Annotated in this window: 35 protein-coding genes and 1 pseudogene; 17 read left to right on the top strand and 19 right to left on the bottom strand. The window is 70.5% G+C overall.

The genetic code is table 11. The annotated features are described in order from the left end of the window. From AOK00_RS39920 to AOK00_RS02250, 4 genes are all read right to left on the bottom strand, one after another. On the bottom strand, positions 1–478 hold a 478-nt coding region (locus AOK00_RS39920), incomplete at its 3' end, for an endo-1,4-beta-xylanase (protein ID WP_437441378.1). Positions 479–832: 354 nt separating this feature from the next. Continuing rightward, positions 833–2311 (bottom strand): glycoside hydrolase family 43 protein, encoded by a 1479-nt coding sequence (locus tag AOK00_RS02260; RefSeq protein ID WP_055598637.1) that lies wholly within the window; start codon positions 2309–2311, stop codon positions 833–835. After that, positions 2308–4527 (bottom strand): beta-glucosidase, encoded by a 2220-nt coding sequence (locus AOK00_RS02255; RefSeq protein WP_055598636.1) that lies wholly within the window; start codon positions 4525–4527, stop codon positions 2308–2310. Before AOK00_RS02255 ends, AOK00_RS02260 begins: the two co-directional genes overlap by 4 nt. A gap of 9 nt (positions 4528–4536) precedes the next feature. After that, positions 4537–5550 (bottom strand): LacI family DNA-binding transcriptional regulator, encoded by a 1014-nt coding sequence (locus tag AOK00_RS02250; protein ID WP_055598635.1) that lies wholly within the window; start codon positions 5548–5550, stop codon positions 4537–4539. Between the two features lie 264 nt (positions 5551–5814). Between AOK00_RS02250 and AOK00_RS02245 the strand changes: the two genes are divergently transcribed. The 12 genes from AOK00_RS02245 to AOK00_RS02190 all read left to right on the top strand — a co-directional run bounded on the left by AOK00_RS02245 (position 5815) and on the right by AOK00_RS02190 (position 22569). Then, on the top strand, positions 5815–7107 hold the full coding sequence (locus AOK00_RS02245; protein ID WP_055598634.1) for an extracellular solute-binding protein: 1293 nt from the start codon (positions 5815–5817) through the stop codon (positions 7105–7107). 4 nt (positions 7108–7111) lie between these two features. Further along, entirely contained in the window at positions 7112–8089 is a 978-nt protein-coding gene (locus AOK00_RS02240) for a carbohydrate ABC transporter permease (protein WP_437441377.1), read from the top strand. Next, on the top strand, positions 8086–8916 hold the full coding sequence (locus AOK00_RS02235; RefSeq protein ID WP_055598632.1) for a carbohydrate ABC transporter permease: 831 nt from the start codon (positions 8086–8088) through the stop codon (positions 8914–8916). The genes AOK00_RS02240 and AOK00_RS02235 overlap by 4 nt, the downstream gene beginning before the upstream one ends. A gap of 52 nt (positions 8917–8968) precedes the next feature. Then, the gene (locus AOK00_RS02230) at positions 8969–10330 is read left to right on the top strand and encodes a glycoside hydrolase family 30 protein (protein WP_254047207.1); all 1362 of its coding nucleotides are present in this window, start codon (positions 8969–8971) and stop codon (positions 10328–10330) included. A gap of 28 nt (positions 10331–10358) precedes the next feature. After that, positions 10359–11399 (top strand): endo-1,4-beta-xylanase, encoded by a 1041-nt coding sequence (locus AOK00_RS02225; RefSeq protein ID WP_055598630.1) that lies wholly within the window; start codon positions 10359–10361, stop codon positions 11397–11399. Next, positions 11396–12442 (top strand): Gfo/Idh/MocA family protein, encoded by a 1047-nt coding sequence (locus AOK00_RS02220; protein ID WP_055598629.1) that lies wholly within the window; start codon positions 11396–11398, stop codon positions 12440–12442. Before AOK00_RS02225 ends, AOK00_RS02220 begins: the two co-directional genes overlap by 4 nt. Further along, on the top strand, positions 12439–13299 hold the full coding sequence (locus AOK00_RS02215) for a PmoA family protein (RefSeq protein ID WP_055598628.1): 861 nt from the start codon (positions 12439–12441) through the stop codon (positions 13297–13299). The genes AOK00_RS02220 and AOK00_RS02215 overlap by 4 nt, the downstream gene beginning before the upstream one ends. After that, a complete protein-coding gene (locus AOK00_RS02210) occupies positions 13296–14042 on the top strand; it encodes a cupin domain-containing protein (protein WP_055598640.1) in 747 nt (248 codons plus the stop codon). Before AOK00_RS02215 ends, AOK00_RS02210 begins: the two co-directional genes overlap by 4 nt. Beyond that, positions 14042–15517, top strand: a complete 1476-nt coding sequence (locus tag AOK00_RS02205) for a non-reducing end alpha-L-arabinofuranosidase family hydrolase (protein ID WP_055598627.1) — start codon at positions 14042–14044, stop codon at positions 15515–15517. The genes AOK00_RS02210 and AOK00_RS02205 overlap by 1 nt, the downstream gene beginning before the upstream one ends. 193 nt (positions 15518–15710) lie before the next feature. Then, positions 15711–17261, top strand: a complete 1551-nt coding sequence (locus AOK00_RS02200; RefSeq protein ID WP_055598626.1) for a sigma-70 family RNA polymerase sigma factor — start codon at positions 15711–15713, stop codon at positions 17259–17261. A gap of 279 nt (positions 17262–17540) precedes the next feature. After that, the gene (locus AOK00_RS02195) at positions 17541–19904 is read left to right on the top strand and encodes a non-reducing end alpha-L-arabinofuranosidase family hydrolase (protein ID WP_055598625.1); all 2364 of its coding nucleotides are present in this window, start codon (positions 17541–17543) and stop codon (positions 19902–19904) included. Positions 19905–19944: 40 nt separating this feature from the next. Further along, positions 19945–22569, top strand: coding sequence for an RICIN domain-containing protein (locus AOK00_RS02190; protein ID WP_055598624.1), 2625 nt, complete (start codon positions 19945–19947; stop codon positions 22567–22569). 117 nt (positions 22570–22686) lie between these two features. On the opposite strand, the gene AOK00_RS02185 is transcribed toward AOK00_RS02190, so the two are convergent. Both AOK00_RS02185 and AOK00_RS02180 read right to left on the bottom strand, forming a co-directional pair. Continuing rightward, entirely contained in the window at positions 22687–23808 is a 1122-nt protein-coding gene (locus tag AOK00_RS02185) for a sensor histidine kinase (RefSeq protein ID WP_055598623.1), read from the bottom strand. After that, entirely contained in the window at positions 23805–24431 is a 627-nt protein-coding gene (locus tag AOK00_RS02180; protein ID WP_055598639.1) for a response regulator transcription factor, read from the bottom strand. The genes AOK00_RS02185 and AOK00_RS02180 overlap by 4 nt, the downstream gene beginning before the upstream one ends. Before the next feature lie 471 nt (positions 24432–24902). Here AOK00_RS02180 and AOK00_RS02175 point away from each other — a divergent pair, with 471 nt between their 5' ends. Together AOK00_RS02175 and AOK00_RS02170 are read left to right on the top strand one after the other, a co-directional pair. Then, positions 24903–25340: a hypothetical protein gene (locus AOK00_RS02175; RefSeq protein ID WP_367870021.1), complete on the top strand. Its 438-nt coding sequence runs from the start codon at positions 24903–24905 to the stop codon at positions 25338–25340. A gap of 139 nt (positions 25341–25479) precedes the next feature. Further along, positions 25480–26718 carry a DUF418 domain-containing protein gene (locus AOK00_RS02170; protein ID WP_079041795.1) on the top strand — a complete coding sequence of 413 codons (1239 nt, stop codon included), beginning with the start codon at positions 25480–25482 and terminating at the stop codon, positions 26716–26718. 260 nt (positions 26719–26978) lie between these two features. Here the strand turns inward: AOK00_RS02170 and AOK00_RS02165 are convergent, their stop codons facing one another. After that, on the bottom strand, positions 26979–28781 hold the full coding sequence (locus AOK00_RS02165) for an ABC transporter ATP-binding protein (RefSeq protein ID WP_055598621.1): 1803 nt from the start codon (positions 28779–28781) through the stop codon (positions 26979–26981). A 218-nt stretch (positions 28782–28999) separates the two neighbouring features. On the opposite strand from AOK00_RS02165, the gene AOK00_RS36630 reads away from it, so the two are divergent. Further along, complete coding sequence (locus AOK00_RS36630) at positions 29000–29149, top strand: pirin (protein ID WP_437441376.1); 150 nt, start codon at positions 29000–29002, stop codon at positions 29147–29149. Between the two features lie 204 nt (positions 29150–29353). Here AOK00_RS36630 and AOK00_RS02160 read toward each other — a convergent pair whose 3' ends face one another. The 4 genes and pseudogenes from AOK00_RS02160 to AOK00_RS36625 all read right to left on the bottom strand — a co-directional run bounded on the left by AOK00_RS02160 (position 29354) and on the right by AOK00_RS36625 (position 31958). Then, positions 29354–30070, bottom strand: coding sequence for a flavodoxin family protein (locus tag AOK00_RS02160; protein WP_055598620.1), 717 nt, complete (start codon positions 30068–30070; stop codon positions 29354–29356). 210 nt (positions 30071–30280) lie between these two features. Then, positions 30281–30513, bottom strand: a pseudogene (locus AOK00_RS02155) (flavodoxin family protein); the annotation flags it as partial. Positions 30514–30652: 139 nt separating this feature from the next. After that, complete coding sequence (locus AOK00_RS02150; RefSeq protein ID WP_055598618.1) at positions 30653–31456, bottom strand: N-formylglutamate amidohydrolase; 804 nt, start codon at positions 31454–31456, stop codon at positions 30653–30655. Positions 31457–31532: 76 nt separating this feature from the next. Next, a complete protein-coding gene (locus tag AOK00_RS36625) occupies positions 31533–31958 on the bottom strand; it encodes an ATP-binding protein (RefSeq protein ID WP_216822229.1) in 426 nt (141 codons plus the stop codon). Positions 31959–32147: 189 nt separating this feature from the next. Here AOK00_RS36625 and AOK00_RS02140 point away from each other — a divergent pair, with 189 nt between their 5' ends. After that, positions 32148–33020, top strand: coding sequence for an RNA polymerase sigma factor SigF (locus AOK00_RS02140; protein WP_055598617.1), 873 nt, complete (start codon positions 32148–32150; stop codon positions 33018–33020). Between the two features lie 255 nt (positions 33021–33275). Here the strand turns inward: AOK00_RS02140 and AOK00_RS39605 are convergent, their stop codons facing one another. The 8 genes from AOK00_RS39605 to AOK00_RS02105 all read right to left on the bottom strand — a co-directional run bounded on the left by AOK00_RS39605 (position 33276) and on the right by AOK00_RS02105 (position 39358). Further along, entirely contained in the window at positions 33276–33635 is a 360-nt protein-coding gene (locus AOK00_RS39605) for an ABC transporter permease subunit (protein ID WP_055598616.1), read from the bottom strand. Between the two features lie 17 nt (positions 33636–33652). After that, positions 33653–33811: a hypothetical protein gene (locus AOK00_RS38900; protein ID WP_159041670.1), complete on the bottom strand. Its 159-nt coding sequence runs from the start codon at positions 33809–33811 to the stop codon at positions 33653–33655. A 371-nt stretch (positions 33812–34182) separates the two neighbouring features. Further along, positions 34183–35079 (bottom strand): ectoine hydroxylase, encoded by an 897-nt coding sequence (gene thpD, locus AOK00_RS02130; RefSeq protein ID WP_055598615.1) that lies wholly within the window; start codon positions 35077–35079, stop codon positions 34183–34185. Between the two features lie 48 nt (positions 35080–35127). Continuing rightward, entirely contained in the window at positions 35128–35544 is a 417-nt protein-coding gene (locus AOK00_RS02125; protein ID WP_055598614.1) for an ectoine synthase, read from the bottom strand. A gap of 80 nt (positions 35545–35624) precedes the next feature. Further along, positions 35625–36896, bottom strand: coding sequence for a diaminobutyrate--2-oxoglutarate transaminase (ectB, locus tag AOK00_RS02120; RefSeq protein ID WP_055598613.1), 1272 nt, complete (start codon positions 36894–36896; stop codon positions 35625–35627). 52 nt (positions 36897–36948) lie between these two features. Beyond that, entirely contained in the window at positions 36949–37479 is a 531-nt protein-coding gene (gene ectA / locus AOK00_RS02115) for a diaminobutyrate acetyltransferase (RefSeq protein ID WP_055598612.1), read from the bottom strand. 361 nt (positions 37480–37840) lie between these two features. Beyond that, on the bottom strand, positions 37841–38644 hold the full coding sequence (locus AOK00_RS02110) for an endonuclease I family protein (protein WP_055598611.1): 804 nt from the start codon (positions 38642–38644) through the stop codon (positions 37841–37843). A 249-nt stretch (positions 38645–38893) separates the two neighbouring features. Further along, a complete protein-coding gene (locus AOK00_RS02105; protein ID WP_055598610.1) occupies positions 38894–39358 on the bottom strand; it encodes an Lrp/AsnC family transcriptional regulator in 465 nt (154 codons plus the stop codon). 118 nt (positions 39359–39476) lie between these two features. Between AOK00_RS02105 and AOK00_RS02100 the strand changes: the two genes are divergently transcribed. Beyond that, positions 39477–40592, top strand: a complete 1116-nt coding sequence (locus AOK00_RS02100; protein ID WP_055598609.1) for an asparaginase — start codon at positions 39477–39479, stop codon at positions 40590–40592. The last annotated feature ends 30 nt before the right edge of the window (positions 40593–40622 follow it).

The following is a 40622-nucleotide window of genomic DNA, read 5'->3' as shown; positions in this document are numbered from 1 at the left end:
TCTTGCCCTTGTAGTGGGCCATCACGCCGTTGATGTGGTTGTTCATGGCCTGGCGCAGCGCGCTGCCGCTGAGGCTCTGCATCCAGGCGGGCTGCTGGGAGTGCCAGGCCAGGGTGTGGCCCCGCACTTGCTTGCCGTTCTGCACCGCCCAGTTGTGGACGCGGTCGCCGGCGGTGAAGTCGAACCGGCCCTGCTGGGGTTCGGTGGCGTCGATCTTCATCTCGTTCTCGGCCGTCACCGAGTTGAACTCGCGGTTCGCGATCGTCGTGTACGTCGAGTCGTTGAGCCTGCCCGACGCGATGGCGGTGCCGAAGTACCGGCCGGTCTGCGCCGCCGCGCTGCCGAGCGTGCTCTCGGCGGCGTGTGAGGTCGGCGGCGCCACCAGCACGGTGGCGGAGGCGAGGACGCCGACGATGAGCGCCGCGCAGAGGCCACCTGTTTTCCGGCGGACGGTGGACGGGGTGGCGTGTAAACGCATGACTGGACCTCCAGTACGGAAATCACGGATGGATTCGAGCGCGGCGGAAGAATTCCGCGACGGCGATGTCCGCGTCTGTGGAAAAGGGCGCGGACCATCAGGGCGCAATGATTCGAGACCGGCACCGCGGCAAGCGGGGCAAAGGGCCGGCGGCGCCTCGGGAATCAGTCTGGAAACACCACAGGAACATGTCAAGTGTTTCGGAGGGTTTTCGGTAATGCGGCCCGATGATGGGGCCGGCGTGGTCCTTTGGGGGGCCTGTCAGGGAATTACGGAAGCGTCATGACGAAGCAGTCCCTGCCGAAAGTTATTCGACAGGGACTGCTTCCTTCATAAGTGAGGGATTGCCTCGGTTCACATTTCCAGGTCGTCGATGCCCGTCGCCCCGGAGGGGCGGTTCGGATACGTGATGTCGAACCAAGTGAAGTGGGCCTGGTTCGTGGACGGGCGGCCGTGGGAGGTGGCGTAGAGGCCGAGCTGGACGCTGGTGAAGAGCGGCCTGAGGAAGGTGGCTTCGACGGTGGCCAGGTCCTGCCAGGCCCCGTCTGGCGCCGCATGGGCGAAGGTGTGGCTGAAGCCCCGGACGCGGACCCCCAGGCGAACGGGCCCCGGGGGGACGGGAACGCCGGCCAGGACCTCGGGCCCGTGGCGGAGGACGAGCCCTTCCTCGGTGCGAAGGAAGAGGAGGTGGGTGTCGTCGTCGAGGACGACGGCGAGGCCGGCCTGTTCGCCCGGTGCTGCGGGAGCGAAGTGCAGTTCGGTGGACACGTCGCAGTCGGGTTGTTCCTGGGGGCGGGCCAGGAGGGACGGGACGGTCCGTTCGCCGAGGTGTTCGGGGCGGAGCCGGAGGCGGAGTCCGTCCCCGGTCGTCCAGAACGGCGTGCGTGGGGTGCGCAGGGTGCTCCAGTCGGTGGAGAGCGCGGCGAAGTCGTCCTGGAGACAGCGCCGGGGGCTCGTGTGGTCGACAGGGGCGAAGACCGGCCAGCCGTCGTTCCAGGTGACCCTGCTGAGGAAGGTCTCGCGGCCGATGGCGGAGCCCGGGCGGACGCCCAGGAGGACGGCCCGCCAGTCGCCGTCCGGGGTCTGCACGAGGTCGGCGTGCCCGGTGCAGGTGACGGGGCCCTTCCGGGCGGGAGGTAGGACCGGGTTGCCGGGGGCGCCCTCGTACGGGCCGGTGACGTGGGCGGCGCGGGCGGCCACCACGCTGTGGTCCACGTCGGTACCGCCCTCCGCGGTGAGCAGGAGATAGGTACCGTCGATCCTGTAGATGTGCGGGGCCTCCGACCAGCGGGCGCCCGTCCGGCTTCCCGACCACAGGACGTACTCGGGTCCAGTGAGCCTCCGTTCACCGGGAAGGTACTCACGCATCCAGATCTCGGTGCGGCCGGCGGCCTCGTCCAGCACGCGGGCGGCGGTGAACCAGGCCCGGCCGTCTCCGTCCGGCCCGTCGTCGAAGAACAGCGACGGGTCGAAGCCCTCTCCCTCCAGCCAGTACGGTTCCGACCACGGCCCGGCCGGGTCGGCCGCCGTGACGACGAAATGTCCGGGGCCGTCCATCAGCGTGCAGACGAGGTGGAAGAGCCCGTCATGGTGCCGGATCGTCGGTGCGAACAGGCCGCGGGAAGGCTCGCACCCGTCGAGGTCGAGCTGGGACGGCCGGTCCAGCGCGGAGCCGAGACGTCGCCAGTTCACGAGATCGCGGCTGTGGAACACGGGGAGCCCCGGGAACCACTCGAAGCTGGACGTCACCAGGTAGTAGTCCGCCCCCACCCGGCAGACGGACGGGTCGGGCCGGAACCCGGGCAGCACGGGATCGTCGAAGGCCTTACTCATGGGACCGGGACGATCTCGACCGGCACGGACAGCACGCGGTCGGCCGCCGGGTGACGTACGGGGCCGTGCAGGGTGAAGGAGCCGTGGAGCGGGAGGTCTCCGCTGGACCGTCCGACGGCCACGTCGATCACTCCGGCTTCCACTCTCCTTCGCAGATCGACCCCGGTGAAGGAGGTCCGGTCGGCGTGGACGGAGAAGGTGATCCGGGCGGCCTCGCCCGGCCGCAGCTCGACTCTGCCGAATCCGGCCAGCCACCGCCGGGGCCGGACGACGGACGCCTCGGGGTCCGACAGGTACAGCTGGACCACCTCGGTCCCGGCCACCTCGCCGACGTTGCGTACGGTGACCGCGACGGAGACGGCTCCGTCCGTGGGGGCGACGGGATCCACCGAGAGATCCGAGCAGGTGAAGCTGGTCCAGCTCAGCCCGTGCCCGAACGGGAACAGCGGAGTCGGGTCCACCGAGCTCCAGTCGGTGTGCCCGCCCAACGCGGAGTGCAGGTAGGTACCGGGCTGTCCGCCGACCTGGCGGGGGATGGAGACGGGGAGCCGCCCGGATGGCTCCGCGGCCCCGCTGATGATCCGGGCCAGGGCCGTCCCGCCCTCTTCGCCGGGGAAGAAGGCCTGGACGACGGCCGCCGCGCGGTCGGCGAGCGAGCCGAGCGCGTAGGGGCGTCCGGAGACGAGGACCAGGACGGTCGGCACCCCGGAGTCCAGCACGGCGGAGGCGAGTGCGGCCTGGTCGCCGGGCAGTTCGAGGGTCTCGGCGTCACAGCCCTCTCCCGAGGTCCCCCGGCCGAACATGCCGGCCCGGTCGCCGAGTACGAGCACGTTCACCTCCGGATCCTCCGCTGTGACCGTGAACCCGGCAGAGGTGAGCGCCTCGCCGAGCGTCGGGATCTCCAGCCCGGGGTCGCCGGGCAGCGCCACGTGGTTGGGGAAGGAGTAGCAGCCGAGGAACGAGTGGGGGTCGTCGGCGTACGGCCCGCTGACCGCGACCCGGCACGGGCGCAGTGGCAGGATGCCGTCGTTGGCGAGCAGCACGGTGGACCGCTCGGCCAGGAGCCTGGCCAGTGCCCGGTTCTCCGGCGGGTCGAGCTCGACGGGCTCGGGCTTGACGGGTTCCCAGTCGGGGTCGAGCAGACCGAGTTCGGCCTTCTGCAGCAGGACCCGCTCCGCGGCCCGGTCGACGAGCTCCCCGGGAACGTCTCCCGACCGTACGAGTGCGGTCAGCGGCTCGCCGTAGCAACGGGCGGTGGGCAGCTCGACGTCGATTCCGGCGGTCAACGCCAGCGCGCCGGCCGCGCCGCGAGACCCGGCGACGCCGTGCCGGGTCTCCAGGAAGGAGACGGAGTAGTAGTCGGCGACGACGACACCGCCGAAACCGAGCTCGTCCCTGAGCAGTCCGGTCAGCAGGTGTTCGTCGGCGGCGACCGGGACACCGTCCACGTCGGTGTAGCTGTTCATCACCGACCGTGCGCCTCCCTCGCGCAGCGCCCGTACGAAAGGCTCGACCAGCACGTCGGCGAACTCGCGCGGCCCCGAGGCGACGGGGGCCATGTTCCGGCCGCCGCGAGAGGCCGAGTATCCGGCGAAATGCTTGAGCGTCGCCACGACGCCGGCGCCTTCCAGGCCCTGTACGTAGGCGGTGCCGATCGCTCCGACGAGATAGGGGTCCTCGCCGATGCACTCCTCGGTCCTTCCCCACCGGTAGTCGCGGACCACGTCGAGCACCGGGGCCAGTCCCTGATGGACGCCGACCCGCCGCATCCCCTCGCCGATGGCTCCGGCCATCCGCCGCACGAGGCCGGGATCGAAGGACGCGCCCCAGGCGAGCGGCCCGGGGAAGACCGTGGCCCCGAACGTCATGAACCCGGTCAGGCACTCCTCGTGAGCGATCGCCGGAATACCGAACCGGCCGGACCCGGTCACCTGGCGCTGGAGTGAGGCGAGGCGCTCCATACCGGCTTCCGCGGTGATCGGCGCGGTTCCGTACACCCGGGTGAGCTGGCCGAGACCGTACCCGACGATGTCGTCGAGGCCCGGCGCCGGCTCGCTGGAATCGTCCTCCATCGGCGCGACGGGTACTCCGGGATTCGAGGGCAGCGCCCAGAAGCCGGTGAGTTGCCCCGCCTTCTCTTCCAGCGTCATCCGACTCAGCAGATCGGCGACTCGCACGGAAGCGGGCAGGAGAGGATCACGCCAGGGCTCGGTCAAGGGGTTCTCCTAGGGGCGGGGCGAGGCGGTGGAGAGCCGGACCTTGAGCTCGGTCGAGAGCTCCATCCGGGGGCTGACCAGGGGCTGGTCCTCCAGAAGCTGGAACAATGTGCGGGCGGCGAGCCGGCCCATCTCCTCCAGCGGCTGACGCACCGTCGTCAGCGGAGGTGACAGCCAGTCGCACATCGGCAGGTCGTCGAAACCGACCACACTGAGGTCCCTCGGGATGCTCAGTCCGCCCTGCCGGGCGGCCTCGTAGACGCCCATCGCCTGCTGGTCGCTCCCGGCGAAGACGGCCGTCGGCGGCTCGGGCAGGGCGAGCAGCTCCTGGGCACACCGGAACCCGCCCTCGTGCTGGAAGTCGCCGAACCGGATCAGGTCGCGGTCGACCTCGATCCCGGCCCGCTCCAGAGCGGCCCGGTAGCCGTCGATGCGGGCCTGGCTGCAGAGCATCTCCTTGCGCCCGCCGATCGCGGCGATCCGGCGGTGCCCCATGTCCAGCAGGTGCTCGGTGGCGGCGAGGCCGCCCGCCCAGTTGGTCGCGCCGATGCTCGGCACGCCGTTGCCCGGCAGGTCGATCGGGTCGATGACGACCAGTGCCACCCCGCCCCGTTCGACCTGGGCGCGCTGGGCCTGGGTGACCGAGGCGGTGACGAGGATGACGCCGTCGCTGTGGTGCTGGACCGGCAGGGTGGCCCAGCTCGACGGAGTGGCCTCGCCCGGTGGCACGAGCGACACGACGGTGCCGACGCCCCGCTGGGCGCACTCGGCCTCGACGCCGCGCAGTATCTCCACCGCCCACGCGCTGTCCAGGCCGCCGATGATCAGGTCGACGAGGCCCGATCTGCGAGCCCTGTTCTGCCGGCCGGGCTGGAGGTAGTTGTGGGATCGCAGCAGTGCTTCGATCCGTTCGCGTGTCGAGGGCGCGACGTCGGACCGGCCGTTGATCACCTTGGAGACAGTGGCCTGGGAGACCCCTGCCTCCGCGGCGATGACCGCCAGAGTCGCACGCTGCTCGCTCAACTTCTCTCCTCCTCGACGCCGTCGGTCGCCGACGGGGTATCGCAAACTTTCGAAGAGTTTCTGGTCGGCGCGACTGCTTGTCAAGCCCGTGCTCAAGCGGTGATCCAAGATAAATCGGTGAGAAGTCTTGACCGTGCAGCCCGGTGTTCCTAGTTTATGGCACCACGCAATTCGAGAGTATTTCGAAAAGTTTTCGAGCGTGACATCGGCACTGAACCCGGCAGTGGCCCGGCATCGAACCCGGCATCCCCTCACGGAGGTCCCATGGCCAGCAACCCCCCGAGCCGACGAAACTTCCTCGCGCTCGCGGGCTTCACCGCACTGTCCGTCTCCATGACCGCGGCCTGCGGAGCGGGCGCATCGGACGGCGGGCCGTCGGCCGACGGCAAGGTGACGTTCGAGTGGTGGAACATCGCCACGACGGAGCCGGGCAAGTCCCTCTTCCCGCGGATCTCCTCGGCCTACACGACCGCTCACCCGAACGTCGCGATCAACACGACCTCGCTGGAGAACGAGGCCTTCAAGTCCAAACTGACCGCGACCACCTCTTCGGGGAAGCTGCCCGACGTCTTCCAGACCTGGGGCGGCGGTGTGCTGCAGCAGCAGGTCGACGCGGGGCTGGTCGAGGACCTCACCGATGTCCTGGACTGGTCGACCGCCCTCACCCCGGTCTCGCTGCAGGCCTACCAGTTCGGCGGCCGCACCTACGGGGTGCCCTACGACATCGGCATGGTCGGCTTCTGGTACAACAAGAAGCTCTTCGCCGAAGCCGGGATCACCGCCCCGCCGGCCACCTGGGCCGAGTTCCTCGACGACGTCAGGAAGCTCAAGGCGGCGGGCATCACCCCGATCGCCCTCGCGGGCAAGGAGAAGTGGCCGGGCCACTACTACTGGGCCTATCTCGCGATGCGCGTCGCCGGCCTCCCCGCGTTGCAGGAGGCCGCGACCACCAAGGACTTCACCGGCGCCGGCTTCGTCCGGGCGGGCGCCCACCTCAAGGAGCTCGTCGACCTCCAGCCGTTCCAGACGGCCTTTCTCGGCGCCGGCTACGCCACCCCCGGCGGGCAGGCCGCGACCATGGGCAACGGCAAGGCCGCCATGGAGCTGATGGGGCAGTGGGGGCCGTCGGTGCAGAAGGACGCGGGCGCCGACCTCGGAGCGGACCTGGGCTTCTTCCCCTTCCCCACGGTCGACGGAGGTGTGGGGCAGGCCACCGAGGTGTTCGGTGGCGGCGGTGGCTTCGCGTTGCGCAAGGGTGCCCCGAAGGAGGCGCTGGACTTCCTGAGGTTCTTCGTCCTGGAGAACGAGTCCAAGCTGCTGGCCTCCAACGGCTATCTGCCGGTGGTCAAGGGTGCGGAGAGCCGGCTCACCGACGTCAACAAGAAGGTGGTGGCCGCGAGCCTGGTCAAGGCGACGGGCTTCCAGCTCTTCCTCGACCAGGCCTACCCTCCGGCGGTCGGTCAGGAGGTCAACGACAGCGTCGCCGACCTCATAGCCGGCAAGAAGACCCCCGAGCAGGTCACCACGTCGATCACCGAGGCTGCGAAGAGTGCCTAGCGCCGTGTCCACTCTGGCTGAGGAGCGGACGGAGGAAGCCGCGCCGGCGCACCGGCCCGTCCCGGCCCGGTCGCGCCTGCGCGGGTGGGGCGACTGGGCGTCGGTCGCCTGGTTCCTCGTCCCGGCCCTCGTCCTCTTCCTCGTCTTCGTGCTCGCCCCGATCATCGTCGCCGTGTACACCGGCTTCTTCAAATGGGGCGGGATCGGCCCCATGGACGATTTCGTCGGCTTCGCGAACTACACCAGGCTCTTCGACGACGAGGTCTTCCTCGGCGACCTGGGGCGCGGGCTGTACCTGATCGTCCTGTCGATCACGATCCAGCTGCCGTTCGCCCTGTTCACCGCGGTCCTGCTCAACCAGAGGCTCCGTGGCCGGGCCGTCTACCGGATGCTGTTCTTCGCCCCGTACATCCTGTCCGAGGTGGTCACGGCGGTCCTCTTCACGATGATCTTCCTGCCCGGCGCCGGCATGGCCGACCATCTCGCCGGCCTCCTGGGTCTGGAGGGATGGCAGGGCAAGTGGCTCGCCGATCCCTCGACGGTCATGCCGACCCTCTTCGTGGTCATGATCTGGAAGTACTTCGGCTTCCACATGATGCTCTTCCTCGCCGGACTGCAGGGCATCCCGTCCGAGATCCTCGAGGCCGCCGCCATCGACGGCGCAGGAGCCTGGCAGCGCTTCCGGCACGTGACGCTGCCGCTGCTCGGTCCGACCATCCGGATCAGCGTCTTCCTGTCGATCATCGGGTCCATCCAGCTCTTCGACCTCGTCTGGGTCATGACCGCGGGCGGACCCAACCACTCCTCCGAGACGATGGCGATCGCGATGTTCCAGTTCGGGTTCAAGCGGTACCAGGTCGGCTACGCCAGCGCGATCAGTGTGGTGCTGTTCATGATCAGCCTGGTCTTCTCCCTCTTCTACCAGCGCTACGTGCTCCGACGTGATCTGAGCGGGGCCGTCACCTCGGGAGGCCGCCGATGAACGCCCGCCGGACGGCACGCGGTCTCTCACTGCACGCCGTGGTCTGGCTGATCGCCGCGTTCGTCGCCGTGCCGCTGCTCTACGCGGTGATCTCCGGGTTCAAGAGCACCGGCGAACTCACGACGAATCCGTTCGGGCTGCCGGAGCAGTGGAAGACCGGAAACTACACCGGAATTCTCAGCGACGGAATGTTCTGGCGGCAGATCGCCAACAGCGCGGGAATCGCGATCGGTACGACGGTCTGCACGGTCGCGGCCTCCGCGATGGCGGCGTTCGTGCTGGCCCGTTATGCCTTCCGGGGACGGGAGTTGTTCTACACGCTCTTCACGATCGGGTTGATGTTCCCGTTCGCGGTGGCCGTCCTGCCGCTCTTCCTCATGCTGCGCACCTTCGGCCTGTTGGACAATCCGCTCGGAGTGATCCTCCCACAGGCGGCTTTCGGGCTTCCCATGACGATCGTGATCCTGCGCGGCTTCTTCCGGACCATCCCGGCTGAGATCGAGGAGGCCGCCACCGTGGACGGCTGCGGCAAGCTCCGCTTCTTCTGGAAGATCCTGCTGCCGATGGCACGTCCGGCGCTCGGTACGGTCTCGGTGCTGGCGGTCGTCGCGAGCTGGAACAACTTCTTCCTGCCGCTGCTGGTGTTCAGCGATCCGAAATGGCAGACGATCCCGGTCGGCGTCCAGCAGTTCCAGGGCCAGTACTCGACCGACTTCGCGCTCGTCCTCGCCTACATCGTGCTCGCCATGGTCCCCGCCCTCGCCTTCTACGCCGTCGCCGAGCGCCAGCTGATCGGCGGCCTCACCGCCGGCGCCACCAAGGGCTGACCTCCACCCCCGAGGAGACTCCGTGAAACGCCTGACCGCTCTGACGGCAGTCATGCTGTTAGCGCTAACAACTCACGTTGCCGCCGCTGACCCCGCGCCACCCGACACGGGCCCCGCCATCGACTTCCGGGCCGCACTCCAGCCCATCGACGGATTCGGCTTCTCCATGGCCTTCCAGCGGGCCGACCTGCTGCACGGCGCGCGCGGCCTCAGCCCTACAAAGCGGCGCGAGGTGCTCGACCTGCTGCTCAGCAAGAGGAAGGGCGCCGGCCTGTCGATCCTGCGCCTGGGCATCGGGTCGTCGACCGACCGGGTGTACGACCACATGCCGACGATCCTGCCGACCGATCCCGGCGGGCCGGGCGCTCCGCCGAAGTACGTCTGGGACGGCTGGGACGGCGGTCAGGTCTGGCTCGCCAAGGAGGCCAAGGCGTACGGCGTCGAACGGTTCTTCGCCGACGCCTGGAGCGCGCCGGCCTTCATGAAGACCAACGGCAGCGAGAACGACGGCGGAGAGCTCCTGCCCGAATGGCGTCAGGCCTACGCGAACTACCTCGTCCAGTACGCCAAGTTCTACCAGCGGGAAGGCATCGGGATCACCGACCTGGGATTCACCAACGAACCCGACTGGACGGCGACGTACGCCTCGATGCGGTTCACCCCGCAGCAGGCCGTCGACTTCCTCAAGGTGCTCGGGCCGACCGTCCGCGCATCCGGACTGAAGACCGGGGTGGTCTGCTGCGACGCCGCGGGCTGGGACCGCCAGGTGGCCTACACAGAGGCCATCGAGGCGGACCCGGCGGCTGACAAGGCCGTGCGGACCGTCACCGGCCACCGCTACAGCGGCCCGACCGAGGTTCCGCAACCCACCGACAAGCGTGTGTGGATGTCGGAATGGTCGCCGGACGGCACCACCTGGAACGAGAGCTGGGACGACGGCAGCGGCTACGACGGTTTCACCGTCGCGGCCGACATCCAGCACACCCTGACCGTCGGCAACGCCAACGCCTACGTCTACTGGACCGGCGCGTCCCTCGGTGCGACCCGGGGCCTCATCCAGCTCGCCGACCCCGGAGACGACTACCGGGTGTCCAAGCGGTACTGGGCGCTGGCCGCCTTCAGCCGCTTCATCCGCCCCGATGCCGTCCGTGTGCCGGTCACGAATGTCGACCCGTCGCTGCGGATCACCGCCTTCCGCAACACCGACGGCAGTCGCGTGATCGAGATCCTCAACACCGCGACCACCGGAAGGTCCGCGGCCTTCACCCTTCGAGGCGGGCACGACCGCCACCCCGATGTCTACGTCACCGACGAGACCCGCTCGCTCACCCCGGTCGACGTCGTCTCCGCGCACGGCACGACCCTCACGGCCACGTTCGCCCCGCGCGCGCTGACCACGATCGTCCTCGACTGAAACGACGGACCCCTCCGAGGAGTCATCCATGTCCCTGTCCCGGCACCTCATCGCCCTGTCCGCCGCCGTCTGCCTCGCGGCCGGCCTCGCCGCCGCGCCCGCGACCGCCGAGCCGCGTCCCATGACGCTCGGCGAACTGGCCAGGAAGCAACACAAGTACTTCGGCTCGGCCACCGACAACCCCGAGTTCACCGACGCCGCCTATCTGAAGCTCCTCGGCAGCGAGTTCGGGCAGACCACCCCCGGCAACGCCATGAAGTGGTACGCCACCGAACCCGAGCCCGGCGTCTTCGACTTCACCGCCGGCGACGAGGTCGTGGCCTTCGCCAAGGCCCACCACCAGAAGGTCCGCGGCCACACCCTCGTCTGGCACAGCCAGCTCCCCGCCTGGCTCACCGAGCGCAGCTGGACCGCCGAGGAGCTGCGCCCCGTCCTCAAGAACCACATCCAGAAGGTGGCCCGGCACTACAAGGGCAAGGTCATCCACTGGGACGTCGTCAACGAGGCCTTCAACGAGGACGGCACCTACCGCGAGTCGGTCTTCTACAAGACGCTCGGCCCCGGCTACATCGCCGACGCCCTGCGCTGGGCCCACGAGGTCGACCCGCACGCCAAGCTGTACCTCAACGACTACAACGTCGACGGGATCGGCCCCAAGAGCGACGCCTACTACCACCTGATCAAGCAGCTGAAGGCCGACGGCGTCCCGGTGGAGGGCTTCGGCATCCAGGGGCACCTGGCGCTCCAGTACGGCTTCCCCGCCGACATCAAGCAGAACATGCAGCGCTTCGCCGACCTCGGCGTCGAGGTCGCTGTCACCGAGCTCGACATCCGGATGAACCTCCCCGCGACCCCGGAAAAGCTCGCCACCCAGGCCACCTGGTACGCCGACTACGTCAAGGCCTGCCTGGCGGTCAGGAAGTGCGTCGGCGTCACCATCTGGGACTACACCGACAAGTACTCGTGGATCCCCTCCGTGTTCCCCGGCGAGGGCGCCGCGCTGCCCTACGACGAGAACCTGACGCCCAAGCCCGCCTACCACGCGATCAGGGAGGTGCTGGGCGGATGATCAGAACGGCGATCGTGGGTACGGGCGGGATCGCCGGCATCTGCCACGTTCCCGCTCTCCGCGCACAGGCGCACCGGGCCGAGATCGTGGCGGCCGTCGACGTGGACGCCACGCGCGCCGAGGCGTTCGCGACCGAGCACGGCATCCCCGCGGTCTACACAGACCTGCACACGATGCTCGACGAACAGCGCCCGGACGTCGTGCATCTGTGCACGCCGCCGTCTTGGCACGCCGAACAGGCCGTGGCGTGCCTGGAGTCGGGGGCGTGGGTGTGGTGCGAGAAGCCGGTGGCACTGTCGCTGGCCGAGCTCGACCGGATCCAAGCCGCCGAAGGCCCCGCCGTCGCGGGCGCGGTGTTCCAGCACAGGTACGGCTCGGGCGCCCGATACCTGCGCGACCGGATCGCGGCCGGGACCCTGGGACGTCCCTTGGTCGCGCAGTGCGTCACGGCGTGGTACCGCGACGACGCCTACTACGAGGTGCCCTGGCGCGGCACCTGGCGCAGCGAGGGCGGTGGCCCGACCCTGAGCCACGGCATCCATCAGATGGATCTGATGCTGGACGTGCTCGGCGCATGGGCAGAGGTGCGTGCGATGGCCGGCCGGCTGGAGCGCGACGTCCAGACCGAGGACGTGTCCACGGCCCTGGTCCGGTTCGAGACCGGAGCCATCGCGACGGTCGTCAACAGCGTCCTCTCCCCACGCGAGGAGAGCTATCTGCGGTTCGACCTCACCGACGCCACGGTCGAACTCCGGCACCTGTACGGCTACTCCAACGCGGACTGGACGTTCACCGCCAGGTCGCCCCACGCGAAGTGGGAGCCGCCGGACGACCTGCCCAGCTCGCACACCGCCCAGCTCGCGGACTTCCTGGACGGCTACGAGGCCGGGCTCCGGCCCGACCTGGGCAGGCCCACCATGGAACTGGTCACCGCCCTCTACAAGGCAGCGATCACCGGCCTGCCGGTCCGGCGCGGAGAGATCGACGCGACCGATCCGTTCTACGGCTCACTCGACGGGGGACGACCGGAGGCTCTCCGATGACGTTCGAACTCCTCGAGAAGGAGGACTCGCTGATCGTCCGGGCTCGCGGGGTCGACCTCTTCCGCTATGTGCACCGGCCGGTCATGGACCCCTTCGAGGCACCGAAGCCCTACCTGCATCCGGTGCGTACGCTCGCCGGCGACGTGGTGACCGGATACCGGCCGCACGACCACCGCTGGCACAAGGGCGTCCAGTTCACGGCGTCATGGGTGTCGGGACAGAACTTCTGGGGCGGCGGCACGTACCTGCGGGGCCGGGGCTATGTCGACCTGCCGAACCTCGGCACGATGCGCAGCCTCACCGTGTCCGGCGAGACGAGTCACGGCCGTGCCGTCGTCACCGAGCACCTGGCCTGGCACACGATGGCGGGGGAGCACTGGATCGACGAGCGTCGCACGCTCACCGCGCGGGACGTCGAGGCCGGCTCCTGGACCCTGGAGATCACCACCGCGCTGACCAACGTCCTGGACACCGACCTGATGTTCGGCAGCCCCGGCACCCAGGGCAGAGAACTCGCCGGATACTCGGGTCTGTTCTGGCGCGGCCCGCGTGACTTCACCGGCGGTGACGTGATCGGCCCCGGCATGGGCGAGCAGGGCGAGTGGCTGGCCTTCATCGGCAGGCACGACGAGGTCGACCGCTCCTCCACTCTGCTCTTCCTGGACGATCCGGACGTCCCCGGCCACTGGTTCGTCCGCAGTGAGCCCCTTCCCGCCGTCAACCCGTCCCTGGCGTTCGGCAAGGAACTGCCGCTGGCCCCGGGCGACACCCTGTCGCGCCGTTACCGGATCGTCGTGGCCGACGACGCGTGGACCCTCGCGCGCCTGTCCCGCCACGTCGAGGAACACCCGTGGTGACTCCGCTCCCCGGCGGGGTGGGGATCTCCGGGCTGACCGTGTACGACTGGGAGGCCGCCGACGGGCTGTGCGGCGGCACCCCCCACATGCACCTCGTCTGCTCCGAGGCCTACGTCGTGATCGGCGGATCCGGCAGCGTCCAGACCCTCACCACCTCCGGTTTCACCGACACGCCGCTGCGCCCCGGTGACGTCGTCTGGTTCACCCCCGGAACGATCCACCGTCTCGTCAACGCCGGCGCCCTGCGTCTCGTGGTCCTCATGCAGAACAGCGGACTTCCCGAGGCGGGCGACGCCGTCTTCACCTTCCCCCCTCCCGTACTGGCCGATCCCGACGCCTACCGGGCGGCGGCCGTCCTGACCGGCGACCACGCCGCGGCGGCGCGCCGCCGCCGCGACCTGGCACTCGAAGGCTTCCTGGCCCTGCGTGAAGGTGGGCTGCGGGAGTTCCACGCCGCGGCCCACCGCCTGAAGCGCGACCTCCTTGACGCCTGGTGGTTCCGCTGGCGTGACGGCCCGCTGGCGGCGACCCTCGCCACCGGCTGCCAACTGGCAGGGCTGAAGACCGGAGACCTCTCCCACCTCGATCACGGCGACGTGTCGCGGCTGGAGCGCCCGGAGGAACCGCTCTTCGGCATGTGCGGCCTTCTCCACGCCTATCCCGTCCCCGTCCCCCTGACGACGCGGCCGCCGCGCGGCTCGTCGGAGTCACCTCACCTCCCACCCCCGAAGGAGCCCTCCTGATGAGGTTTCGCCATCCACCCCTGATCCTGAGTCTCGTCCTCGCGGTCCTGTCGTCCTTGCTGCTCGGGGCCACTCTCCTCAATGCCCCGCCCGCCGCCGCGGCCACCATCGACACCAACGCCTGGTACGTGCTGGTCAACCGCAACAGCGGAAAGGCCCTGGACGTCTACAACCTCGCGACCGGCGACGGCGCCCGCATCACCCAGTGGACCAGGAACGACCAGAACCAGCAGCAGTGGCAGTTCGTCGCCTCCGGCGACGGCTACTACCGCGTCAAGTCCCGCCACTCGGGCAAGGTCCTGCACGTCCAGAACAGTTCCACCGCCAACGGCGGCGCGATCGTCCAGTGGACGGACGTGAACGGCACCAACCAGCAGTGGCGGCCGGCCGACAGCGCGGACGGTCACATCAGGCTCGTCGCCCGCCACAGCGGCAAGGCCCTCGAAGTCCAGGGCGGCTCCACCGCCGACAACGCGAACGTCGTCCAGTACGACGACTGGGGCGGCGCCAACCAGCAGTGGCAGCTCGTCAAGGTCGCCGGCGGAACCCCCGGCACCTGTGCCCTTCCCTCGACGTACCGCTGGTCGTCGACGGGCGCGCTGGCGCAGCCCAAGGCCGGATGGGCCTCGCTCAAGGACTTCACCGTCGCCCCCCACAACGGCAAGCACCTCGTCTACGCGACGACCCACGGCACCACGGGGACGGGAGTGGGCTGGGGCTCGATGAACTTCACCCCGTTCACCGACTGGTCCCAGATGGCCACGACGGGCCAGAACAAGATGTCGAATTCCGTCGTCGCACCCACGCTCTTCTACTTCGCGCCGAAGAACATCTGGGTGCTCGCCTACCAGTGGGGCAGGACCGCCTTCTCCTACCGGACGTCGAGCGACCCCACCAACCCGAACGGCTGGTCGGCGGAGCAGGAGCTCTTCTCCGGAACCATCGCCGGGTCGGGAACGGGCCCCATCGACCAGACGCTCATCGGCGACGGGACGAACATGTACCTGTTCTTCGCCGGTGACAACGGCAAGATCTACCGGGCCAGCATGCCGATCGGGAACTTCCCGAGCAGCTTCGGCTCGTCCTACACGACGATCATGAGCGACACGGAGAAGAACCTCTTCGAGGCGCCCCAGGTCTACAAGGTCAAGGACCAGAACCAGTACCTCATGATCGTCGAGGCCCGGGGCGCGAGCGAACACCGCTACTTCCGCTCGTTCACGGCCACCAGCCTCAACGGCTCGTGGACGCCGCAGGCCGCGACCGAGAGCAACCCCTTCGCCGGCAAGGCCAACAGCGGCGCCACCTGGACCAACGACATCAGCCACGGCGAGCTGATCCGCGCCGGCGCCGACCAGACCTTCACGATCGACCCCTGCAACCTGCAGTTCCTCTACCAGGGTCGTGACCCCAACTCCGGCGGTGACTACGGCCAGTGGGCCTACCGCCCGGGTCTGCTGACGCTCCAGCGCTGACGACGTGGCGGGCTCGGTGGTCACCCGAGCCCGCCACGGTCACGGGCCGGGGCCGCGTCCGGGACCGGCGTCGCCTGTGACGGCCGCCCACCGGGCGACGCCGGCGGACCGACCCCGTCTCACGTCGTATTCTTTGCCGACGCAGAGGCCGGTCGCCGTCCGCCGGTGGACCGCTTCCCTGGAGAGGGTGGGAATGGGGCTCATCGACGTGGACCACGCGGGGCTGGTCGTCGCGGCGCAGGCCGGTGACGACCGGGCGCGCGAGGAGCTGATCGCCGCGTACCTGCCGCTGGTCTACAACATCGTCGGGCGAGCGCTGAGCGGCCACGCCGACGTCGACGACGTCGTCCAGGAAACCTTGTTGCGGGTGGTGCGTGACCTGCCTGCCCTGCGCGCCCCCGAGAGCTTCCGGTCCTGGCTCGTGTCGATCACGCTCCGCCAGATCAACACCCACCTGCACCGCAGACACGCCTTCGCCGAACGGACCACGGCCATCGACGAGGCGCACCAGATACCGGATGCCGGCGCCGAGCCCGTGGACACGGCGATCCTCCGGCTGCATGTCTCGGACGAGCGCCGTCGCGTCGTCGAAGCCAGCCGGTGGCTTGATCCGGATCATCGGGTGCTGCTGTCGCTCTGGTGGCAGGAATGCGCCGGTTCGCTGAGCCGTGACGACATCGCCGCCGCGACGGGGCTCACGGTCGCCCACGTCGGAGTACGCCTGCAACGCATGCGCGAGCAGCTGGAACTGTGCAGGACGATCGTCGCCGCGCTGGAGGCCGACCCGCGCTGTCCCCGACTGGACGAGGCCGTCGTCGGCTGGGACGGCCTGCGCGCATCGGTGTGGCGCAAGCGCATGGCGCGGCACACCCGTGGCTGCCCGGTCTGCACGGGGCCGACGACGGAACGGGTTCCGGCCGAACTGCTCCCCCTCGGCCTCGCGACGCTGGCCGTCCCGGCCGGACTGATCTCCGCGCTCGCCGCCAAGGGTCTGCTGTCGGGTACCGCCGCGATCGCCGCCGGGCCGGCCGCGGCACACGTCGCTGTCGGCAGCGCGACGGGGGGAGGTGGCCTGCACGTCGCGCTGACCGGCAAACTCGCGGCGATCACCGCTCACCCGTTGGTGAGCCTCGCCACCGGCGCGGTGCTCGTCGCCGGAACGGCCACCTATGTGAGCTGGCCCGAACCGGCGCCTCGGGTGCCCGCCGTCGTCGCCGCCCCCACGGCCGGCACCGCCTCGCCGGCCCCGTCGCGCACCACGACGTCGGACGAACCGTCCCCCGCGAGTCCGCCCGCCGCCGCAGCCACCGTTCCGCTCGGCGCGCGCTCGCTGGAGTCCGTGGACGAGCCCGGCCTGTTCGTCACCCATACCGGCGACCACGCGACGCTCGGCCGGGTCTCCGCGTCCAGCGGCGCGCAGACCCGCAACCGGGGCACCTTCACGGTCATCGCGGGTCTGGCCGACACACGGTGTGTCACCTTCCGCGCCGCGGACGGCCGGTACCTTCGCCACTCCTACCTGCGGCTGCGGCTGAGCACCGACGACGGCAGCGATCTGTTCCGTGAAGACGCGACCTTCTGTCCGCGCCCTGGGTCGGTCGCGGGGTCGGTGACCCTGCACGCGCACAACTATCCCGGCTCCGTCCTCCGCCACCGTGACGGAGGCATCTGGCTCGACGGCTCCGACGGAACACGGACCTTCGCCGGGCAGGCATCCTTCATCGTGCGCCGGACCTGGTCCTGAGAGTCGCTCCCGCGCCAGGCCGTTTCCCACCAGGCAGTGAGTCGGGTGTCTCGCACCGCCTCCGCGGGGACGACCGAACCGCGGGGCTCGGCATAACGCTTTCTGCCTGCGACATGCGTCACTGAGCGAACTTCCGGACGGCGCGAGTTTTCTGTTACGCGACCGCGAGTTCGGCGGCCTCCACTTCAGGGGTGACCTTCCCCCACTGGCGTATCCCCCTGAAGAGAGGCCTCCCATGACGCAACGCACCCATGTGAACCGCGACCCGCGAGGAACAGCATGAAGGGCGTGCACCGGCTTCGCCGGCGTCGCCGTACCTGGGCGACAGGACTGTCGGCCGCAGCGGTGGTCGCCGGTGCCCTGACGCTCCTCCCCAACTCCGCCGGAGCCGCGGCCCTGGGTACCGAGGCGGCCCCTTCGGGCCGGTACTTCGGCACGGCTGTGGCCGCAGGCCGGCTCGGCGACTCGGCGTACACCGCGATCGCCGACCGGGAGTTCAACATGATCACCCCGGAGAACGAGATGAAGTGGGACGCCATCGAACCGTCCCGCGGCAGATTCAACTTCGGCCCGGCGGACCGGATCGTCGATCGTTCCCTGGCACGCGGCCAGCGCCTCCGCGGCCACACCGCGGTCTGGCACTCGCAGCTCCCCTCCTGGGTGAGCTCCATCCGCGACGCGAAGACGCTGCGCGGCGTGATGAACCACCACATCACCACCCAACTGGCCCACTACAAGGGCAAGATCTACGCCTGGGACGTGGTCAACGAGGCGTTCGCCGACGGCGGCGGCGGCCGGCTCCGCGACTCGGTCTTCCAGAAGGTGCTGGGCGACGGCTTCATCGAGGAAGCGTTCCGCACCGCCCGCGCGGCCGACCCCTCGGCCAAGCTCTGCTACAACGACTACAACATCGAGAACTGGTCGGACGCCAAGACCCAGGGCGTCTACCGCATGGTGAAGGACTTCACGTCCCGCGGCGTGCCCATCGACTGCGTCGGGTTCCAGAGCCACTTCGGGGCGGGCGGCCCGCCGGCGAGCTTCAAGACCACCTTGGCCGGCTTCGCCGCCCTGGGCGTCGACGTCCAGATCACCGAGCTGGACATCGCCCAGGCATCACCCACCCACTACGCGAACACGGTCAGCACCTGCCTGTCCGTGGCCCGGTGCACCGGCATCACCGTGTGGGGCGTCCGTGACAGCGACTCCTGGCGGAGCGGCGAAAGCCCCCTGCTGTTCGACCGGAACGGCAAGCCCAAGCCCGCCTACACCGCCGTCATGAACGCTCTCACGTCCGGCTCCGGCACCACGCCGACCAAGCCGACCGACCGTGCCGGGGAGATCAAGGGTGTGGCCTCCGGCCGCTGTATCGACATCCCCGGCTCCGCCACGGCGAACGGCACCCGGGCGCACCTTTGGGACTGCGGCGGACAGGCCGGCCAGCGCTGGACCCACACCGCCGCCAAGCAGCTGAAGGTCCACGGCGAGAAGTGCCTGGACGCCAAGGGCAACGGAACCGCCAACGGCACCCCGGTGATCATCTGGGACTGCAACGGCGGCGCCAACCAGCAGTGGGACATCAACGCCGACGGCACGATCACCGGCGTCCAGTCCGGGCTGTGCCTCGACGCCGTCGGCGCGGCCACCGCGAACGGCACCACGATCCAGCTTTACACCTGCGCGTCGGTCGGCAACCAGAAGTGGACCGCCCCCTCCGCGACGGGCAGCGGCGCGTGTGCTCTTCCCTCGACGTACAAGTGGAGCTCGACGGGCGCCCTCGCCCAGCCGGCGAACGGATGGGCCGCGGTGAAGGACTTCACCCACGTCATGCACAACGGCAAGCACCTGGTCTACGCGTCGAGCGCGTCGGGAACCTCGTACGGCTCGATGGCGTTCAGCCCCTTCACGCACTGGTCCGACATGGCGTCGGCCGGCCAGACGAAGATGGGCCAGAACACGGTGGCGCCCACGTTGTTCTACTTCGCGCCCAAGAAGATCTGGGTCCTTGCGTACCAGTGGGGTGCGTCGCCCTTCAGCTACCGCACGTCCAGCGACCCCACCGACCCCCATGGCTGGTCCGCGCCGAAGCCACTGTTCACCGGCAGCATCCCCCGCACCGAATCCGGCACCGGCCCGATCGACCAGACCCTGATCGCCGACGACCGGAACATGTACCTGTTCTTCGCCGGTGACAACGGCAAGATCTACCGGGCGAGCATGCCGATCGGGAACTTCCCCGGCAGCTTCGGCCCGTCGTACACGACGGTCATGAGCGACACGGAGAAGAACCTCTTCGAGGCGCCCCAGGTCTACAAGGTCAAGGGCCAGAACCAGTACCTCATGATCGTCGAGGCCCGGGGCGCGAGCGAGCACCGCTACTTCCGCTCGTTCACGGCCACCAGCCTCAACGGCTCGTGGACGCCGCAGGCCGCGACCGAGAGCAACCCCTTCGCGGGCAGGGCGAACAGCGGCGCCACCTGGACCGACGACATCAGCCACGGTGACGTGGTCCGCAGCAACCCCGATCAGACCATGACGATCGACCCCTGCAACCTGCAGTTCCTCTACCAGGGCAAGTCCCGCACCGCGGGTGGCCCCTACGACCGACTGCCGTACCGGCCGGGCGTCCTCACGCTGCAGCGCTGACCCGCCCGATCCACGGTTACACAAGGAGAACACCCCCCTCATGAACAACCCCACGAACGGCGCGCGCCGCGGGCGTCACCGTCGTCGCTGGAGCGCCACCGCCCTGCTGCTCGGCGTGCCCGCCGCCGTCGTCCCGTACCTCCTGTTCACCCAGGAGGACTCGCAGGCCGCGACCGTCGACGCCAACGCCTACTACCGCCTGATCTCCGTGCGCAGCGGCAAGGCCCTGGACGTCAACGCCTTCTCCACCGCCGACGGAACCCGCATCCAGCAGTGGACCGACCAGAACACCGCCAACCAGCAGTGGCGGCTGCGGTCCACCGGCGACGGCTACTACGAGCTGGTGAACCGCAACAGCGGCAAAGTGCTCGGCATAGCGGGCGATTCGACCGCACAGGCGGCTGCCGTCGAGCAGCAGACCGACAGCTCCTCCGCCTCCCAGGAGTGGCGGATCGACGAGGTGAGCGGTTCCGGCGCCGTCACCTTCACCTCCCGCGGGAGCGGCCAGGTCCTGGACGTCTCCGGAGGCTCCACGGCTCAGGGCGCGGCGATCATCCAGTATCCCGGCAGGGGCAGCGCCAACCAGCAGTGGAAGCTGCTGAAGGTCGCCGACGCGCAGTCGGCCGCGGCCGGACCGTACACGTGGCGGAACGCCCAGGTGGTCGGCGGCGGTTACGTCACCGGGCTTGTGTTCAACCCTCGGGAGAAGGGGCTGCTGTACGCGCGTACCGACATGGGCGGCGCCTACCGCTGGGACAGCGCGGCCGAGCAGTGGATCCCGCTGACCGACTGGCTCGGTGAGAAGGACTGGAACCTGCTGGGCATCGACGCGCTGGCCACCGACCCCGGCGACCCCGACCGGCTCTACCTCGCGGCGGGCACCTACACCAACGAGTGGGCCGGCAACGGCGCGCTCCTGCGCTCCACCGACCGGGGCCGCACCTTCCGGCGCACCGACCTGCCCTTCAAGCTGGGCGGCAACGAGGACGGCCGCGGGGCGGGCGAACGGCTCGTGATCGACCCCGCGGACAACCGCACCCTACTGCTGGGCACCCGCAAGAACGGCCTGTGGCGCAGCACGGACAGCGGTGTGACATGGCGGCAGGTCTCCTCGTTCCCCGTCAAGGACGGGGCGAGCAGCGGCGCGGGCATCTCCTTCGTGACGTACGGTCCGGCAGGCGGCAACACGGTCTACGTCGGCGTCGCCGACAAGTCCACCTCCCTGTACCGCTCCACCGACGGCGGCACCACCTGGCAGGCCGTCCCCGGACAGCCCACCGGCCAGTTCCCGCAGCACGGTGTCCTCTCCGGCGACGGCTCGCTCTACCTGACGTACACCAACGCCCCCGGACCCAACGGCGTGACGGGCGGCTCGGTGTGGAAGCACACGCCGAGCGGCGGGGCCTGGAAGAACGTTTCCCCTTCTCAGGGCAGCTACGGCTTCTCCGGACTGGCCGTCGACCCGCGCAAGCCGTCCACGGTGATGGTCACCACCCTCGACCGCTGGTGGCCCGAGGACGAGATCTACCGCACCGCCGACGGCGGCACGACCTGGAAGGCGCTGGCGGACAAGTCGGTGCGGAACGCCTCCGCCGCTCCCTACGTCGGCACCCACACCGGGCACTGGATGACCGCCCTGGCCATCGACCCCTTCGACTCCGGGCACGTGCTGTACGGCACCGGCAACGGCATCTGGCGCAGCAAGGACGCCACCGCCACCGACAGCGGCGGCACCAGCCACTGGACCGCCGGAGCACGCGGCCTTGAGGAGACCGCGCTGATGGACGCGATCGCCCCACCGGGCGGCGCCACCGTCCTCACCGCCATGGGCGACCAGGGCGGATTCCGCCACGAAGACCTGACCAAGGTGCCCGCCGGGCGACTGAGCAACCCGATGATGACCAACAGCACCGACATCGACTTCGCTCAGGCCAACCCCTCGATGATGGTCCGGGTCGGCCGTGGCGGCGCGCAGGACGGCGCATACTCCACCGACGGCGGCACCAGCTGGACCGGCTTCAAGGCGGAGCCGGCGACCGGCGCCCAGGACGGCCATGTCGCGCTCGCGGCGGACGGCTCCACCATCGTCTGGACCCAGGCCGGCCAGGCTCCGCACCGCTCGACCGACAAGGGGGCGAGCTGGTCCAAGGTCCGCGGCCTGGGCACCGACGCCGTCGTCGTCGCCGACCGCTCCTCGGCCAGGACCTTCTACTCCCTGGCCGGCGGCACGCTCCACGCCAGCACGGACGGCGGCGCGACCTTCACCGCCCGCGCCACGAACCTGCCCGCCGGCCGGCTCACGGCCGTCCCCGGCGTCGCCGGGGACCTGTGGATCGCCGGCGGCGCCAAGGGACTGCTGCACTCCACCGACGGCGGCAGCACCTTCACCACGCTCACCACGGTGCGGTCCGCGTCCGCCCTCGGCTTCGGCAAGGCCGCACCCGGCGCCTCCTACCAGGCCCTCTATCTGATCGGTACCGTCAAGGACGTCACCGGCGTCTTCCGCTCCACCGACAAGGGCGCCACCTGGCTCCGCGTCAACGACGACGCCCACCAGTGGGGCGCCATCGGAGGCGTCGGCGTCATCACCGGTGACCCCGACACCTACGGGCGCGTCTTCGTCGGCACCAACGGACGCGGCCTCCAGTACGGCGACCCGTCCTGACACTCCCCCCGAGCGGGGCCGCAGGCACGATGCCTGCGGCCCCGGCAGGTGCCACGGCCTCCACCCGGAGGGGCGACCCGCTGCCGACCCGCCTGGCGGGCTGCTTGCGCGCCCGGCTCAGTCGGACCGGGCGGGGGCTCGTAGTTCGACCTTGTACCCGCCCTGTGGGGTGGATTCGGCGGTGAGGATGCCGTCGAGCAGTTCGGCGCGTTCCTTCAGACCGACAAGGCCGTGGTGGGCGCTCGGCAGGGCGACGGACGGGCGGGTGGGGGCGGTGTTGGTCACGGTGACGCCGAAGTGGTGTGCGTCGTGCCACAGGCGTACCTCGGCGCGGGCGCCGGGGGCGTGTTTGCGCACGTTGGTGAGTGCTTCCTGGACCGTACGGTAGACGGTGCGCTGAGCGGTGGTGCTGATGCCGGCGGGGAGCTCCCCGGCCAGGGTGGTCTCGATGCCGCTGTTGGCGATGAGCTTCTGGAGGTCGGCGAGCGTGGGCTGGGGGGTGAGTGCGGTTTCCCTGCCGCCCGAGGCGCGGAGCAGGGTGACCATGTGACGGAGTTCGTCCAGGGTGTTCGCGCTCAGGGTGCGGATGGTGCGAGCCGCCTCTCGGGCGTCGAGGTCCTTGGCGGCCACCTGCATCGCTCCGGCCTGTACGGCGATGAGGCTGACCTGGTGGGAGACGACGTCGTGCATCTCGCGGGCGAGTTGGGCGCGCTCGCTGGCGAGGACGGTCTGGGCGTGCAGGGCACGTTCGTGTTCCCGGGCCTCTTCGACCTCGACGAGCTGTCGGGCCACGTCGTGCCTGGCCTGCACGAGCTGGCCGAACAGCACGGGGGCGACGGCCGTGGCCAGCGTGTAGACGAACTGGACGAGCGTCCATGTCCGGTCGCCGTCGAACGCGTCCGACAACGGCCAGACGAGGGTGTCCACCCCCGCGTTCAGCAGGGCACAGCCGGCCAGCATCGGTCGGTTGCGGGTGGAGGCGGCCAGTGTGTACAGGGCGGTGATCGGCGCGACCGCGACGTCCATGAACAGGGTCATGGGCAGGGTGAACAGGAAGACGGCGAGCGGGAAGCGCCTGCGCAGGAACAACGCCGTGCTGCCGAGGGCGACGCAGGCCCAGACGAGAGGGGTCCCCTCGCCGTAGAGGTTGATCCAGGCGTCGAGCACGGCGAGGACGACGAGACCCCCGTCGACGGCCCAGTGGGGTACGCGCCGCCACAGTGCCCGGCCCGTGCTCATCGCCCGTCGTCCCGCGACGGGTTGTCGTCGTTCCTGCCGAGCAGTCCGGCGCGCTCGGCGAGCAGTGCGGCCTGGACACGGCCGGCGACCCGCAGCTTGTTCAGGATCGAGCTGACGTGGTCCTTGACGGTGCCCGCGCTCAGATGGACACGGGTGCCGATCTCGGCGTTGGACAGTCCTTCCGCGACCAGGACGAGGACGGCGCGCTCCCGGTCGCTGAGCAGGTTCACCCGTGCCACCTCCGCGTCCTGGGGTGCTCCCGCTCCAGGGTGACCGCGCAGCAGCGCGCGTGAGGCTTTCGGGGACATCACCACCCCGCCGGCGGCCAGGGTGCGCACGAGCTGGGCGAGCTGCTCGGGCTCGGTGTCCTTGAGCAGGAAGCCGGCGGCACCCGACCGCAGCGCGGTGAGGATGTACTCGTCGGTGTCGAAGGTGGTCAGCATGGCGACGTGCGGCGGTGCGGCCAGTTCCTGGATCTTCCGCAGGACGGTCAGGCCGTCCACGTCCGGCATGCGGATGTCGAGGAGTACGACGTCCGGCCTCTCGCGCCGGATGACGTCGGCCGCCTGCGCCCCGTCCGCGGTCGCGACGACCTCGATGCCGTCGGACGCGTTCAGGATCATCTGGAAACCGGACCGCACCAGGGCCTCGTCATCCACCACCACTACCCGGATCACCGGCGTTCCGCCTCACACTCGTCTGCTCCGTCCGGCCTCTCGGCGATCCGTGTCGGCACCCGCACCGGGGCGTCCACGCTCTCGTACGGTGATCGCCTGCCGTCGACAGTACGTCCGGCAGGGTACGCGGTGGCGCGATGACCGTGGAGTGTGGACATCCGGCGGGTCGGCTCCAGCCGTTCGGGGGGACCATCCCGACCGTCGGCGGGCAGGTGCACGAAGGACGGCGGATGGTGTCCCTCGTCCTCGTCCGCTGGAGTCGGTCCATGGGCCCGCACGAGTCCGCGGGCCACAGCCGTTTCCCTACCGTTCGAGGACGACCCCGTCATGCCCCGCCCGTTCCCGCGTCAGCCCGTCCACGCTCTGCGTCGCTGTGCGGCGCGACCCCGTGTGCTCTTCGGGGGTGTGTACGGGGCGGTGCTGGCCAGTTCCATGGTGGCCGCCCTGACGGAACAGGGTGAGACGGCGCCCGCCGACCGGTTCACCAGCGCCCAATGGCTCCTGGTGACGGCCTTCGCCTCGGCGTTGGCCCACGGCTACGCGCATCTGATGGCCCTGCGTGGCGACCGGACCCATCACGGTGTGCGCGCCGGGGTGCGGCTGTTGCTGTCCGAGTGGCCGTTGGTGGCGGCGACGGTGCCGACGCTGGGCGTGCTGCTCGGCGCCGCCTGGGGATGGTGGCCCACGGAGGACGTCGAGTGCGTGGTCTTCGCCGTGAACGTGGTGCTGCTGTTCGCCTGGGGTCTGTCCGCGGCCCGCGCCGCCGGTCGCACCTGGGGCTCCGCCGTGAGGATCGGCACGGTGGACGCGTTGCTCGGCCTCGTGGTCGTGGTGGCCAACGCCGTCATCAAGTAGGACGGCGGGCCGTCCGGGCCCGCGAACCGTCCTGGGCGCCGTTCCGCCACTCGGCGGGGCTGGTCCCGGCCGGTCGGCGGGGGTCTCACCGAAGCCCGTCGGATGGTCCGCTTCCCGGCGGCGCCCGGAGATTGTCCGTATGACACAGATACAGCCGCCGCAGGAGAACTCGCCTCCACTGACCCGCACTTCGACCGAGTCCGCCAGGAAGCTCTCCGGGGGATCATCGACGGGGCGCCTGGTCGGGGTGGATCTGGCCCGCGCGTTGGCGGTGTTCGGCATGTACATCGTGCACATCGGCCCGCCGCTGTCGGCCACGGACGGCGTCGCCAGATGGGTCCGGTACCTTGCCGACGGCCATTCGTCGGTTCTGTTCGCCACCCTCGCCGGGTTCTCGCTGATGCTGATCGCCGGGCGCCGTGAGCCGAAGACCGGCCTGGCGGGCCGGCAGGCGAAGGCCCGGATCGCGATCCGCGCCGTGGTCCTGCTGGCGCTGGGCACCATGCTGGCGATGGAGTACGGGGGAGTGATCATCCTCGGCTTCTACGGTGTCTACTTCCTCCTCGCCCTGCTCCTGCTGCGGCTGTCCGCCGAGGCACTGGCGATCACCGCTGCCGGGCTCGCGCTCGTCACACCCCAGCTGGCGTTCGTCCTGGACGCGCGGCTCAGCGAGTCCGTCCAGCAGACCATCGACGCCCACGACCCGCTCAAGAGGATCAGCGAGGTCGGCGTGCTCGACCTGCTGCTCACCGGCTTCTATCCGACGATCACGTGGATGTCGTTCGTGGTCGCCGGCATGGCGCTGGCCCGCCTCGACCTGTCGGCCGTCTCCGTCCAGCGTCGTCTGGCCGCGCTCGGTGCCGCTCTGACCGTCGGCGCCTACGGCCTGTCGCTGCTGCTGACGGGCAAGGACGCGCTGCGCAGCATGGCGGAGGACGGGAAGTCGTCCGCCGGGTTCGAGAAGGCGTCGTCCTTCGGCAGCGGATCCTTCGAGGCCCCCCGGCGGGCGGCCTCGGAACTGCTGTCCGCCGGGCCGCACAGCGGCACCACGTTCGACATCGTCGGCAGCGTGGGCGTCGCCATCCTCGTGCTCGTGGGCGGGACGGTGCTGATGGACCGCCTGCCGCGACTGCGCAGCCTGGCGAAACCCGTCATCGCCGTGGGCACCATGTCCCTGACGGCCTACGTCGGTCACTTCCTCGCCCAGTCCATGCTCGGCATATCCGCCGGCGAAAGCAGCCAGACGTCCTGGATCCCCGTGCTCCTGTTCGTCCTCGGAGCGATCGCGTTCGCCGCGGGCTGGTCCCGATTCTTCCGCCGCGGACCGCTGGAGGCGTTGCTCAACGCCGTCACCAGGCCGGCGAAGCACATCCGATGAGGCCGGGCCGGGACGGTCGGCCCGCACGGCCCGTCCCGGCGGCGCCGATCCACGTGACCCGCAAGTGGCTGTTCCCATCAGCCCTTGCGGGTGCGGTGCCCGGCGTGGGCGTGCCGGTCACGGCTCACGGCACAGCAGCGTAGCCCTGTGTCGGCACGCCGCCGACCGGACTCCCGCTCGATCAGGCGTGGCACTCCTCGTGGTCTCGGCGTGCACCTCCGCTCCGCCGTGCGGCGGGGGCAGCCGGTGGGACACCCGACCTACCCGCCGGAGCGCCCCGCCGGGATCAGGAGCTGGGTCGCGGCCAGCTGTGCGTAGAGCTCGTCCCTGTTCAGCAGTTCCTCATGGGTGCCGATCGCGCGGACCGTGCCGGCGTCCATGACGACGACGCGCTCGGCGTCCGTGACCGTCGACAGGCGGTGTGCCACCACCAGGACGGTGGTCTCGCGTGCCGTCTCGGCGATGACGTCGCGCAGCGCCAGCTCGTTGACGGCGTCGAGCTGCGAGGTGGCCTCGTCCAGGAGCAGCAGCCGGGGCCTGCGCAGCAGTGCCCGGGCGATCGCGACGCGCTGGCGTTCGCCGCCGGACAGCTTCGAGCCGCGGTGCCCGACCAGGGTGTCCAGACCCTGCGGGAGACGCTCGACGAGCGTGTCGAGCCTGGTCCGGGCGAGGACGGCGCGGATGTCGTCGTCCGTCGCGCCGGGCGCGCTGAAGACCAGGTTCTCCCGCAGGGTGCCGGCCAGCACCGGCGCGTCCTGCTCGACGTACCCGATGGCGGACCGCAGCTCCGGCAGCGGCCACTGGCGTATGTCCTTGCCGTCCACCAGGATCCGGCCGCCACTCGCCTCGTAGAACCGCTCGATGAGGGAGAAGACCGTCGACTTGCCCGCACCCGAAGGCCCCACGAAGGCCGTCATCCCGGCGCCCGGCACGTCGAAGTCCACTTGCTGGTGGAGGGGCGGCAGCCCCGGCCCGTAGCGGAAGGACACCTCCTCGAAGCGGACCGACGCCGGGCGCCGTACGGCTGCCGAAGGCTGGGCCCGCGCGGGCTGCGGCGTGGTCGGCGGCTCCGCCGCGAGGCGGTCCACCTCCTTGATCCGGGAGATCGCGGCCGCGCCCTCCTGGTACGCGGAGGCGGCCTCGACCAGCTTGTACACCGGCTCCATCAGGTAGAACAGGTACAGCAGAAAGGCGATGAGCGTGGAGACGGGGATGTCCCCGGACGCCACCCGCGCCCCGCCGACCGCGAGCACGGCGAGGAACGCCAGCTCGACGGCGAGGTTGTCCGCCGTCCCGAGCAAGGCCTCCCACTTCGCGCCGCGCACGCCGTGGCGCCACGCCCGCCCGGCCGACGCCTCGACGCGGGCGGTCTCCCGCTCCTCGGCGCCGGACGCCTTCACGGTGCGGAACGCACCGAAGACCCGCTCCAGGCCGGTGGACATGTCCCCGACCGCGGCCTGGGAACGCTCAGCGGCCTGCCCGATCTTCGGCATCACACAGGCGGCGCCCGCGCCGACGACCGCGACCACGACGAGTGCGACGCCGACCAGGACGGCGTCCAGGAACGCCATCACCACGACCGCCGCGATCAACGTCAGCGCCCCGGTCGCGGCGTTGACCACCGCCTGGGTGCTGACGGCCCGCAGCAGCGTGGTGTCGGACGTCACCCGTGACATCAGATCGCCCGGCTGCATCCGGTCCACCTCCGCGAGGCGCAACCGCAGCAGCCGGCCGATCAGGCTGCGGCGGGCGGCCAGGACCACCGACTCCGCCGTCCGCTCCAGCACATAGGCACCGAACGCCTCGGCCACCGTGCTCAGCAGCACCAGCACGGTCAGCGCCAGCAGAAGGGTGGCGAGCGTGCCACCGGACGAGAGCCGGTCGACCAGCGCCTTCGTGGCCAGCGGCTGCAGCAGCCCTCCGGCGGACCCGACCAGCGCCAACAGCAGACCGAGTACGACGTTCCACCGGTGCGGTCGGACATACCCGTACAGTGCCTTGAGCGTCTCGCGGACGCGCGGGGACTCGGCACCCGTCGTCTCCGGGGCGGATGCGGTGTTCACAAGAATCCTCTCCAGGTGGTCTGCCGCCATGGCCGGGCGAACGCCCCGTAGCCGGCGTCACGACGGTCCGCCGCACCGGCCGGTGAACCGGTGTGAGATGTCGAGCTCGTGCTCGTGCGTACGGCGTGTCACGCCCCAGCCTGCAAGGCGGGACGTCTCTTCGACCATCCGAAGGTCGTCGGGCGGACCCCCGCCGAGTGGCTGGAAGGTGAGGTGCGTTGATCGTGATGTGGTGGAACTGCGTGGGCCGTACGGACGAGGAGATCCGCAGGGCGAGGGACGACCGGATGACCTCCGACCGGTTCGGCGAGGTGGTCGGCTACGACGGCGATCGCCTCGACGCGCCGGAGGCCCACCGACCCGGCTGAAGGCGCGGGGTCGGTTCGTCTCCTGGGGCGCGATGCCGCTCGGCAGGCTCATCGCCGGCCTTCTCGCCACCCACGTCGGCACCCACACCGCGCTCTGGACCGTCCTCGCCGCCGCCCTCCTGCCCCCGCTCTACCCCTTCTCCACCAAGGTGGGCCGCCACCGAGACCACAGGCCGCCGGACCTCCGACCGATCCGGCCCGCGCTCAACGGTGCTCGGGGTTCTCGAAGTCGAACCGGCAGCCGGCGTCCCACTCGGAGCGCTGGTTTCCGTGGGCCGGGATGCCACCGGTGTCCTTGAGCATCCTCGCCAGGTGGAGCTGGTTCCAGGTCATGAAGGTCGTGTTGCGGTTCGTGAAGTCGTTGTCCGGCCCGCCGGAGCCGGGGTCGAGGTACGACGGGCCCGGGCCGGCCTCCCCGACCCAGCCCGCGTCCGCCTGCGGCGGAATGACGTATCCGAGGTGCTGCAGGCTGTAGAGGACGTTCATCGCGCAGTGCTTCGCGCCGTCCTCGTTGCCGGTGATCAGGCAGCCGCCCACACGACCGTAGTAGGCGTACTGGCCGCGCTCGTTGAGGATCGACGAGCAGGCGTACAGACGCTCGATCACCTTCTTCATGACGGAAGAGTTGTCCCCCAGCCATACAGGTCCAGCCAAGGTAAGGATGTCCGCGGCCATCACCTTCGAGTAGATGACGGGCCACTCGTCGGTCTCCCAGCCGTGCTCCGTCATGTCGGGCCACACCCCGGTGGCGATGTCGATATCCACCGCTCGCAGCACCTCGACCTCGACGCCCTGGCGCTCCATGATCCCGCTACTGATGTCGATCAGCCCCTGCGTGTGGCTCCGCTCCGGCGAACGCTTGAGCGTGCAATTGATCACCAGGGCCCGGAGACCACGGTAGGACGTGCCAGTGTCGGTCATGGATGCGTTCCCCTGCGGACGAGTGGGCGGGTCGGGCGGCGAAACACGCCCGGTTGCCGACGTCGATAGGGCTCCGGTCGGGCCGACCGAACATCCCGTCCACTCTCTCGCCTCGTGGGACGGAATGGACGAAACGCCACGCGAGTCCGACGAAGTCGTCCACCCCATCACCCGCGTGGCCTCACCACCATGACGTGTGTCGCCGAATCAGATCGGCCCGCACCGCACGAGGATGTCGGCGGCCATCACCCGCTCGTACAGCGCGGGCAGATGTCCACGTCGACGGCCCGCACCAGGGAGGTCGCCACGCCCTGCGCCTCCATGACGGACCGGCTGCGCTCGATCAGCCCGTCGGTGTCGCTGACCTCGGGGGAGCGCTTGAGCGTGCAGTCGAAGTAGAGCGCGCTGAGATCGTCGTGCCGGTACTGGGCGGAATCGGGCACCGTCATCGACGGTCTCCTCACGCACGGGGGGCGGCCCCTCCCGGGACCACCCCCAGCCCGCGCAGGCCCCCGGCCCGGGGTCGCTCGGCAGCGACCGAACGCATGAGCAGGCGCCCGGGACCCGCGCTACCGTCCCTCCTTACGCCGCCGGGTGCGGCGGTACGGCGTCGACGAGCGCCGCCAGGGCCGCCCCGAGCGCCCGCGCCCCCGGTCCCGCCGCGCCGCCCGGCTCACTCATGTAGACATCGCGCCGAACCTCGATCATGAGCGCGCTGACCCGCGGATCCCTGCCGTAGTACGACAGCGGTACGTAGGTCCCCGCGAAGGGCGTGTCGGTCGCCAGGCCCCCGAACCCGCCGAACGCCTCCCGTGCCGCGTCCAGCAGGGGCGGCGGCGTGTGGAAGGGGTCGGTACCGAGGCAGACCGGCGGGCGGGGCCCCTCGCCGTGCAGCTCGTACGGCAGCGGCCCGGTCGGGTACGAGTGCACGTCGAGGATCACGGCCCGCCCGGTGGCCTCCAGCCGCGCGGCGACGGCGGCGGCCATGCCCTCGGCGTACGGCGTGAAGTACCGGTCGATCAGCGGCGCCGGGTCGAAGCCGGCGGGGCGGAGCGCGGCCCGGTGCGTGGTCCGCGTGTACACCGCGCCCATCCCGACGGCCAGCATCTCCTCGCGCTCGTCGGGGAAGCGCTCGGGATCGACGACCAGCCGGGACAGCCGGTTGACGAACTGCCACGGCGTCGCGCCGGCGGCCGCCGCGGCGACGGCCGCGATCTCCGCCGTGTGGGCGTCGGTGATGTGGTCGAGCTCGCGGGCCAGTTCCCCGTCGCCGAGCAGGATGCCGTCGCGCACCTCCGGGGGTATCACCCGGGAGGAGTGCGGGACATGGAGGATGACGGGGGAGTCCGGGTCGCCGGCGAGGACGTCGTACGAGCGTGGGGTCATCGGCTCAGCCTTCCACAGGTCGGGCCCGCCGCGGCGTGCGCCCGGTGCGCGCCGTGCCGCCGGGCGCGGCCCCCGCTCACCGGTCGACCGTCACCGCCGCGTGGATGGTCTTGCCGTCCGGTCCCGCGTCCACGGTCACCTCACGGCACAGCCGGAGCACGATCGGCCAGCCGTAGCCACCGGGACGCAGCCCCCGGCGGCGCTCGTACGGCGGCGCCTCCCCGCTGGCGTCGGACACGGACACCGTCACCCGGTCGTGTCCGACCCCGATCCCGAAGCCCGTGACGCCGCCCGCGTGCCGGTGCGCGTTCGTGACCAGCTCCGAGGTGACGAGCAGCAGGTCCTCGACCTGGGCGGGCCGCAGGGGGCCGAGCGCGGCGAGGGTGTGGCGGACGAGCTGCCGCGCCTGGGCCGGGGAACAAACCGGGGGCGAACCGGCGTTCCCGGCGCCGCGCGAGTCCGCCCCGGGGGCCGGACGCCGGGTGTCGCTCCGGGTCTTCATCGCGCATCCCTTTCTTCCTCTTCTGGGCGGTTTCTCAGTAGGTGATGGGTTTCGTCTGCCCGTTCGAGACGGGGTGATGCCTTCCATCCGTGCGGAATCGGCCAGGAGCGGACAAGGAGTGCGTCTCGGAAGCGGGGGTACGTGAACCGGGACCGCTGAACGGACCGCGAGCCAGAGGAGGTTGTTCCTGTGCGGACCGATCCGGCCGAGGCGACGACGGCGTACGCGACGAACGGCGTGGGCGAGGAACTGCCCTTTCCCGAGGTCCCGCACGCGGTTCCACCCCGGGACGCGCGTGCCCTGTCGAAGGTGTTCCTCCGTGAACTGGCGGCTCGGGAGGAGGGCACCGCGGGGCACCAGTACGTCCGGAACACCCTCATCGAGATGAACATGTCGCTCGTGGTGTACGCGGCGGGGCGGTTCCGGGCGCGCGGTGACGAGCGGGAGGACATCCTCCAGGTCGGCATGGTCGGCCTGATCAAGGCGATCGACCGCTTCGACCTGTCGCGCGAGGTGGAGTTCGCCACCTTCGCCGTGCCGTACATCGTGGGCGAGATCAAGCGCTTCTTCCGCGACACCACCTGGGCCGTGCACGTCCCGCGCCGCCTCCAGGAGGCGCGGGTGGAGCTGGCCAGGGCGACCGACGAGCTGAGCTCACGGCTCGGCCGGGCCCCGCGCCTCTCCGAGCTGGCGCCGGCCATGGACCTGTCCGAGGACGAGGTGGTCGAGGCCCAGGTCGCCGCCAACGGCTACCACTCCACGTCCCTGGACGCCAGGCTCGCCGGCGGCGACAGCGAGGAGGAGGACGCCGCCCTGGCCGATCTCATCGGCGAGGAGGACCCGGCGCTCGCCCTCTTCGAGGAGTTCCACACCCTCGCCCCGCTCGTGGAGGCCCTCGCCCCCCGCGACCGGCTTCTGCTGCACCTCCGCTTCGTGGAGGAGCTCACCCAGACGCAGATCGGCGAGCGGCTCGGCGTCTCGCAGATGCACGTCTCGCGGTTGCTCGCCCGAAACCTGGACCGGTTGCGGGACGGCATGGTCGAGGACGGTGGTGAGGGCTGAGAGGGCTGCCGGGCCGAGAGGAACGAGCGGCCCGGCCGGCGCCGGGCCGCGCGTCACCGGACCCATGGGGCCCACCGGACCCCAGGACCACGGCCATGCCGAAGTAGAGCCCCAGGAGCAGCAGGTACGAGGCCGCCGTCGCGGCCGTCGAGGAGCGCAACTGGTCGATCCGGAAGGTGAGATCCGGGACCGTGACCAGGGAGGGCAGCGGCGTCGCCTTGAGCAGCTGGACGAGCAGGTTCTTGAACGGCGCCACTATGAGACGGCGTGCGCCTGCGGCAGGACGCCCCGCCGCAGCCGCAGCGCAGGGCCCATCCCGAGCGTGATCGCCGCCTCGGTCTGAGCGCGGGGGACCGCGGTCACCGCGCCCCGTACGACCTCGGAGCCGTACGCCCTGAAGTTGAGGCCGAGCGCGAGCACGCCGCAGGCCAGGGGTTCCAGCCGGAAGCCGACCATCGGCAGTGCGAAGAACAGCCGGAAGAGCTGCACGTACAGCGAGGTGCCCCGGAAGAACTCCACGACGACCCGCACCGCCCCGCGGACCGGCAGTCGCGCCGACCGGGACAGCAGGCCGAGCGTGCACGAGAGGAGCAGGGCGAGCGCGGCGCCGAGCACCGTGGCCTCGACCGTGGTCAGGAGCCCTCGCCGAGCCGGGGCAGTGCCCGGCGGAGCACGGGGAGGAACTCAGCCATTGCGGCCGCCCCCTGTCCCGAGGCGTGCCACGTCACCGTGCCGCCCGTCACCGTGCCCGCCGTGCCGCCCGTCGCCGGGTCGCCCTTCGCGCGGCGCACAGGTCGGCGGTCCGCAGGGACCGGGGCGGCACCTCGCGTGCGGTGAAGCCGTAGCGGCCACGGGGTCCACGAACCGGTCGGGGGATCCGGTGATCTTGGGGAGCTCCGAGTCGAAGGCGTCCCGCAAGCCCGGTCGCGCCCGGCCGGCCGGGGAGGCGCCGTCCTGGAAGCCGTACGGCGCCTCCCCGGCGAACCCGACCCGTGCGAAGCCCTGTTTCCGCAGCCGCGCCAGGAGCGCGCCGTCGTCATCGGGCGCGCCCGTGCCGGCCTGGGTGCGGGTTCAGGCCGAAAGGAGCCCAGGGGTCAGGGCGAGGCCGCCGAGGAGCGCCGTTCTGCCGGGGAAGCCGCGTCGGTCCAGGCGCGCGAGCCGGTCATACGTGATCCGATGAGGGTGCGGCGATGAACGAGGGCCGCCGGACCGGGGCGGCGAAGGGCGCCTCCGGCTGGTTCTCCACGCTGTTGAAGACGAGGAACACATTGCTCCGGGGGTACGGGGTGATGTTGTCGCCCGACCCGTGCAGGGCGTTGCAGTCGAACCAGGTCGCGGAGCCCGCCGGCCCCGTGAACTGGCGGATGCCGCAGGCGTCGGCGAACGTGGTCAGCGCCTCGTGGGACGGCGTACCGGCGTCCTGCATCTGGAGCGACCTCTTGTAGTTGTCCTTCGGAGTGGCACCCGCGCAGCCGAGGAACGTGCGGTGCGAACCCGGCATGATCATCAGACTGCCGTTGGTGGTGTGGTTCGGCGTGAGCGCGATCGACACCGACACGGTCCGCATCCTCGGCAGCCCGTCCTCCGCGTGCCAGGTCTCGAAGTCCGAGTGCCAGTAGAAACCGCTGGCCCCGAAGCCGGGCTTGACGTTGACCCGCGACTGGTGGATGTAGACGTCGGAGCCGAGGATCTGGCGGGCGCGCCCGAGGATCCGCGGGTCCTGGGCGAGCCGGCCGAAGACCTCGCTCATCCGGTGCACCTCGAAGACGGAACGTATCTCCTGGGAACGGGGCTCGACGACCGCCCGTTCGTCCGCCCGCACGGCGGGATCGGAGACGAGCCGGTCGAGCTCCGCCCTGAGCACGTCGACCTCGTCCGGGGTGACGATCTCGTCCACCGTGACGAAGCCGTCGCGGTCGTACTCCTCCAGTTCACGTGCCCAGAAGGGGCCCGCCGTGCCGGGCTCGGACCACACGACGGGGTCCTTGCGGCCGATCAGCTCCTCCTTGGGGCCACGGGTGGGGTAGAGGTCGACGGGGCGAGTGGGTGCGGAGGGCATGAGGGAGCGTGCTTCCTTTCGCGTAGGGGTGTCGGTGGCGTGCCGGACTCAGACGTCGTCGGACGCGGGCTCGGGTTCCGTCAGCAGCGGGTAGACGCCGTTCTCGTCGTGGTCCTCCCGCCCCGTCACGGGCGGGTTGAAGACGCACAGGCAGCGGAAGTCGGCCTTGACCTTGAGGGTGTGGCGCTCGTGCCCGTCGAGCAGATACATCGTTCCGGGCACGATCGTGTACGTGCGGCCCGTCTCGTGGTCGGTGAGCTCGGCCTCGCCGGCCGTGCAGACGACGGCCTCGACGTGGTTCGCGTACCACATGGCGGTCTCGGTACCGGCGTACAGCACCGTCTCGTGGAGGGAGAAGCCGACCCGCTCACGGGCCAGGACGATGCGCTTGCTCTCCCAGGTGCCCGAGGCGGACCTCACGTGCCGCTCGGTGTTCTCCAGCTCGTCGAAGGTACGGACGATCATGGGGTACGACTGCCTTTCGGGTCATCGGGTCATCGGGCCGGCTGTCGGCCGGCCGTCGGAACGTGGGGTCGGGAGAGGGGTCAGGCGGTGTGGCGGACGGAGCGGGCCAGGATCCCGAGGCCCTCGTCGAGTTCGTCGTCCGTCGCGGTCAGCGGCGGCAGCAGCTTGACCACCTCACCGTTCGGGCCCGACGTCTCGACCAGGAGGCCGGTCTCGAAGGCGCGCCGGCACACGGCCTCGGCGCGCTCCCCGTCGGCGAACTCCAGGCCCCACACGAGTCCCCGGCCGCGGACGGACAGGCCGGTGCGCCCGTCGCCCCCGCACAGGTCGAGGAGGGCGCGCTCCACCCGGTCCGCCCGGCTCAGGGTGCGCCCGCGCAGGGCGCCGTCGCGCCAGTAGGCGTCGAGGGCGGCCGTGGCGGTCACGAAGGCGGGGTTGTTGCCGCGGAAGGTCCCGTTGTGCTCGCCGGGCTGCCAGACGTCGAGCTCCGGCCGGAACAGGCAGAGGGCCATGGGCAGGCCGTAGCCGCTGATGGACTTGGAGAGGGTGACGATGTCGGGCGTGATGCCCGCCTCCTCGAAGGAGAAGAAGTCGCCGGTGCGGCCGCAGCCCATCTGGACGTCGTCGACGATGAGGAGCATCTCGTGCCGGCGGCAGAGGTCCGCGAGCGCACGCAGCCACTCGGCCCGTGCGACGTTGATGCCGCCCTCGCCCTGGACGGTCTCGACGATCACGGCCGCCGGGTGGTCGAGGCCGGAGCCGGCGTCGTTGAGGAGCCGCTCGAACCAGAGGAAGTCGGGGAGCTGCCCGTCGAGGTAGTCGTCGAAGGGCATGCGGATGGCGTGCGGCAGCGGGACGCCCGCGCCGGCGCGCTTGGCGGCGTTGCCGGTGACGGCGAGCGAGCCGAGCGACATGCCGTGGAACGCGTTGGTGAAGGAGACGACGGTCTGCCGCCCGGTGACCTTCCGGGCGAGCTTCAGCGCCGCCTCCACGGCGTTGGTGCCGGTGGGGCCGGGGAACATCACCTTGTAGGGCAGGGCGCGGGGCTCCAGGACCGTGGTGTGGAAGGTCTCCAGGAAGTCGCGTTTGGCGGTGGTCGACATGTCGAGGCCGTGGGTGATGCCGTCGTTGCCGAGGTATTCGAGGAGGGCCCGCTTGAGCACGGGATTGTTGTGGCCGTAGTTCAGCGAGCCGGCGCCGGCGAAGAAGTCGAGGTACGGACGCCCCTGCTCGTCGTACAGCCTGCTGCCACTGGCGCGTTCGAACACGACGGGCCAGGCGCGGCAGTAGCTGCGGACCTCCGATTCGACGGTCTCGAAGACGGAGGGCGTGGCGATGTCGGTCAGGGTCACGAAACTCTTCTCCAGAGTGTTGTTCGGGGGTGTTGCGTGCGCGGCCGACGGCTCAGGAGGCCGGCGGGCCGAGGGGGCCGATGCGGTACAGCACCTCGGACTCGTGGCCCGCCGCGGGGAACGCGGCGGCCGGGAACAGGACCTCCTGCGTCACCTCCGCGCCATGTCGGCGTGCGAACGAACGGAACAGCCGGTCGGAGGCGAGGTTTCCCGGGGTGACGGTCGCCTCGATCCGGCTGATCCCGTGCTCGGCCGCGACCTGCGCGGACAGAGCGTCGAGCAGGGTCCCGGCTACCCCGCTTCCGCGATGCGAACCCTCGACGGCGATCTGCCAGACGAAGAGGGTCTCCGGCTCGTCGGGGCGCAGATAGCCGGTCACGAAGCCGATCGGGCGTCCGGAGGTGTCACGGGCGACCGTGGTCGTGCCGGCGAAGTCGCGGCACCACAGCAGATAGCTGTACGGCGAGTTGAGGTCGAGCTCGCCCGAGCCGCGTGCGATCCGCCAGAGCTCGGCGCCGTCCGCGATCGTCGGGGGGGTGGTGCGGGGAGTCGTGGTCGTACGGTCAGTGGTCAACGGGGTCATGGGCGCCGAAGCTACCGAGTGGATCTCGGAACTTCCTGGTCCGGAGGGGTTGTTGTGGACACCGGTCCGTGATAAATGGGTCGACGGCCTCCGGGGTGGAAATGTGTGCCACGCCGCACGGAAAAGGCACTTGAAACGGGACGAAATGACCGTTTATAACGGATGGGTAACGCCTCTGGAGTGCATCCTTCCTTCGCGCCAAGAGCGTGAGAACATCCGCCATTTGACGTTTGAAGGCGGTCTCAGTGGTCAGGCGTAGAGGCTCGTCCGTGAACGGCGCCCGACGTGCCCGGCCCGGAACGTGCCGAAGCCGGGCCGGGTGCGACGACCCCGGCCCGGCTCCATTCACCGCTGTGGCGGTCTACCAGATCGCCTCGACCCACTCCGGGTGGTCGATGAACGGGTTGCGGTTGCCCTGGTAGGTGTTGTGGATGACGTCGTTGCGACGTTCCTCGAAGGCGCTCGGCGGGTCCTGCTCGTTCCACTGCTTCAGGACCGAGAGGCGGCCGTGGAAGCGGACGCTGCCGTTGGTGGTCGACTCGTTGGGCTCCAGGTCGGCCCAGGCGTCGTCACCCTCGTAGCGGACGGCCATGTAGAGGATCATCCGGGCCACGTCGCCCTTGTCGGCGTCGCGCGGCTCGAACGAGTTGCTGTCCGTGTAGCTGCCGGGAGCGCCGCTGACCGCGCTGCCGCCGTTGTCGAAGTCCTTGTTGCCACGGATGCTGTTGACCTGGACGTCCGCCGCGCGCAGGTGGTGCAGATCGGTGCCGGGGCCGGCCGAGGTGCCGAAGTTGCCGTGGGACTGGGCCCAGGTGTGCTCGCGGTTCCAGTCGCCGACGTCGCCGCCGTTGAGGCTCTTGCTCCGTGAGGTCCCGCTGTAGAGCAGGATGACGTTGTTGGTGTTGGCGGGGTCCTGGTCGGTGACCTTCAGCGCGTTCCAGACCGCGTCGTACGAGATCTTGCTCTGGCTGCTGATGATGGTGTGCAGCGAGGACTTGAGGCTCGTGCCGGTCTTGCCGATCGCGTTCTTGTAGTACGTGCTGTCGTACGCGGTGGTGGTGGCGCCGGCGGGGGTGGCGGCGACCGTGGGGAGCGTGACGCCGACGAGGGTGGCGGCGACGGCCGCTGCCCACACCTTCCATCTGCCGATCCGCACAACGGACATGGGGGGCCCTTTCCCGGGGACGGTACGCGTGGGACGACGGGCGTCGGCTCGACGACTCCGCTGTCTACGCGTGTTGACTTCGTGTCACCGGGAGAGTGGCACACGGCAGGTACCTGTCATGTAACGAGGAGAAGGCTGTTCCATGACGAGTTTGCATATGGCCGAGACGAGGGCCCCTCCAGGGCTCGTCGGAGGGCTCGAACCCGTCGGGTCCGGGCGGCCCGAGGCCTTCGGACGCCCCGGACGTCCTCAGGTGCCCCGAACGTCCACCGGCATCCCCTTCGGCTCCTTGACGCGCTTCATGATGATCTGCGAGTTGACCTCGGTGACCCCGGTGAGGGTCGTCAGCCGCTCGATCCACAACCGCTCGTACGCCGCGAGATCGGCGACCGCGATCCGCAGCAGACAGCCGGGGCTCCCGAACAGCCGGTACGCCTCGATGACGTCCGGCACGTCCTGGAGCGCCTCCTCGAAGGCCTCCACCGTCTCCCGGTCCCGCCGCACCTCCACCGAGACGAGCACCTCGAAGCCGCGCCCCACCGCCTCCGGATCGATGATCGCCCGGTACCCCTGGATCACCCCGTCCTGCTCCAGCTGACGGACCCGGCGCAGACAGGGTGACGGGCTGAGCCCCACCCGCTGGGCCAGCTCCTGGTTGCTCAGCCGGCCGTCGTTCTGAAGCTCGCGCAAGATGTGGAGATCGATTCGGTCCATGGCGCAATTATCTACCACGGCGAAACGGTACAGCGGATCATTTCGCAATCGTCTTGCGCGCCTTCTGTCCTATCGTTGCGACGCAGGGCGATTTCGGTACGGAGTAAGGACGGCAGGCATGAAGCGGACGAACGACGGGGGAGCGCGCCGGATCGTCGTCATCAGCACGGGCGGCACGATCGCCAGCCGCTGGCAGGGCACCGGTTACGCCGCCGACGCCTCCGGCGACGACGTGCTGGCCACCGCCCCGCTTCCCGAGGGCGTCACCGTCGAGGTCGTCGACCTCTTCAACGTCAACAGCTCCCGCATGACCGCGGCGCACCAGCTCGCCCTGCTGCGGACCGTCCACGAGACCCTCGCCGACCCCGGCGTCGACGGCATCGTGATCACCCACGGCACCGACACCCTCGAAGAGACCGCCTTCTTCCTGGACCTCCACCACGCCGACGCCCGCCCGGTCGTCCTCACCGGCGCCCAGCGCCCCTTCGGCACCGGCGACGGGGACGGCCCCGGCAACCTGTACGACGCGCTCCAGGTCGCCTCCTCGGTCAGCGACCTCGGTGTCCTCGTCGTCTTCGACGGACGCGTCCACGCCGCCCGCGGCACCGTCAAGACCCAGACGCTCGCCGCCGACGCCTTCTCCGACCCCTCGGCCGAGCGCCTGGGGCGCGTCGGCTTCTCCCGCGTCGACATCGAGCGGCAGCCGGAGCGCCCGACGCCGCTGCCGCTGCCCGCCGCCGCGGACAAGGCGGACCCCGAGGTCCCCGACGCCGTCCCACTGCCCCGGGTCGCCATCGTCACGCACCACTCCGACGGCGATCCCTTCCTCCTGAACGCGGCCGTCGGCGCCGGCGCCCGGGGCATCGTCCTCGTCGCCACCGGCGCGGGCAACGCCACTCCCGAGATCGCCGCAGCCGTGGCCGACGCCGTCGCCCAGGGCGTCCTGGTCGCCGTGACCACCCGTGTCCCCGCCGGGCCGCTCGCCGAGATCTACACCGGCGGCGGGGCCGTCGACCTCGTCGCCGCCGGAGCCCTGCTCACCGGCACGCTCCGCGCCGCGCAGGCACGGATCGCGCTCCTCGCGACGCTCCTGGCCGAAGGCGGCAACGGCGGCGGCGACCCCGTCCGCAGCACCGCCCTGCTGCGGCGCCTCCTCGACGGGCCCGTCCGAGCGGAACCGGCCCTCGCCACCGGCGGCTCCCGCTCGGCCTCGGCCGTCGCCGCCCGCGCCTGACCCGGCGCACCCCAGAACCCCGGCTCGCGG

Source organism: Streptomyces aureus (assembly GCF_001418135.1).
Classification (GTDB): domain Bacteria; phylum Actinomycetota; class Actinomycetes; order Streptomycetales; family Streptomycetaceae; genus Streptomyces; species Streptomyces aureus_A.
This window is presented reverse-complemented; position numbering and strand designations above follow the sequence as displayed.

Excerpts from the sequence above, each read along its gene's own strand:
- AOK00_RS02260 (WP_055598637.1), bottom strand. The coding sequence starts at position 2,311 with ATGAGTAAGGCCTTCGACGATCCCGTGCTGCCCGGGTTCCGGCCCGAC.
- AOK00_RS02245 (WP_055598634.1), top strand. The coding sequence starts at position 5,815 with ATGGCCAGCAACCCCCCGAGCCGACGAAACTTCCTCGCGCTCGCGGGC.
- AOK00_RS02235 (WP_055598632.1), top strand. The coding sequence starts at position 8,086 with ATGAACGCCCGCCGGACGGCACGCGGTCTCTCACTGCACGCCGTGGTC.
- AOK00_RS02230 (WP_254047207.1), top strand. The coding sequence starts at position 8,969 with ATGCTGTTAGCGCTAACAACTCACGTTGCCGCCGCTGACCCCGCGCCA.
- AOK00_RS02225 (WP_055598630.1), top strand. The coding sequence starts at position 10,359 with ATGTCCCTGTCCCGGCACCTCATCGCCCTGTCCGCCGCCGTCTGCCTC.
- AOK00_RS02220 (WP_055598629.1), top strand. The coding sequence starts at position 11,396 with ATGATCAGAACGGCGATCGTGGGTACGGGCGGGATCGCCGGCATCTGC.
- AOK00_RS02215 (WP_055598628.1), top strand. The coding sequence starts at position 12,439 with ATGACGTTCGAACTCCTCGAGAAGGAGGACTCGCTGATCGTCCGGGCT.
- AOK00_RS02205 (WP_055598627.1), top strand. The coding sequence starts at position 14,042 with ATGAGGTTTCGCCATCCACCCCTGATCCTGAGTCTCGTCCTCGCGGTC.
- AOK00_RS02200 (WP_055598626.1), top strand. The coding sequence starts at position 15,711 with ATGGGGCTCATCGACGTGGACCACGCGGGGCTGGTCGTCGCGGCGCAG.
- AOK00_RS02195 (WP_055598625.1), top strand. The coding sequence starts at position 17,541 with ATGAAGGGCGTGCACCGGCTTCGCCGGCGTCGCCGTACCTGGGCGACA.
- AOK00_RS02190 (WP_055598624.1), top strand. The coding sequence starts at position 19,945 with ATGAACAACCCCACGAACGGCGCGCGCCGCGGGCGTCACCGTCGTCGC.
- AOK00_RS02185 (WP_055598623.1), bottom strand. The coding sequence starts at position 23,808 with ATGAGCACGGGCCGGGCACTGTGGCGGCGCGTACCCCACTGGGCCGTC.
- AOK00_RS02180 (WP_055598639.1), bottom strand. The coding sequence starts at position 24,431 with ATGATCCTGAACGCGTCCGACGGCATCGAGGTCGTCGCGACCGCGGAC.
- AOK00_RS02170 (WP_079041795.1), top strand. The coding sequence starts at position 25,480 with ATGACACAGATACAGCCGCCGCAGGAGAACTCGCCTCCACTGACCCGC.
- AOK00_RS02160 (WP_055598620.1), bottom strand. The coding sequence starts at position 30,070 with ATGACCGACACTGGCACGTCCTACCGTGGTCTCCGGGCCCTGGTGATC.
- AOK00_RS02150 (WP_055598618.1), bottom strand. The coding sequence starts at position 31,456 with ATGACCCCACGCTCGTACGACGTCCTCGCCGGCGACCCGGACTCCCCC.
- AOK00_RS36625 (WP_216822229.1), bottom strand. The coding sequence starts at position 31,958 with ATGAAGACCCGGAGCGACACCCGGCGTCCGGCCCCCGGGGCGGACTCG.
- thpD (WP_055598615.1), bottom strand. The coding sequence starts at position 35,079 with ATGCCCTCCGCACCCACTCGCCCCGTCGACCTCTACCCCACCCGTGGC.
- AOK00_RS02125 (WP_055598614.1), bottom strand. The coding sequence starts at position 35,544 with ATGATCGTCCGTACCTTCGACGAGCTGGAGAACACCGAGCGGCACGTG.
- ectA (WP_055598612.1), bottom strand. The coding sequence starts at position 37,479 with ATGACCCCGTTGACCACTGACCGTACGACCACGACTCCCCGCACCACC.
- AOK00_RS02110 (WP_055598611.1), bottom strand. The coding sequence starts at position 38,644 with ATGTCCGTTGTGCGGATCGGCAGATGGAAGGTGTGGGCAGCGGCCGTC.
- AOK00_RS02105 (WP_055598610.1), bottom strand. The coding sequence starts at position 39,358 with ATGGACCGAATCGATCTCCACATCTTGCGCGAGCTTCAGAACGACGGC.
- AOK00_RS02100 (WP_055598609.1), top strand. The coding sequence starts at position 39,477 with ATGAAGCGGACGAACGACGGGGGAGCGCGCCGGATCGTCGTCATCAGC.